Here is a 55,796-nt window from a genome sequence, read left to right as displayed (position 1 = left end):
TCCGCCTGCTTAAGAATGGCCAGGATCTGACTGTCCGTGTATCGTGATTTTTTCATGCAGAATCTCCTGCGTTCAGGTTACGAGAAAATTCTACTTTTGGCTGCTGTTATTTTTAGGGGGGATTACCGGCGGTTAAAAAGCACTTTGGATTAACAGGTAGGATGTATGATTTACGGCACACATTCGCGTCTAAGCTCTATGCTAAACATGGCGATATTAAGCTTGTAGCCGACATGCTGGGAGATACGGTGGCAACTGCAAGTAAATACTATACCTCATTAGAGAGTGAGGCTGTAAAAGAAAAATTAATAGGAATAGACTAATGGATACACTATGTGAATTGAGGAATAAAGCCCTCGTATCAAGAGAGGAAAAGTTATCGATTGAAAAAGAGATAGCTATATTGAAATTTATACTAAGACTTCCAATGACTGTAGAAGAAAGAGAATTAGTAAGGGAAGTCGGTAATATTCCCTTCTATATTTTTCAAACACTTAGAAGCAACAATAACTTCACCTTAGAAAACATCAACTCAAATTTAAATAACCCAATGGGTACACAATTTGAAGATTCGGAAGACTTCATCGAGCTAGCGCTCTGTGATGGCGTCCCCTAGAGGATTCGAACCTCTGACCTACTCCTTAGGAGGGAGTCGCGCTATCCAACTGTGCCAAGGGGACATTATGTAACCTGAAGACAGAAAGTGAAGTGGACTCAGACGGCAGATGTGTGAGGAAACCTCCCCATTTGCTTCGTTAAAAGCAAAATTGGTTGCAAGTAGCCCCCTTTATAGAAAACTTACCTGAGACGGTAACACCCATTGGACCGGAAAATCGCGACGTGTGCATTAACCGATGAGTGTCGCCCAACCTGAAAACCCGAAGGTTGAAGTCATTTTGTCCACTTAACTAGTCTACCAACTAGTATCCACGAATCAACTCTTTGTTCATAATAATTTCCCCTAGGTCGAAGTTAGACCAATCCACAAACCATGTAACGGACTGAAATTCGACTAACGCTTTTAGCTTCTTAATTGGATCTTTCGACATAGCATTGTAAAAAGGAAAATTCCTTAAAAGTTTTAATTTTGTTCCTTTGCTTACAAAAGGGCATGATAAGAGGTCTAAAACTAGATGACATTTCTCAGAGCAATTTTTAATATCTACATTTCTTTTGGATATCTTTAAAGCTTCGCTTTCAAGAAATTGTATGAGTTTTGAGTACTCGACATCACCCTTTGTGTAAAACAGAAGTGATATCAAATCGAAATAGTTAAGACTTTTACCTTCAATTAGCTTAAATATATGTTCTTCATCAAACTTCTCACTAAAATTAAAATTGTGAGTAGAAAGTAAAATATTAAGCTTTTCGAATGGCAGAAAATCTTTACTATTATTCTCTATTTCAGCGTTAGTGATACCACCAAAGATAAGGTTTATTTTTTCGATAACGACACTTCTAAAAAATGTTACATCGTCGGGTGCATATTTTTCTACAACATCGCTACACTTAAGAATAATTCCGCAAAGAGTTCTACTTGTAGAACTTTGAGGATTGGCGTTATAAAAAAAGAACGCTATCTCAATTAAAACAATTATATTATTTATCGGATTAGGTTTTTCTTTCGACTTTTCAATACCTTGTTCTAATAAAGCGACCTTCCTCTTTATTGAACCAATAATTAGACTTGATATGTTCTTATAAGTCCCCTCATTAGTAAGGCAAATAGATCTGATCTTAGCAATAAACCTGTTTACCATACCTAATGGCTTATAAACCTTTTTGATTAACAAATAAGAGTCACCACCGTCTTCTTTAACTAAGTCAAACATTGCCTTGTCAAAATCGCCTAAATATTCTTTAGTCTCGACAGCTGTACAAGCGATTTTAGAAGAGAAAGGTCTTTCCAAAGTTTGAGTTTTTGACTGATTTAAAGCAAAATTAAAATCGTGAAGGCATTCTGTTACTGCTCCAAGACACTTGGCCATCATCTCTCTATTTATGCTAAAGATGAAATAATCATCAACATAACGATATATTTGATAGTGTTTTCCCCAAACTAGATCAATGGCGAGAAGTTTATCCTCTATGTTGAGATCAATCTTTTGAAAAAGTATCTCTGAAAAAATCCTACTAATTTCATTACCTATCGGTACACCGTTAGTCTCATTGTTGTTACTACGTTGCATCCTTTGATCGAATAAATTAGCAAACAAACTTTTATGAGTAATATACTTTTTGTTATATGACTTTCCGTGTGTAGCCCACGGTATAGTGTGGGTGTAAATTGAATTAAAACAATTTGCTACATCAGCAGTGGTGAAGACATTAAACTTCGACTCAAGAATGGCGAATTCTTTTGATTCATAAAACTTGTGAACCCTATCTATACCTTCAATTGAGAAAAAGCTGGATACGCCGAGTGAGTTACTATTATCGTCTATCTTTGGCTTGTAGTACGAAGCAACTCTAGATGGCTTGCGCAAAGAAAACTTACTTCTTGAACAATAGTAGAGTACTGATGCACTGTGCTCCTTAAAAAAATCACAATACAACCTCTGTGATCTAGGGTGAAGTAAGGATAGACCACGTATTTTCGTTTCGTTTTTTAATATTGAGTATTTAAACGGCGAAGCGGCTGATATATAGTCGTGATCTTTGTTAGGCCTAATAGCATATTCAAATGCTTCTTTTACATACTCTGAATTAAGGGAATCCTCTGAATATAACTTAGCAACATTGTAGAAGCCATTGTTTGAAAATATTACAGGAGAGTCGGAAGGAATAGTCTCTGACTTTAGTATTCTCAAATAATCCTTTTTATCTACCCTTTCCTCTTTTACTCCCATACCTTTACAATCTCCTTACTACGGTGATAATTATATTTATAGTGAAATTTTGTATTAAACCTATTTTCAAAATTAATACTAAGTATCTTCTGCTTTTCATTATTAGAAAGAACAAGTCTTCCCTGTATAGGACCTACCCCATCATTCTTAATTAAAGCATAAATATATTTATCAATACTTTTTATACTCTTGGAACTATCCACTTGTCTATTGCTATAAAATATACCTGACTTATACTTGCCTTTACCCCTTTTATTAGTTCTATTCGAAGATAAAAATGTTAACCTATCAGTCAGTAGCTCAAAGTCCTTTTCAACAAGGTACTTTTCAAACGACTTATAAATTCTAGATTTTATTTTTTTAAGTCGTGAGTCGGATATATGTAGACTTACACTTCGGAATTTTTTTGTATCCTGATTCGATGCCCCATCGACTTCAATACTATATCCGAGGAACGGAAACTCTATCTTTGTGTGCTTCTTATCTAAAACTAAAGTTTTCGAGGTATTAAGTTTCAGACGACCGGGCATACTCTTCTTAAACTGCTTATAAACATTGTCCTCAGGGAGGCCACTTGAAACTATGATGATGTCATCAACAAACCGACAGTAGAAGAGACAGTGTTCTTGTTTAGATATTATTTCGTCTACTTCGTAGAGATATGCATTGGCAAGTGGATTTGCTATTTCTAAGCCCCTAGGTAAGCCAGTTCCTCCTGCATTCCAATATTGATTTAAGATTCTTATCAGAATATCTTTGGTTAAACCAGATAACCTTCCACTTTCCTTAATGAAATTAATTAGATCTAAGTGATTTATACTCTCATAAAAACTTTTAATATCTACTCTATAGACAGACTGATGAGGACCCCATCGAAGGCAAGAAGCTAATTCTCGAATTGCTCGTTCTCGATCAATGGAACGAATGGGAAATGCTTTTGAGATATTTTTTGCGCACTTTCTGACGAGTAACTTTTCATAAAATAGTGGTAAAAAGTATCCTACTTTATCAGAGTCATCTCCATTTTTTTTTATTTCTTCTATGGTAAATCTATGTTCTCGATCGCTCGCAGCTTCAAGTGACTGAAGCACACACTCTTCTCTGTAAAGCTTTTCTTTTAGATATTCGTGTTTATGAAAATCCCCACGATATATGCTCTTATCTAGAGTCGAGAAAGATATTGTTTGCTCTCTCAAAATAATCCCTTACATATTAGGTCTCTATCACTTTCTTGGATAACCTACAGTAAGTGTAACCTCCTGTACAGGGGAGTTGCGCTTACTGTTTTCCAGCGATGCGCGAGGTGTTACTGTATGGCTGTGAATAGGACATTAGTTTTAAGTATTCGAACACCCACTTTCTTCATGTACTTTTCACCGAACTGACTTATTTTTTCTTCATAGATGTATTTGAAGCATGACTGTTTTTTGTTCATTTCTATGAGAGATACTGACATTAGTGGATGACAGAAGATTTCATCCATAAGTTTCTTCTCGTTACTCGGTAGAGGGTTATTCTTAATTCGCCTTAGATCTTTCCATAAAGTAAGATTTGCGCTCATGCCAAATTTGCTATAGCTCCGCACTCCCAGTACTCGTAACCATGATCTCACCCTAACCGCAGTGTCCCCCTGCTTTGAAGATAGATGCTTTGTAATGTACTTGTTAATGTACGATGATGGTGATGCAGCACCGTCCGTACCAGACATTCTTCCATTTTTTACGACCCAAGCTCCTTTTCTACACTTTATTTGCTCAACTTCATCAATTTTTTTCACTAGAGTCGAAAATTTAGCTTTTTTATCTTTTATCGCTTTTCCATCACAGAAAAACTCCTGTGAGTTATCAAATCTCTTTATGAACTCTGCCGTTACGATAGGAATATACTCTTTTTTGATAAAGACAAGAGCATGGATATGCGGACAGCCATCTCGGTGAGGCTCCAATGTTCTTAACCCAAAACATGTGGACTCCGACATAGAAATATTGTTTTTAGACAAACCAGCTCGAAACTTTTTCCACTGATCTCCAAGCCATTTACATGCGTTATGCAATTCAGTTTCGTCATAATTATTTCTACCGATAGTAGGATTGGGGTGCATTTCTGGCGGGCAGGTGCCTGTCAGGAATATCCACTCCATGCCATTTTCTTCTGCAATGCACTCCATAGCTTTTGAAAGCGCATAGATTTCCTTTGCCCTTATCTCTAACTGCTCTCTAACTAGTGGTATCCTATAGCTTGTGCTCTGAAGATTATGTCTATTTTTCCAAGCGTCGTTAGCGGAGTCTGTATGGATTTGATTGCCCACTATTTGATTTGATACGTACGATTCAGTGCCGCTGCTTGTTTGCCTATGCAGTAATACCTTTCCTGCTAGCTTACTCAATCCTCTTCTCACAATGGTAAAATTTTCTATTCGGGCGAGCCATGTACTCTTAGATAAGTGCATTCTTAGGAATGGATAGCTTTCTGCTATTTCTAGTTTTAACTTTTCTAGGTCGTCCTCATTACCAGCGCTCAAGATTCTCTGATGAATAACAGAGTGAATTTTCTCTGCCGCGCGTCTAATCCCTCCAACAGAGAAGTCATTTTCAAACATTTCTATTGCTTCATGGTGCACTGAAACCGTATGGTTAAAAATGTTTAAAGTCTTTCGTTCGCCAAAATGGTCTACCGAAACACTTACAAGTGATTCAAAAATGGCATCTACTACCAGTGAATATATGTCATCATCCTGCTCTTGGAAATTACTCATTTATACTATAAGCCTATGTTTTTATTGCTTTATAAAAATAAAGCTGTATACTTATACAGTATATGGTATAGGAGTAACACATATGAATCAAAAAATTCTCGTGCTTGGCGCTTCTCGCTCCAAAGGAAAGTCTAAAAAGACAGGAAAATATTATGATGTCTGTAAATTACATGTAGCTACTGATGCTAGCTGTTTCGGTGAGGCGGGGGAATGTTTTGGGCTTGAAGGCTCTGAACTTAGCATTAGTGAGAAAATATTTGATAAAGCAAAGTCTTTCGACTTTCCGGTAAATGCGCAGTTGAAAATTACTACAGATATTAAGGCAAATAGGTTTAGGGTATTAGATATTCAATTAAACTAAACTTCAAACACTTAGTCTATTTTTACGATACGCGTATTTAGCTTTAACTTTTATATTTTTAATAAAACTCCTTAAATACAGATAGGAGTTTTTCAATTTATTAAATTTAATATTTAAACGCTCAAGCTCTTCCCTTTTATTATCAATTTCATTTTCAACTTCTTTTAATCCTAAATAACTATCTCTATCAAGTCTTCTTCTTTTTTTATTGTATCTTTTATGTCCGAAACTTGAACTTACATCTGAGTGGTAGCGATCTAGAAATAAACATAGACCTTTTTTAAAAGCTTGCTTTTTTTTCCTTTTAACTTTCTCTTTTTTCTTCTCAAGGTAAGCTGGGTGAAAACCGTCCAATCTCAGTGTATCTTCGCAGTAACAATAAAAATGAATATGAGGATATTCCTCATCCATATGTAAAACAGCTGATTTAAATGATTTACCAAACTCTTTCTTTAAAAAAATCAATGTATCTGAACACCAGTCGATTAATTCACCCTTAGAATTTATAGAATTTGTTCTAACAGGAAATGATGCTACGCCTCCAATTACCACTTTACTATCTTTTCTTATTTTTCTACCATTATGTTTAATATTTCTTACTAATTCTCTCAGTTCTTCATCTATGCATTCTGGAGACATACCCTCCAGTATCACTGGTCTTCTTGCATTTTTAACGTGCTTGCAATAATTAGGCTCCCTACCTGCTTCTTTCAGTATATTAAATATACTCGGTCTCTTATTTGAAAGATGCACATAGCCATATTCCTCTAGATGTATAAATTGAGAAATCATACAGTTCAGATCCTCTTGGTTAGTTAGCGCCGATGTTCGCAGCTTGCTGTGCCGACCGCTATTTATAGCGAGCGTATGGAATACGCCGAGTCGGTTCATAGCGGTAACTGCCATTTAAACTATAGGTGCACTATAGACCAACACGAAAAACATTTTATTATTAATATAATCAGACAGTTAAAATATATATATACATTTTAACTTGCGCCTCCTAAGCTTTAGATCTGCGTTCAAGTCGCGGTGGGGACGCCAATTACTTGCCAACTTCCCCATGGAAGTATTTCTGAACGTAGCCAGAATACCCCCGGCTTATTTTATCGCACTTTTAAACTTTCGAATTTGCTGTTCAATTGCAGATTTATTTTTGAAAAACGTCACCAGTTGCTGTTTGATTCGGCGCAGTTTGTGACTCTTCTGCCTGCCCTGCATGGACTTAATGTCGCTGTCATAACTGAGATCCTGCCTAACCGGGTAAGGCATCAAGGAAAAAACAGAGATGCCTTTTTCCCAAAAATGCTGAATGTCGGTGTCCACGGGCCTGCCAAATTTTTCTGTTGCGGCTATCAATTGTTGAGCCGCCTGTTTTTTCAGGGCATAGGCTGCGCATCCGGTCATTGGCTTGGCATGAATCACCAGCTTAAAGGCATCACTCAATGAATGTGCGAACACCACTTTTCGCTGGGCATTCTTATAGCCTGAAAGCTTGATGATATCCCAGTCAAACTTAAGTGCATCTATGGTTTTCAGAGCGCCAGGTAAGTTCCCCACTATTTCAATATCATCCTCCAGTACAACACCGTACGGCGAGGACCCTGAGGCAATTAACTGCCACACTTTCCGGTGGCTCATGTAGCACCCGATTTCCCCCTTGGTCAAAGCCTTATGATACTGCTGACGGTTAAGGTTTTCGCTGTAATGCCCATTCAATTCCTGCGGAGCCAGCGAAGCACCGTGAACGGCGGAGAAACGATTGAAGGTGACGCCTGCTTGAGTCAGGCGCGCTTTACTCTTTTCGTAGCGGTCGACACTGCTGTCCAAATTGATTAAATACACAGGTGTTTGCATGACTAGTTTATTTGCTTTCAAAGTGACATTGTTGTTTTTGAGCGGCCAATATAGCGCACCCAAGCCAGCAATACACCTCTGAATTGCCAGCCTCATCTTTTGTGGTTGATTGTCGCCCAACTGCCCCTATATTCTGCTTAAGTTGCAATAAATTCAATCCAGCCATTACACCGATATACTCCCCATGGGCTCAGTGTAGCGGGCGAAAAAAAAGAATTGCGTTATGAATGAACCGGATAAGAATGGTTTACAATCGTTTATGCAGGAAATGGGAGACGTTCAACCATTATCCGGTGACGATAAGGTTTACCACCACTCCCCGTCAGACAGTCTGGCCCAAAAGCTGAAACGCGCTTCGGCTCAGGCTACTCACAGTAAACATTTAAACCCTCTGAGTATGGAAGGTGTAAAGCCACTCAGGCCAGATGATTATCTGAGCCATCAACAGCCTGGGATCCAGGATGGGGTGTTCAAAAATTTGCGCCAGGGCAAGTACACTCTGGAACTACGGCTATCACTCAAAGGCATGACGCTGGAACAATCCAGAGAGGCCGTCTACCAGAGCATAATTAGCGGTCACGAGCGAGGAATGCGGGCCATACTGATCCAGCACGGAAGGGGCGAACAAAGTAAACCCTTCCCGGCACTGAAGAAAAGCTATCTGGCTCATTGGTTGCTGGAACTGGAGGAAGTCATTGCTTTTCATACCGCGCAACCGCAGCACGGCGGACTGGGAGCAACTTACGTATTGCTGAAAAAGCATCCGCAGCAAAAACAGATAAATCGGGAACTGAACAGAAGGCGTTAAGCCCTAATTTAGGGTGCAGAAAACCACGACAGAAGATGCCGAATTAGAAAAAGAGGCTGAAATATACGCCTTGTTTTTCCCCAAGCCAACAGGTTTTGCTGTTAATTAGCGAACACAACCTGCTTGGCACTTAAATCTGCAGAGTTAGCAGACGAACTGAATACTGCTGTCACAAACATCAAGACAACAGCAATCGCAACGCCGGTCAAGCCAAACCCTTTCGATGAACGATTCATAGTCGTCTCTTATTGTAAAAAAACTACACTTCGTAGTTTTTTCAAACCCGTCAGAACACAAGTCCTTGTAACCAAACGCAATCCTAGCTAGGACACTTTAGATCACTGAGAAAACGAAGACAAGGTGCCTGTTCAAATTTTTAGCACCTTATCTTCATTACGCAAACTATTAACCCACAAAAACCCGCGCATTTCTGAATATTCGCATCCAAGCACCGTCTTCCTGCCAGTCATCCGGCCGCCAGGAATTGGCCACGGTTCTGAAAACGCGCTCAGGGTGTGGCATCATAATGGTACAACGGCCATCGTCACTGGTCAGCCCGGTGATCCCCAGCGGAGAGCCATTGGGGTTTGCCGGATAGCGGGAAGCTACATTACCGAAGTTGTCAACGTATCTTAGAGCAACCTGGTTTGCCTGCTGAATATGAGACAATGCCGCTTCGCTGGCAAATTCAGCCTGACCTTCACCGTGAGACACAGCAATTGGCATACGTGACCCCTGCATGCCCTTTAGCAATACCGAAGCCGAATCCGTTACCTCAACCATCGCAACCCTCGCTTCGAAGCGCTCAGAAAGGTTGGTGACAAAATGAGGCCAGTGCTCGGTACCGGGTATTAACGATTTCAGGTTCGACAGCATCTGGCAACCATTACACACACCAAGACTGAATGTGTCTTTACGGTTGAAAAACGCCTCGAACTGATCCCTTGCCCGGCTGTTAAACAAAATGGATTTTGCCCAGCCTTCGCCGGCCCCCAAGACGTCCCCATAGGAGAAACCGCCACAGGCAGCTAGGCCGGCAAACCGCTCAAGTTCAACTCGTCCGGCAAGAATGTCACTCATGTGCACATCAACCGCATTAAAACCGGCTCGCGTGAAAGCGGCGGCCATTTCAAGATGCGAGTTAACGCCCTGCTCACGCAAAATCGCCACTTCTGGCTGCACACCTCTGGCAATGTAAGGCGCTGCCACATCTTCACTGACGTCATAAGTCAAAGCGGCATGCAACCCTGGGTCGGAAGCGTCCTGCTTGGCTGCATGTTCCTCGTCTGCACACACCGGGTTATCACGCAACCGCTGCATGTTGTGGGTTGTTTCTGCCCAAATGGTTCTCAGCACAGTACGAGCTTCTGCCAACACTGTCTGGCCGTTTGCAACAAACTCAACAAGATCGCGGTCGTTCAGCGCACCTATCTGATGGCTAAGTGCCGTCAGGCCATGCTCGGCCAACAGAGCCTTAAACGCTTCAACATCAGACGCTTTGATCTGAACCACCGCTCCCAGCTCTTCACTGAACAGGGCTGCAGTGTGGTCATCACCCAATCCGTCCAGCTTTGCGGTAACGCCAGTCTTGCCGGCAAAGGCCATTTCAGCAACCGTGGCAAACAAACCACCATCAGAACGGTCGTGGTAAGCCAGCAACAGATCCTGCTGCAACATGGCCTGGATCGCATTGAAAAAGCCCAGAAGTTTAGCAGGGTCATCCACATCCGCAGGTTGATCACCCAACTGGCCATAAACCTGAGCCAGACAGCTGCCACCAAGGCGGTTCTTGCCTGCCCCTAGGTCGATCAGCCAAAGCTGGCTGTCGCCCTTATCGGTGCGTAATTGGGGAGTGACCGTTTTGCGAATGTCGGTTACCGCACCAAAGGCAGAAATCACCAGTGACAACGGTGCAGTTACCGCCTTGTCTTCACCATTCTCGTCCTGCCACGCTGTTTTCATCGACATTGAGTCTTTGCCAACCGGAATCGTCAGCCCCAATGCCGGACAAAGCTCTTCACCAACCGCGTGCACAGCTTCATACAAACCTGCATCCTCACCTGGGTGGCCAGCAGCGGCCATCCAGTTGGCGGACAGTTTGATGCGCTTGATATCACCAATGTGCGCAGCACTGATGTTAGTTAACGCTTCCCCTACCGCCAAACGTGCAGAAGCGGCATGGGACAATAGCGCAACCGGTGTGCGTTCCCCCATCGACATGGCTTCACCATGATAGGTATCAAAGGCGGTTGCGGTGACCGCAACGTCTGCAACAGGAATTTGCCACGGCCCCACCATCTGATCACGGCTTACCAACCCGGTTACCGAGCGGTCACCAATGGTGATCAGGAAAGTTTTTTCGGCAATGGTTGGCAGGCGCAGCAGTCGCTCTGCGGCCTGCTGTACATCAATTGAACGGGTATCAAATGCGGCAGGAGACACCTGCCCTGATTCCACACTTCGATGCATTTTGGGCGGCTTGCCCAATAAAACATCCAACGGCATATCGATAGGCTGGTTGTCGAATTGCTCGTCGTTGAGCAACAGATGCTGCTCCTCCGTTGCCTCACCCACTACGGCAAACGGTGCCCGTTCACGCCGGCAGATGGCCTCAAAAGTCGCGAGATTTTCAGGCGCGACGGACAAAACGTAACGTTCCTGAGACTCGTTACACCAGAGTTCGAGTGGCGTCATTCCCGGTTCGTCTGACAGCACTTTGCGAAGTTCAAACTTACCGCCCCGACCACCATCATTTACCAACTCAGGCAATGCATTGGACAAACCACCAGCGCCCACATCGTGAATAAATTGAATGGGGTTGTTGTCGCCAAGCTGCCAGCAGGCGTCAATGACTTCCTGACAGCGACGTTCCATTTCCGGGTTGTCACGCTGTACCGACGCAAAATCCAAATCCTCATTGGATTGCCCTGATGCCATGGACGACGCTGCTCCGCCCCCCAGGCCAATGTTCATGGCCGGGCCGCCCAACACTATCAGTTTTGCGCCAACGGTAATTTCACCTTTCTCAATATGGGAGCGACGAATGTTACCCAGACCACCGGCCAGCATAATTGGTTTGTGATAGCCGCGTACCTCCACACCATTGAAACTGCTCACCTGCTGTTCATACGTGCGGAAGTAACCCAGCAACGCAGGCCGGCCAAATTCATTGTTAAATGCGGCACCACCCAGTGGGCCATCAATCATGATATCAAGCGCACTGACAATTCGCTGTGGCTTGCCGTACTGCTGTTCCCATGGCTGCTCGGCGCCAGGAATACGAAGGTTTGAAACGCTGAAACCCACCAGCCCGGCCTTGGGTTTGGAACCTCTTCCCGTGGCACCTTCATCGCGAATTTCACCGCCGGAACCGGTGGCCGCCCCCGGAAAAGGAGAAATGGCAGTTGGGTGATTGTGGGTTTCCACTTTCATGAGAATATCAATGTTCTCATGATGATACTGGTACTGATGAGACTGGGGATCCGGGAAGAAACGCCCGGCCTGCCATCCTTCCATTACCGCCGCATTGTCTTTGTAGGCGGAATAAACGTTGTCCGGGCACAGTTCAAACGTATTTTTTATCATTTTGAACAGGGACTTGTTCTTGTCAGCACCGTCGATGGTCCAGCTGGCGTTGAATATTTTGTGTCGGCAGTGCTCAGAGTTCGCCTGCGCGAACATATACAGCTCAACATCGTTGGGGTTGCGCCCCAGACGGGAGAAGCTGTCAAACAGGTAGTCGATTTCGTCGTCCGCCAATGCCAGCCCCATAGTCTGATTGGCGTCAATCAGGGCCTGCTTTCCACTCCCCAGAATGTCCACTGAGCTGAACGTCCTGCCTTGTGCGTGTTCGAATAACACATGCGCCTGATCCAGTTCATCAAACACCTGCTCCGTCATCCGATCGTGCAACGCGGCTTTAACTTCGGCCTCGGTTTGTTCATTCCAGGGGGTATCAAGTTCAACGTAGTACGCACATCCGCGCTCGATGCGCTCTATTGTCTGCAATCCGCAGTTGTGTGCAATGTCAGTCGCTTTCGAGGACCAGGGGGAAATAGTGCCGGCCCTTGGCGTGACAAAAAACAAACGCCCTTCCGGTTGCTGGCTGTGCTTCTTTGGTCCGTAAGTCAGAAGCTTATCCAGTGTCTGGCGGGCGCTTTCATCCAGTTCAGAATTTGCCTCAACCAGGTGAACGTATTCGGCGTAAATGGCTTTCACCTTTACTCCGGATTGACCCAACTGATGAATAAGTTTAGTTTGTCTAAAATCTGACAGTGCGGGAGCGCCTCGAAGGACCAACATATCGCTTTACCTGATTGTTCTGGAACAGGAAGACCGTTTGTTCAACCTGTTACTTGATTTGACGAGATTCGGCGCGGATTATAGAGGAATTCACCTCAATTTATAACCTGCATTTCCGACATAAAAATAATTTTTCTATTATTTTTTGTACTCATAGTGAGCTGATGGCACATAATGGGATGTATGGGGTTTATTAGAAAACTGAAACGATTGCCTGGGTATCTGCTCGCCACTGTGCTACTGGCCAGTTGCACGCAACCGGAAGTGCCCAATGCACTATCGGAACTTATTGACCGCCAGGTCCTCCGGGTAGGCACACTTTACGGCCTGACAACCTATTACAACGGCGTTGACGGGCCAATGGGGTTTGAATATGAACTGGCCCAGGGTTTTGCAGACTATCTGGGAATTGAACTGCAGGTTTACCCCTATTATTCCTATAACAGCCTGCTTGAGCAGGTTGCCAGTGGCAATCTGGACATCGTTGCTGCTGGCGATGCAATTTCTCCCCAACTGGCAAACCGATTCAAGTTTGGCCCCGCTTACCAGCAGGTGAGCCAGAAGCTGGTGTACCGGCAGGGGGCGACCCGTCCGGCCAACCTGGAATCCCTTTCTGCCCCAATACTTGTGGTTGAAGGCAGTAGCCATGCCCGAACGCTTCGAAATGAAAACGTTGCCTTACCTGATCTCAAATGGCGGGTTACCGATGACCGGGATGCGGAAGAATTATTGCAGATGGTTGCCGAAGGTGAATTAACTTATACCGTTGCAGACACCAATATTCTTGATTTGCAACGAAGACGTTACCCTCAACTGAGCATCGGATTCACGCTGCGCCAGTTGCAGTCCATTGCCTGGGTACTCAACGCCGACCAGGATGATTCCTTGCGCGCAGCGCTTATCGAATATTTTGGCATGATCCAGCAAAACGGTACTTTCAAAGTACTTGAAGAAAAATATTTCGGCCATGTCAGACAATTTAACTATGTCGACACAAGGGCATTCATCCAGGCGGCTGAATCTGTGCTGCCTCAGTATCAGCCATTATTCCAGCAATACGCTGGCGCCATGGACTGGCGATTGCTTGCGGCCATGAGCTATCAGGAAAGTCATTGGAAACCGGATGCAACATCCTACACCGGTGTCAAAGGGCTAATGATGCTTACCCGCGATACCGCGCGGGAAATGAACGTCAGTTCACGAACTGATGCAGAACAAAGTATCAGAGGTGGTACAGAATATTTTGCCAGCCTGCTGGAAAGGATTCCGGCCCGCATAGCCTCTCCTGATAGAATCTGGCTGGCACTCGCGGCCTACAACATTGGCCTTGGTCATTTGGAAGATGCCCGGGTTCTTACCCAAAAGCAGGGGGGAAACCCGGATCTCTGGGTGGATGTGAAGCAACGCCTGCCGTTGCTCAGGCAAAAGAAATATTACAGGATTACAAAATTCGGCTATGCTAGGGGGGACGAGGCGCTTCAGTATGTAGAGAACATCCGCCGTTATTACGACACCCTGGTATGGCTGGATGAACGTCAAACCGCTCAGGTCAGATATTCAATGGAGTGAATAGAGTACCGTTCGCTGGCAGTCTCCCCCCTTGAATTTTGTCATATTGCCGTCATCTTACATTGTTAGGATAGTGCAGTGGAAAGCAGGCCCCTACCGCTTGTCCATGATAACTGTGCCCGTCATCCATAAATAATTACAAACAGAATGGAGGCATGATGAAACGAAATCGCGCATTCAAAAAAAGTCATTCCCTGAAAAATAACAACCACCGCCGGCTGATGCTAAAGCGCATGCATCAAAAAGTGTTGCACCGCCGCAGAGTCCTGTTTAACAGCGATGTCGCTGCACCCCTGGCGCAGGCGTCTTAACTTTCGTTATTTTTTGTCTGCCTGGCCTGTTTAATCTCTTTTCTGCGACGCTGGAAAAAGCCTGATATAACTTCACCACAGCGGTCAGCCAGCACGCCGCCCTGAACTTCAACCTGATGATTCAGCTCCGGGTGCTGCAGCAGTTGCATTACGGAGCCTGCCGCACCGGTTTTCAGATCATAGGCTCCAAAAACCACCCTCTTGATTCTGGCGTGCACGAGCAGGCCCGCACACATCGGGCAAGGTTCCAGAGTCACATAAAGAGTAGCATCAACAACCCGGTAGTTCCGCCTCACTTTTGCTGCATCACGCAGAGCATTCATCTCTGCATGGGCAGAAGGATCGTGGTCGGTAATTGGCGTGTTCCAGCCTTGCCCGATAATTTCCCCACCGGCAATTACCAGTGCGCCAACTGGCACTTCATTCATTGCCTCAGCCCGCTGCGCCAGCTCCAGTGCCTGCATCATCCAGTGCTCATCAGAATACTTCGAAAAATCATTCATTGGCGAAATTCACTACTCATTTGGTGAAAACTACACAACCTTGTTGAACAAACTTAATTAAAGAATCACAACCTTTTGATATATCTGAAAAATAAATTTTGGTTACGATATTGCAGTAGTCGAACAAAGCCATTGCGCGGTATTTTGCTTTGCCAAGCAAGAATTCGCAATTGGCATTACACTGTAATAATAGCCGCACAACGTAAAGAGAGCCGCCATGAACTTAACCGCCATTTCAATTGTTGCCATTATCGCGTGGGCGCTGGTTTCCATCATTGGGTCATTCCGGGATAAAAACCGGCACAAAACCAAGGACCAGGATCGCCAGGTACTGGAGCAACAGATACAACAGCTTCGTTCACGTATTGAGGTTTTGGAAAAAATCGTTACTGACGACAATTATGAACTCAAAAAGCAGTTTGCCGAACTTGAGAAAGACCGGGTAGCCTGAGGCGGCAGTGATCGGAGGGCTATCCGCCCTCCAGCAGATAACGCTCGGCACGTTCTACCCTTCTGGGCTTGCCGGCTATCACCAGAACGTCACCGGTTTTCAGCACTTCATCACCTTCAGGCTCAGACACTTCGTATCCATCCCGACGCAGCCCTTTGATTTTTACACGCATTTTGTTGAGGTCCAGTTCATGCAATTGTTTACCCAGGCAGGTGGCGTGAGGCGTTAATATCACAGCATGGATAAACTCCAGCTTATCTTCGGCTTCAAAACTGATTTCCGTTGTTTCTCCCGGATAAAATCCATGCAGATGATCATAGCGACCTTTGCGTTCAGCCCTCACACGTTTCAGGATCCTCGACATTGGCACCCCAGCGCAGTGCAGCACCTGGGAAATTAGCATCAGGCTGCCTTCCTGCATCTCCGGCACCACCTGACTGGCCCCTGCAGCATAGAGATTGTCAAGCTGATAGTCCCGCTTGATACGCACCATCACTTCCACGCCTGTCGCCAGTTGGCGGCTGGTACTGATCACTTGTGCCGCTTTTGTCGGCAAGTCGAACGTGACCAAAACCAATCGGGCCCGTTCCACTCCCGCGCGATGTAAAATTTCCTTCTGGCTGGCATCGCCAAACAGAATTGATTCTCCTGCGTTACGGCTCTCATAAACCCGTATGGGATCAACATCTATACAGATAAACGGGATACACTCCAACTTCAGCATTCTGGCCACAGACTGACCAACACGACCAAAGCCTGCTATCACCACGTGATCTGACATTTGGGTACCTTCAGGCAACTCATCGTTATCCGGCAAGGGATGGCGATTTTGACCGGCCAGTTTTTTCGCCAACGACAAACTGTGCTCAATAAGCCAGGGAGTCAGGGCCATACTTACCACCCCCATGCATACAACCATGGAAGACTGTTCTGCCGTAAGCACCCCTTCGCTGGTCGCTAAAGCTGCTATAACAAAAGAAAATTCACCAATCTGGCAGACTTTCAAGCCGGCAGACCAGGCGTCAATAGCGTCGCATTTGAATAGCCATGCCGAAATCCGCACCAGAAAGACTTTCAGGCACATCAGGCCAACAACCCCAATCAGGATCCACAGGCCGTTACTGATCATTACCGAGAGATCAAGCTCCATACCGACGGTGATGAAGAACAGCCCCATCAGAATGTCACGGAATGGCCTTATGTCAGCTTCAAGCTGGTACCTGTACTGGCTTTCCCCCAACATCATACCGGCAAGGAACGCCCCCAGAGCCATAGACAAGCCAAAGGTGTACGTAAGCCCGCCTGCCATTAGCGCAATGAGGATGGTGGTCAGCACAAACAATTCATCAGTCCGGGTACGGGCCACTTCCCGAAATATCCAGGGCAAAACCCACTTGCCAACCGACATCAGCAAAGCAATCACAAAGGCCCCTTTTACCAGCGCCTCTGTCAGTACGGCTGCGAGGCTCACATGCGCGGATTCCGACAACAGTGGGATCACAATAAGAAACGGGACTACTGCAAGGTCCTGAAACAGCAAAATGCTGATGGCGAGTTGGGTACGGCGATTATTCAGGATCCCGAGTTCAGCGACCTGTTTGATAACAATTGCGGTTGAACTCAGTGCTAACATTCCGCCAATCACTACCGCAGCGGATACCGACAGCCCCAGCCACATTGCCACAACACTGCACACTGACGTTGTAATCAGCATTTGCCCCAGGCCAACACCAAACACCAGGTTTCGCATAGCCATTAATTTGGGCAGTGAAAATTCCAACCCAAGTGAAAAAAGCAGGAACACAATTCCAATTTCCGCAAGCAGTTGCATTTGCTCAGGATGATCGAACAGGCCCAGTACTCCCGGCCCGGCGATAATACCGGCAAACAGGTACGCCAGGATTGGTGGCAGATGGATACGCTTAAACAGCGCTACATTAATAACTGCAAGAATCATAAGGAGAACTATTGGAACAAACCCGCTATCGTGCACTCATCCTCCGGTCACATTGCGATGTTTTTGGCCTGCTAATTGCTAAACTAAACCAAGAGGTTTGGTTAGAGCGGATATTTGTCGCTCGTCGTCGTAGCAACCTGATTTGGCAAGAGGCCTGAATTTTGGATTTCACTACTCCTATTTACAATAGCACACCGCAGGACAACTTCTTTTCTTCGGCCGGGAGTAGATTTCGACTGTCGGATCAGCAAATGGCTACCTTTATGAATCAAATGCTGTCCGCCATTGACCTTAACCTGTTGGGCGCGGTGTACTTCCACCAACTGAGCCAATACCTTCCTGTACTCAGCCTTAGCCTGGAAGAATGCGGAGTACCAAGATTATTTGGCAAGCCCAACCAGACCGGGGCCGTTGCGGTGAAAATGAGTTTGCCTGTATGCCATATCAGCCATGTCAGCCGGGCACTCAATGTTCACTATTCGTTTTGCCGCAAGCCATGCCAGCAGGCAAAAGCCCTGTTGGGGGAGCTTCACCGTATTTTCAGTCAGCAATTAAACCATGCGCTGGAATTCGCAAGGCTCAAAAAACTGGCGACCAAAGACCCCCTTACAGGACTGGGTAATCGCAACGGCTTTAACGAAGCCGGAAGCCGCCTGATCAGCCGTGCGGAACGTTCAGGAAATACGTTCGCATTATTGATGATTGACCTCGACAACTTCAAAGCCGTCAACGATACCTTTGGACATCAGGAAGGGGATCGTGTTTTGGTAGAAGTCGCAAACCAGATAAATCACGCCCTGCGCGGCGAGGACGACGCTTTCCGCTTTGGCGGTGACGAGTTTTGCTGTCTGCTGGATTGCCAGGACGATACACAGCTGAATTGCGTTTCCTTGCGCCTGAACCTGCAGTTACAGAATGCGCAGTTTCTTTTACAGCGAGGTATATCCTGCAGCATCGGTGCGACAATATTCCGCCAGGGGGACACATTGGGCGATTTGTTTGAGCGTGCTGACAACGGGTTGTATCAAGCAAAGCAGGCCGGCAAAAACACCTTCCAAGTGGTCTGATCTGCATTGCCTACAAAGGGCAAAATCTTGCCGCTTTTTATTCCAGATTCAGACGCCAGTTTTCTGACGCCCCCTGTAATTTCACAATTTTATCCGACAAAATAACCGCAGTGGCCACATTGTCGATATACAACAGCGGTATTTTTTGACGCTCCCACGGCGGAATACCCCATTCTTTCAACCAGTATTTGAACAACTTACTGTGCTTTGCCTGCTGGGGTTTAATGCGCAGTGAAGGCATTCCCATCATCAATTCAATAGCGGGATACGGTTCCGAAGCAACTTGCTCTGACGGGTCAATGGTAAGTGTAACACCAAGCCATGACAGGTGGACTGGCTGTCCCGGCCGCATCAGCACAACCTCAGGGACAACTGCCGGGTCGGCCGGTAACAGGTGTAAATTCTGCTGATAACGGCGTAACTGCCACCCTGCCCATTCAATACAGGGTTCGCTGTCCTCACGGGCAGTAAGAATCTGCTGCATTTGCTCCGTCAGGGATTCACTTGGCGCAGGAGCGCTCCGTTGCTCTATCCACAGGCGAATAAGGTAACGTTGCCAGGATGGTGAATACCTAAGTAGAGGCACAATCTTGAGGGTACCTGCTGCCCCAATGGCAGATTGCAATCGACACATCCCAACCTCTTCCAGCATGGCCACTTGCTCGGCGCACAATCTGGCACTTCGGCTGGCTGTAGAAGCAATGGAAGGCCAGCGCTGATGCAACTGTGGTAAAATAATCTGGCGTAAAAAATTACGGTCAAAACGGGGGTTCTGGTTGGAATCGTCTTCTACCCAGCTTAGTTGAAGTTGCTCTGATGTCTTAACAATATCCGCTTTGGCAATGTCCAGCCATGGCCTCAACACTGGTACCTCGGCCCGATGCTGAAGCATTCCCATACCGGAAAGGCCTTTAGGGCCTGCGCCGCGCTTAAGCTGCAAAAGCACCGTTTCAAGCTGATCATCCTGATGTTGCCCCAGTATCAGCACCCCACTGTTAAGCTGGCAATGAGATAGCAGTACGTCGTAACGAAGGCGTCTCGCTTCAGCTTCAATGCTGGTTCTCGCCTTTGCAACAACATTCACCATAGCCGTTTCAAATCGCACATCAAGGGCTGCTGCCTGCTGGGCACAATGCGCCTGCCAGCTATCAGCCTGGCTGTTCAACCCGTGATTTACATGTACCGCCAGGATAGGCGGCAATGTTGATTTTGAGCGGAGTTGGACGAGCGTGTGCAATAGAAGCGTGGAATCCACACCGCCGCTGTAGCCCACCACGAGCGCACCGTAACCGGATACGTCCTGGCCAAGCAATGACAATGCATGAGTGACTGCTGCCTCAAAAGGCTGGAGGGAAGTTGACAATTTAGCGCTTTACTCACGGCCAGCCCGCTTCCGCGGACCGGCCGAAAAGAATTAACAATAACCGAAAGACATCAGACGTTTGTAACGTTCGTCCATCAGCGTTGCCACATCAATGCTTTTCAGCTGGCTCAGCTGTTGTTTGATCGTCGCTTTCAGATTCGCTGCCATGGCATCGTGATCACGGTGCGCACCGCCCAACGGCTCTTCGACAATGGTGTTTATCAGGCCCAATTCTTTGATTTGTGCGGCGCTAACACCCATGGCTTCAGCGGCTAATGGTGCCTTTTCAGCGCTTTTCCACAAAATCGATGCACAGCCTTCCGGTGATATTACCGAGTAAGTAGAGTACTGCAACATATTCACGCGATCACCCACACCAATGGCCAGTGCCCCACCTGAACCACCCTCACCGATAACCGTACACACGATCGGCACCTTCAGTTCAGCCATTTCGAAAAGGTTGCGCGCAATGGCTTCACTTTGACCGCGCTCTTCAGCGCCCACCCCAGGGTACGCTCCGGGGGTGTCGATTAGGGTAACAATCGGCAGATTAAAACGTTCGGCCATCTTCATCAGCCGCAATGCCTTGCGATAGCCTTCCGGTTTTGGCATACCAAAATTACGACGAATTTTTTCATGGGTGTCACGGCCTTTTTGATGGCCAATGAGCATTATGGGTTGCTCATCCAGCATAGCCAAACCGCCCACGATGGCTTTATCGTCAGCGTACGCCCGATCGCCAGCCAGTTCATCAAAATCGTCAAAAATCCGGTCGACGTAGTCCAGGGTGTAAGGACGCATGGGATGACGGGCAATCTGGGAAATCTGCCAGGCGCCCAGGTCTGAAAAAATCTTTCGCGTCAGCTCTGCGCTCTTACCGCGCAGACGGGTGATTTCTTCTTCAAGACCGACATCGAACTCCCCCCCCTGATTTACCAACCGAAGCTCTTCAATTTTTGCTTCTAATCCTGCTATCGGCTGTTCAAAATCTAAAAACTGTATACTCATTCTCTGTCCTATGGTTACTACCAACTGACCCTGTGCCCGGCCTTCGCCACAACCGCTAGTGATAGCAAAGTTTGACCGATTTATCACCCAAACACTGCTTTAAATCATGCAGCAACTGATCTTCCGGGGTAACGTACCATTGCGCACCGCAGGTGAGAACTGCCTCTGCGTCCGGGTGCACAACATGTAATTCAACCGGGCAACTGCCACCTTTGAAAGGCTGCATAATTGCCTGTAGCGACGCAAGGGTCGTTTCTTCCCATCCCTGAGTTTGCAATCGCAAAGCCAGCGCTCTGGCATTTCGCTCTCTGGCCTGCACTATATCCATCGCATCTCGGGCGGTGATTGTATTGCCCCCGGAGAAATCATCAAAGCTGACCTGTCCCTTTATCAATAAGATACGATCAGATACAAGGATACTTTCATACTGTTCATACATATCCGGGAAGAAGCGTACGTCCATTCGTGCACTCTTGTCATCCAATGTAACAATCGCCCAGCGACGGCCTTTCTTGTTGGTCATAACCCTTACGCCGAGCACCAGGCCTACGGCACTGGCCATATGCTCCTTACCGGTCGGTTTCAGGTCTACCAGACGCCCGTCGGTATAATGACGAATTTCTTCCGCGTACTGATTTATCGGGTGGCCAGTCAAATAAAGACCCAAAGTGTCCTTCTCGCCTTCCAGCCAGACTTTTTCCGGCCATTTGGGTACTTCAGCAAAGGCCTGCCGAACCTGTTCAGGCTCGGTGGTCAGCAGCCCGAACATGTCAGACTGACCAAAAGATTCAGCTTTGGCATGCTGGTCTGCTGCTGCAATAGCGTCTGGCAAAGACGCCATAATCGCCGCACGGTGCGGACCAAGATTATCCATTGCACCGGCCAGGACCAGCTTTTCCAGTACCCGCTTGTTGACCCGTTTGATGTCCACCTTAGCACAAAAATCAAACAAATCAGTAAACTTACCCTGATTTTCTCTGGCTTCAATGATGGCTTCAATAGGCCCCTCACCGACGCCTTTAATGGCACCAATGCCGTATACAATCCGGCCTTGCTCATCAACGGTAAACTTGTAACGGCCGGCATTCAAATCCGGAGGGAGAATTTGCAGCCCCATGCGTTCGCATTCGTCCACCAGCGTGACGATCTTGTCGGTGTTGTCCATATCTGCCGACATTACTGCAGCCATAAATTCCGCAGGATAATGCACTTTCAGCCACAACGTCTGATAGGAAACCAGTGCGTAGGCGGCAGAGTGAGATTTGTTGAAGCCATAACCGGCGAATTTTTCCACCAAATCAAAGATCTTCATCGCCAGATCGGGGTCAATGTTGTTGCCTTCGGAACCTTCCGCGAATACCGCACGCTGCTTGGCCATTTCTTCCGGCTTTTTCTTACCCATCGCCCGGCGTAACAAATCAGCGCCGCCCAGTGAGTAACCGGCCATTTCCTGCGCAATCTGCATCACCTGTTCCTGGTACAGAATGATGCCGTAGGTAGGCTCAAGGATCTCTTTCAAGCACTCATGCTGGTATTCGGCATCCGGGTAGGAAATCTCTTCCCGCCCGTGCTTGCGGTCAATGAAATTGTCCACCATGCCGGATTGCAGTGGCCCCGGACGAAACAGGGCAACCAGAGCGATAATGTCTTCGAAACAGTCTGGTTTGAGGCGTTTTATCAGTTCTTTCATGCCACGGGATTCCAACTGGAACACTGCCGTAGTTTCGGCATTTTGCAGTGTCCGGAAGCTCTTCGGATCTTCCAGTGGAATGGCGCTGATATCGATGTGCTTGCCCTTTCCTTCGGCAATCATATCAATCGCCCATTGAATGATGGTCAGGGTACGCAGGCCCAGAAAGTCAAATTTTACCAGCCCGGCAGTTTCCACATCGTTTTTGTCAAACTGGGTAACCGGGTTGTTGCCTTCATCATCACAATACAAGGGGGCAAAATCAGTGATGGTGGTGGGGGCAATAACCACCCCTCCGGCGTGCTTGCCCGCATTCCGGGTTACCCCTTCAAGAATGCGCGCCATATCAATCAGGTCTTTGACCTCTTCGTCTTCGTTATACAGTTCGGGTAAGCGGGGTTCTGCCTCAAAGGCTTTGGCCAGAGTCATCCCCGGATCCGGCGGGATCAGCTTGGAGATGCGATCAACAAAGCCATAAGGATGCCCAAGCACCCTGCCCACATCGCGCACCACGGCCTTTGCCGCCATGGTCCCAAAGGTAATGATTTGCGAAACCGCCTCACGACCATAAAGTTCGGCGACGTGATCGATCACTTCATCACGCCGGTCCATACAGAAGTCAACGTCAAAGTCGGGCATGGAAACCCGTTCGGGGTTCAGGAACCGTTCGAACAGCAGGTCAAATTCCAGCGGGTCCAGATCGGTAATTTTCAGCGCGTAAGCTACCAGAGAGCCTGCACCGGACCCCCGCCCGGGCCCTACCGGGATGCCGTTGTCCTTACTCCACTGAATAAATTCCATTACGATGAGGAAGTAGCCGGGAAAGCCCATCTGGTTGATAACTTCGAGCTCAATATTAAGACGCTCGTCGTATTCGGGGCGCTTTTCGGATCTTACCTGTGGGTCAGGAAACAGAAATTCCAGACGTTCTTCCAGACCTTCCTGAGACTTTTTGACCAGAAAATCTTCGGTGGTCATGCCACCAGTTGGAAATTGGGGCAGAAAATATTCACCCAACCGCACTGTTACGTTGCATCGTTTGGCAATTTCAACGGTATTTTCTATGGCTTCTGGTAGATCACTGAACAACTCAGCCATCTCTTCGGCAGTGCGCAAATACTGTTGATCGCTGTAACGTTTGGGGCGACGTGAATCGTCAAGAGTGTAGCCATCGTGAATGCACACACGGATTTCATGTGCGTCAAAACCTTCCTGGCTGATAAAACACACTTCATTGGTTGCGACTACCGGAAGATCGCGCTGCTGTGCCAGTTCCACCGCGCGATGCAAATAATCCTCTTCTCCAGCCCTGCCGGTGCGAATCAGTTCAAGGTAAAACCGATCAGCAAAATGGCGCTGGTAAAATTCCAGAGACTGCTCCAACAATTTGGTGTTGTTCTTGGTCAGGGCGATGCCTACATCACCCTGCTGCGCTCCGGACAGAATAATCACGCCTTCGGCATGCTCTGCCAGCCACTCCTGATCGATGACCGGCCTGTGGCTTACGTAGCCCCGCAAGTAAGCTTTGGAAATAAGAATGGTAATGTTCTTATAACCCTGATTATTCATTGCCAGCAATGTCAGGCGAAATGGCTCATCCCCGAAAGCCTCATTGATAACCCAGAAATCCGTGCCGATAATGGGTTTAATTCCGCGCCCGTGCGCTTCTGAATAAAACTTAACCAGACCACACATGTTCATTTGGTCGGTTATGGCCACCGCAGGCATGTTCAGTGACGCCACTTTGTCCAGTATTGGTTTGACCTTATTCAGGCCATCCATCATGGAAAAGTCACTGTGGACACGCAGGTGAATGAATGACGATGTCATGAAGACCTACTCATTTATATCGGATTGGGTAATTATCGCCCTGACGGGTTTAAAACTTTTACGATAACACGGTAACACACCGTGCTCGGCAATCGCACTGAAATGTGCTTTTGTGGGGTAGCCTTTGTGCGCCGCAAAGCCATACTGGGGGTACTGTTTGTCCAGTGCGAGCATGTCAGCATCGCGTTCAACCTTTGCCAGAATGGAAGCTGCCGAAATTTCCGGGTACAGGCTGTCACCTTTTACCACCGCTTCGGATGGGTATGACCATTTTGGCAGGCGATTGCCATCAACCCGAACCCATCCTGGCTGAATAGCCAACCCTTCAACCGCACGTCGCATGGCAAGCATGGTGGCATGAAGAATATTCAACTCGTCAATTTCTTCTGGTGTCGCCCGTCCAATACAGTACGCTAAAGCGTTTTGTCTAATCGCTTCAGCCAAAACAAGGCGTTTCTTTTCGCTAAGTTTCTTGGAGTCGTTCAACCCTTCAATCGGGCAGGCAGGATCCAGAATAACTGCAGCCGTAACCACGTCACCAACCAATGGGCCACGACCGACTTCATCAACGCCGGCAACCAATTGAGCATCTGACGAGAGTGAAAAATCAAGTTCCAGATTACTCATAAACCACCTCAATTACTGCATCGGCCGCACGTTCATCGGCCCCCTGTTTCAAGGCTAGATGCAATTCCGTGAAACGTGCCAATAAAGCCTCATTGTTGCTGGTAAATAGCGGCAGTAAATGGGCAACCAGATTTTCCGGCTCCACATCATCCTGCAACAGTTCCGGAATCAACCGTTCACCAGCCAACAAATTGGGCAAGGTGAAATACGGTGCCTTGTACAGCCGTTGCATCATTTTGTGCGTCAGTGCTGACAGCTTGTAGGCCGCTACCATCGGGCGCTTGCACAACATGGCCTCAAGCGTGGCTGTGCCGGATGCCAGCAGTATTACGTCACTGGCGATCATGGCGTCCCGGGCCTGGCCAAGTACAAGGTGCAACGTCTGGTTTTCCAACAGTTCACCGGCATGTTCTTTGAGGTAGGCCTGAATAGTGTCAAAGCGGTACTGATTTGCTGCCGGTATGACAAACTCACAATCCGTTAACTGCGCTCTGAGTTGATGAATGGTTTCCACAAATACGGGCAATAGAACTTTGAGTTCACCACCGCGACTACCCGGCAACACGGCAAGCACTGGCTTATCTTCGCTTAAACCCAAGTTTTGGCGGGCCGCCAGCTTATCTGGTTGCAATGGGATCAAATCCGCCATCGTGTGGCCAACAAATCGATAAGGCACCTGATACTTGTCGTAGACCTGTTGTTCAAACGGAAACAGCCCGAGCACCCGGTTAGTGGCTGCGGCAATTTTATGGATACGTTTTTCCCGCCAGGCCCATACGGTAGGGCTGACATAGTGAACAGTTTTAATACCGTGCGCCTTAAGTTCTTTTTCAACCCGCAAATTAAAATCAGGCGCGTCTACCCCCACGAACACATCCGGTGGGTTGGCGATAAAATGGGCAACCAGTTGCTTTTTGACTTTGAGAATGGAAGGAAGATGGGACAACACTTCCACCAGGCCCATAACCGACAGGGTTTCCATGTCGAACAGTGAATGACAGCCGGCGGCCTGCATATGGTCTCCGCCTATCCCTTCAATGATAGCATCAGGATAGCGGCGTTTGAGTGCAGCAATCAAACCTGCTGCAAGCACGTCGCCGGATGGTTCTCCGGCGACAATGCCGATTCGAAGCGGTCTGGACATCATTGTTTAACGAATGATGCCCCGTTGCGCCTTGGCCAGAAACTCCGCCATCAGGCGAACTTCCGGCAACACCTCTTCGGCACCGTTTAATGCAGCAATGGCCTCTTCGACAGTGTTGCCATCGCGATATATAACCTTGTATGCGCGCTTGATGGCCATGATGGTTTTGGAGTCAAACCCGCGCCGTTTCAAACCTTCTGAGTTAATGCCCTTGGGAGTGTGATCGTGGCCACTGACCATAACGAAAGGAGGTACGTCACGCAGGATAATTCCGCCTGCGCCCAAAAATGCATGTGCACCCACCTTGCAAAACTGGTGAATACCGACAGCACCACCTACGATGGCAAAATTGTCGATATGCACATGGCCTGCAACCGCCACATTATTGGCAAGAATAATGTCATCGCCCAATACACAGTCATGGGCAATGTGGGCATTAACCATGATCCAGTTTCTTGAACCAATTACCGTAACGCTCTCGTCCTGCACAGTCCCCCTATGTACGGTAACCCCTTCACGAAACACATTGTCATCCCCCACAATCAGCTCGGTACGTTCACCAGCGTATTTCTTGTCCTGGCAATCTTCCCCGATTGAAGTGAACTGATAAAAATGGTTGTTCCTGCCGATTTTACTGGGCCCCTTGATCACTACGTGCGACTCCAGCACACAACCGTCACCCAGGGTTACATCATCACCGATAACACAAAAAGGACCAACCGTGACGTTCTTACCTAATACAGCTTTCTCAGAAATCACGGCAGAAGAATGGATCACGTTACTTTATCTCTCTCATAGCACACATAAACTCGGCACTGCAGGCATCTTCACCATCTACGCTCGCGGTACCCCTGAATTTCCAGATCCCTCTGCGTTCTTTAATAAGACTGACTTCCATTTCCAGTTTGTCGCCAGGTACTACAGGGCGCTTAAATCTTGCACTGTCGATACCTGCGTACAAGTATAGCTTGTCTGTCTTACCCATGGTCTTAAATCCGAGCACCCCAGCGGCCTGCGCCATGGCTTCCAGAATCAATACACCCGGGAAGATAGGACGGCCTGGAAAATGCCCGGTAAAGCAAGGCTCATTAATCGTGATATTCTTATAGGCTTTGATCGATTCGCCCAAAGTATAGTCCGTTACCCTGTCAACCAACAAAAACGGATAGCGGTGGGGAAGCAGATCCAGGATTTCCTGAATATCAATGGTGTTGAGTGTGTTGGCCAAATGTATCTCCTAGTGCCGTAAGCCGCGTCTGACCAGATTGCCAGAATACGGGGGTGCCATTTTCTCTGTCTTAATGGCCGCAACCTTACGCTTTTCAAGGCAAAAAACAAATCAGACCAACCCCTTTCGGCGTCAGTCTGATTCATTTTTGTGCGGTTCCCTCGCTCAAAAGTACCCTTTTGGCGGACACACTGTATTAATTGATGCTGCTAACCTGGCTCAATACCTTCTCAGACAGGTCATGCTCGTCTTTTGCAAAAGAAACGGCACCAGCATTCAGGATGAGGTCATAACCCTCTTTTGCCGCTACTGCATCGATAGCCTGCTTGATCAGACCCAGCAACTTGTTTCGTTCTTCGTTGCTGCGACGCTGGATATTTTGCTGCAGTGGCTGGCCTTTCTCAGCCAGCTTTTCTCTCACCGCCAGAATTTTATCCTGAAGATCTTTCTTTTCCTGCTCGCTCATGGTGGCGGCATCACGCTGCAAACGTTCAGCAAAAAACTGCCCGTCTTTTTGCAACTGATTCACCTCGTCAATCTGGTCCTTGAATTCAAGCTGGATATTGTTGGATATTTCAGCAGCCTGGGGCATAGCCTGAAATACGCCCTGAACATCCACAACACCAATTTTTTGCTCAGCCATTACAGACGTACTTACAAGGGCACTGCCCAACATCGCGGTTGCTACGATATGTTTTGCCAACTGTTTCAAAAGGAACTCCTTGATTTTATTACACCGGTTAAATCCGGATTCGAATTAGAATTAGAATGTCTGCCCAATATTGAAGGTGAAGAATTTCGCATCATCCCCATCCCTCTCCTTAATGGCTCGAGAGAAACTGAATACCATAGGGCCCATTGGTGAAATCCATTGTACAGAAATACCAGCGGAACTACGATACTGTTTCCAGTCCGAATAGTCCAACAGTGCGCCGTAAGTGTAATCGACCTGCTCTAGCTGACTGTACTTGTCGTAGTCAAACTCGGTATCCCAAACGTTACCAATATCCCAGAACAGGCTGGTACGCACGGAATTATCCATTTCTTCTTCCACAAAGGGCGTAGGGACAATCAGTTCGAGCCCACCCAATGCCATGGCGTTTCCACCAAGGCTGCGACGGGAAATGCTGATTGTATCGTTGTCCGGATCGCCCGGATACACTTCTCCGCCTGGCCCTGAAGCCCCCGGGGAGCTGTTGCGTAAAACGCCGCGCGGGCCTACCGTATTGTTTTCAAAACCACGCAGGGTATCTGCACCACCAGCGGTGAAGTTCTGTGTGAACGGCAATATCTGCTCGTTGCCATTGATTTCACCGTAGCCATTGCCGTAACCCAGACGCAACCTCGCCAGCACTGACCAGCGCTGATTGCGGGACAGCGGATAATAGAACTTGGTATCCAGCACACTCTTGAAGTAGTTCACGTCAGAATTCGGCGTAGTAATGCTGAAGGATGCCCGCTGTGAAGACCCGGCAGTCGGAAACAGACCGCGGTTCAGCGTGCTACGACTCCAGCTTACGCTAGCCTCTAACGTATCGTATTCGATGGGCGCATCCGGATCCCCACTACCCACGAACTGATTGTAGAACTGCTCAGTCTGTTCGTAATAACCGCGGTTATAAAGCTCGACATTGGCATACACCAGGCCGAAATTAATGCGGTTAAACTGGTTAATTGGATACCCGATGTTGGCACCAACAGACCACTGTTTGGAGTTGTAACGGATCACGTTAAAATCGGAGCCGTCAAACTCACTGTAGCCAAGACTGCCGCCCAGGCTGATTCCATCAATGGTGAAATACGGGTCATTATAGGTAATTTGCGCGGAACGCTGATAGGACACCGTGCTCACGTTCAGACCCACTCGCTTACCCGTACCCAGGAAGTTATCCTGCTGGATCCCTGCCTGCAAACTGAGTTTGGTGCGGTCACCATAACCGATACCGGCGTTGAACGAGCCGGAGGGCTGTTCCTTAACGCTGAAATTAACGTCTACCATGTCATCCTCACCCGGGATGCGAATGGTTTCAAACTCAACATCGTCCATATAGGTCAAGCGCGACAATTGCCCTTTGGAAGACTCAAGTAATCCATTGGATAACCAGGTGCCTTCCATCTGGTTTACATTCTGACGCAGTACCCTGTCAGCGGTGATGGTATTGCCGTTAAAGGTAATTCGACGAACATAGATACGTTTACCCGGGTCGACCGACAGAGTCAGCTTGACGGTTTTGTCTTCGTCGTTGATTTCAGGCACAGTCGTGACGGTCGGGTAGGCATAACCAAAACGCCCAAGGTAATTGCTGATGAATTCTTCGGTGTAAGTCACTTCCGCCTGGTTATAAAGCTCGCCAGGGGTAAGAGGCAAAACCGCACGAATGTAATCTTCATGACCCAGAATGTCCCCTACCAACTCCACGTCAGAAATGGTGTACTGTTCACCTTCAGAGACGTTCATTGTGATATAGATGCCGTCTTTTTCAGGCGTCATCGACACCTGGGTAGAGTCAACGTTAAAGCGCAGATAACCCCGGTCAAGGTAGTGATTGCGCAGGGTCTCCATGTCACCTTGCAACGTTTGCTGCTGATAACGGGTTTCAGAAAGGAAATCCCACCACGGCGTGTCGAACTGGAGCTCCAGCCCTTCAAGCAGTTCCGTGTCGGAGAAAAGCTCGTTACCAACCACGTTGATTTGCTTGATTTTCGCCGCATCCCCTTCTTCAAACAACAGCTTGAGGTCAACCCGGTTTCGTGGAAGAGGCGTTACGATAGCCGTTACATCAGCGTTATATTTACCAATGCTATAGAAGAAATCCTTGAGACCGTTTTCGATCGATGTGAGGACCGTTTTGTCCAGCGGTTCACCAACACGGATGTCATTGCCATCCAGACTTTCCTGCAGCTGTTCATCCTTGATGTCATCATTGCCCTCAAAAATGATATTGCTGATGGTAGGGCGTTCTGAAACCCTAACCAGCAAAGTGTTACCATCCCTGAGGATTTCGACACGCTCGAAGTGACTGGATGAATACAAGGAACGAATCAGTTGTGTGATCCTGAACCCATTCATGGTGTCGCCGACCTGTACGGGCAGGTAAGTCAAAGCGGCTCCGAGCGCAACACGCTGCAACCCTTCTACTTTGATATCTTCAACGACAAATTGGCTGTCGTTTTGCGCAGCAGTGGCGAAGCTAGCACTGGATAATAACACTCCGGCTGCAACTAACTGATTTAACTTCATCTATTCTTTTTTTCCTGGCCGCGTTTGCTGTTTGCTTTAAGTTCTGCCGCCTAGCTAATTCAAGCTAAACGACTGATATCGTTAAAAATGGCAATACTCATAATCATCAGCAGTAATGCCCCACCTATTCTAAATCCCCATTCCTGCACGGCTTCCGGCACTGGCTTTCCGGTCAGCCACTCTACCGTAAAGTACATCAGATGCCCACCGTCCAGCATTGGCAGAGGTAACAGGTTGATAATGCCCAGGTTGACACTTATCAACGCTAGAAAACCCAAAAAATAAACCAGCCCGTATCCCGCACTGATACCTGCCCCCTGGGCTATGGATATGGGGCCACTAAGACTTTTGACTGATACATCGCCGGTGACAAGCTTACCCAGCATTTCAACACTCAACGTCATCAAACGCCAGGTTTTGCTAAGCGCCTTGCTGAACGCTTCAATCGGCCCATACTGATGGGTAAATACATAGCCTTCCGGCCAGGGCTCAAATTCCGGGCTCACACCCAAAAATCCATTCTGCCCCTGCGGAGTATCCCGGCGGGCAATGGTCGCATTAATTACCTGCTGTCGTCCATTTCTGTCAATTGTCAGTTGAACCGCCTGCCCCGGTTTGTCAACAATGTATTCCACCAGGCTCATCCAATCGGTAATCACCTGACTGTCCAACGCCAGAATTTTGTCTCCCACCTGCAGACCGGCAATGTCCGCTGGCGCACCTTTCTCCACCATTCCCACCATCATGGTGGGTTCCGGCCGGTAGGGCGATATGCCCAGGCTTCGCAAAGCGGACTGCTTGTCAGGATCGAACGCCCACTCACGGGTGTCGAGTGTAAATTTCTGCATCTCACCCGATGGATGGACAACGCTCAATTCAATACTTGCAGAGCCAATATGTGACATCAGCTCAAAGTTGACAGCTTCCCAGTCTGAGGTCTCTCTGGAGCCAATGGACTGTATCTGGTCACCATGTGCCAGCCCACTCTGAGCGACAATGCTGCCTGGGATTATGTCACCGACAACAGGTTTGACGGTGGTAATACCAATCAGATACATGACAAACAGGGCGACTGCAGCAAACAGGAAATTGACTCCCGGACCCGCTGCAATTATGGCCATCCGCTTACCCACCGTCTGGCGGTTAAACGCTTTGTGTTGCAAGCCCTCTGGAACATCATCTATCCGCTCATCCAGCATTCTTACGTATCCGCCAAGGGGAATAGCAGCGATGACAAATTCCGTACCCTGTTGGTCCGTTCTGCGCCACAAAGGTTTACCAAAACCAATCGAAAAGCGCTCTACCTGAACACCGCAACGACGGGCAACGTAAAAATGCCCCCACTCGTGTACGGCCACCAGAATGCCCAATGCAACGATAAATGCCCCAATACTCCAGATAACGCTTACCACTAGTTCAAACCTCTCACTATCCGCTGTGCTGTTTCTCGCGCAAGTCGATCCTGTTCCAAAACCTGTTGGAGTGAAGAAACCTTTATAGGTTCCAACCGATTTAAGGTTTCTTCATTAACCTCGGTTATTTGAGTGAATTTTATCCGTTCATTCAAAAAAGCATCGACAGCCACTTCGTTGGCCGCGTTCAAGCGGGTAGTTTCAGCCTGTCCGGCCTCGCACGCCTGGATGGCCAGTTTAAGGTTGGGATAACGTTCATAGCTTGGTGTACTGAACGTCAAATCAGCCAGCGTCGAGAAATTCAGCGGTGCAACACCTGCGTCGATTCTGTCTGGGTAGGCTAAACCAAAGGCAATGGGTGTGCGCATGTCCGGGTTGCCCATCTGAGCAATCACTGAACCATCAACGTACTGAACCATGGAATGAATGGTACTTTGCGGATGCAATACCACTGTAATCTCTTGTGGCTTGACACCAAACAGCCAGCAGGCCTCAATGAATTCAAGCCCTTTATTCATCATGGTTGCAGAATCGATTGTGATTTTACGCCCCATTTGCCAGTTAGGGTGTGCACAGGCTTCATCAACCGTAATGCCTGCGAAACTTTCCAAAGGTCGTTCCCGAAAAGGACCTCCGGAACCGGTCAGCAGAATTTGCTGAATGCCAGACCGATTTAATTCTCCGTAGCCGAAATCTCTGGGCAGGCACTGGAAAATTGCGTTATGTTCACTGTCGATTGGCAGAATTTCTGCTCCAGACTGGCGTGCGGCATCCATAAACAATGCGCCAGACATAACCAGTGCTTCCTTATTTGCCAGCAAAACACGCTTACCCGCGCGCACTGCAGACAAAGTCGGCAACAGCCCCGCTGCACCAACGATGGCAGCCATAACCACATCGACTTCGGCTGCGCTGGCTACTTCTTCCAGTGCCCGCGAGCCACACAGAATTTCTGACTCTACCTGCAACTGCTTCGCAAGCTCTCTGGCCTGTTCAATTCGTTCTTCGTCCGATACCACCACAAACCTCGGCGCATAAACTTTGGCCTGTTGCATCAGTGTTTCGATTTGCGTATTACCGGTGATCGCAAAAACCCGATACTTGCCAGGATGGCGGGCAATCACGTCGAGAGTGTTGCAACCGATAGAGCCGGTCGAACCTAAAACAGTAACGGTGAGCATTATGCCATCCAGGTAACGTAGCAGTAGGCGAAGACAGGAAATGCTGCCGTGAGGCTGTCTATTCGATCAAGCACACCACCGTGGCCAGGCAGGAGTTTGCCGCTGTCCTTTATACCTGCGCTACGCTTGAGCATGCTTTCATTGAGGTCACCAAGCGCGGAAACCCCTACGGTCAACCCGCCAATCAACAAATGCAGCCAGATCATTGAGGCAGCCACATGGTAATGCAAAGCGGCAAAGGCAATAATCGCAAATGAAGCTGCAACGCCACCCAGTAATCCTTCCAGCGTTTTACCTGGTGACACATTGGGACGCAATTTGTGCCGCCCAAATTTGACACCAACAAAAAACGCCCCTATGTCTGCCGCCCAAACGATACCCAGTACGTAGAAAATCAACGACGCGCCATAAAACGGGTCTACGTCATAAAGGCTGGTGCGCAATGCAACTACCGCAACCCAGGTGGGGATAAGCGTCAACAGGCCGAACAGGCTGCGAATCGCCCGGCTATTGCGCCAGAAACTGGAGTACCTTGGATAGGCAAGAATCATAACCAATGAGAACGCCCACCAGATTACTGCCAATCCAAGAATCCACTGGTACAGAGCGTGTAGCTGCCCTTGGTACCAGATTTGCTGTTCATCAACCGTGAGTGACAAAGCGACACATATGGCTGACATTATTACCAGAAACGCAACCTTTTGTGGTCGCTTGGTAAAACCGGACATATTGGCCCATTCATAAGCACCCAGTCCAATTACACCAGCAATGGCGACTTCAAACCACCAGACAGGCAGGAACAATATGGCAATCAGCGCGAGTGGCGCCAGTATCAATGCTGTTATTATTCGTTGTTTTAGCATAGTAGGCTTAAGGCCTCTGTAGTCGGTAGCAGACCCATACCGGGGGGTACAGGTCAGCAGCCGGTTGCGCTAACCTGGTCTCCGGTTAAACCGAACCTGCGCTGGCGCATGTTAAAGTTTTTGACGGCCTGCTCAAAAACGTCTTCATTGAAATCCGGCCACAACACATCAGTAAAATACAATTCTGCGTAGGCACACTGCCAAAGCAGAAAATTGCTGATTCGGTGCTCCCCGCCAGTACGGATAAGCAAGTCCAGCTCAGGCAAACCGGCGGTTGAAATCTTTTCACTGAAGGTTGTTTCGGTAATATCCGACACCGTAAGCCGCCCCAGACTGACTTCTTCCGCCAGGATTTGAGCGGCATTCACAATATCCCAACGACCGCCATAGTTTGCGGCAATGTTCAGTACCAGTTCCGTATTTTGAGCTGTTAATGTCTCGGCCTTTTCGATTTTCGCCGTCAGTTTGTCGTCAAAAGCAGAGATATCTCCAATAACTTTCAAACGCACACCGTTCTTATGCAGACGCTTAACTTCACTGTTCAACACCAGGTTAAACAGTTCCATCAGTACACTGACTTCCTCTTCCGGGCGTTTCCAGTTTTCACTGCTGAAGGCAAACAGGGTAAGAGACTGGATGCCAGTCCGACGTGCAAAACGCACAACCGCGCGAACTGACTCCACGCCCGCTTTGTGACCAAAGGTCCGAATTTTCCCTTTCTGTTTTGCCCAACGCCCGTTGCCGTCCATTATTATGGCAACATGCTTCGGCCCTGGCTGAACCGCCTGAACCGCATCTGTCCCAGTTTCTGCGTTAGACTGCTTTCCCAACATAACCTTTATTACACTTCCATTAGTTCTTTTTCTTTGTCGACCAGCATTGCATCCACTTTTTTGATGAAATCGTTGGTCAAAGACTGCACGTTTTCTTCTCCGGCGCGACTTTCATCTTCACTGATTTCCTTTTCCTTCAGCAACTCCTTGATGTCGCTGTTGGCGTCACGTCGAATGTTTCGGATCGCAACCCGGCCCTGCTCGGCTTCATTACGTACCACCCGAATCAGATCCTTGCGGCGCTCTTCAGTCAGTGGTGGCAAAGGAATGCGGATGGTTGTACCGGCGCTCATCGGATTAAGTCCCAGGTCCGACTGCATGATGGCCTTTTCCACAGCCTGAATAGCACCCTTATCAAATACCGTCAGCGCAAGAGTGCGGCTGTCTTCGGCAATAACGTTAGCAACTTGCTTCAGAGGAGTATCACTACCGTAATAGGGCACCATAATGCCATCCAGCAGACTGGGATGGGCACGCCCGGTTCGAATTTTGCTCAACTGACTTTTCAGCGCGCTGATGCTTTTTTCCATCCGTTCGCGCGCATCTAATTCAATCTCATCAATCACAACAATTTTCCTATTTTTTGATTTCTAGACTTTATCGGCGTGGTCAATCAGAGTTCCTTCAGGCTCTCCCATTACCACACGCTTCAGGCAACCAGGTTTATTCATGTTGAACACCCGAATAGGCAGGCTGTGATCACGGGCCAGTGTAAAGGCAGACAGGTCCATAACCTTTAACTCCCTTTCCAGCACTTCGGTATAACTCAGGCGGGGATAAAGGGTTGCCTCCGGATTTTTCACCGGATCATCACTGTACACGCCGTCCACCTTTGTAGCCTTCAGCACAGCATCGGCTTCAATTTCGATACCACGCAAACAGGCTGCTGAATCTGTGGTGAAGAACGGGTTTCCTGTTCCTGCGGAAAAAATCACAACCCTGCCGGACTTAAGCAAACTGATCGCTTCTGCCCAGTTATAGGCGTCGCATACTCCATTCAGCGGAATGGCAGACATCAGGCGGGCATTAACAAACGCACGATGCAGGGCATCACGCATAGCCAGCCCGTTCATTACGGTGGCCAGCATGCCCATGTGGTCACCGACCACGCGGTTCATACCTGCGCGCGCCAGCCCTTCACCACGGAACAAGTTGCCTCCTCCAATGACCAGACCAACCTGGACACCCAGTTCTACCAGTTCCTTGATTTCCTGCGCCATTCGATCCAAAACCTTGGGATCGATACCAAATCCTTCTTCCCCCATCAGGGCTTCGCCACTGAGTTTTAGCAGTATTCTTCGATAGGCTGATTTTGGAGTGATGCTCATAGTTCGAATTGTCCTCTTGAATTCGGCTTGACTCATTGCTCGTCAGTCAACACAAGAAATGAAGCAAACCAACTCGTACTCAAAACCCTCTGACCCTGACAACATTTTTCTGCTGCCGCACAGGGGCATTGAATTTCACATAAAAAAGCACCTCCGAAGAGGTGCTCGTAGTGTATCCGACATTCGCCGAATGCAAAAGTCAAACGCCCAATTATTTCTTGGCCGCTGCCATTTGCGCAGCTACTTCTGCAGCGAAATCTTCGGTTTTCTTCTCGATGCCTTCACCAACTTCAAAGCGTACGAAGTTGACAACATCCGCGTTCTTGCTCTTCAGCAAGTCAGCAACGCTGATAGAAGGATCCTTCACGAAAGGCTGACCAGTCAGGCTCACTTCGCCAGTGAACTTCTTCATGCGGCCGGCAACCATTTTCTCTGCGATGTCTGCAGGCTTGCCAGACTGAATGGCGATTTCGATCTGGATTTCTTTTTCCTTCTCAACCACTTCCGCAGGTACGTTTTCAGGCTTAACAAACTGAGGGTTTGCTGCTGCAACGTGCATAGCGACGTCTTTTGCCAGCTCTTCGTCGCCACCGTTCAGAATGGCGATAACACCGATACGGCCGCCGTGTACGTAGGCACCCAGGTTGTCACCTTCCACGTTGATAACGCGACGGGGAGAAATATTTTCACCAATTTTTGCTACCAGCGCATCACGAACTTCGCTGATTTTAGCGCCGTCCAGTTGAGCTTCGTTCAGTGCTTCGATATCGTTGATGCCGTTTGCGGCGGCCACTTCCAGCAACCGGTTACCGAATTTCAGGAAACCTTCGTCACGGGCAACGAAGTCAGTTTCACAGTTCAGTTCCATCATAGTTGCTTTGTTGCCAGCTACCTGAGTCAGGATCACACCTTCAGCGGCAATACGGCCAGCTTTCTTGGCGGCTTTTGCCTGACCAGACTTACGCATATTCTCAATGGCCAGTTCGATGTCACCATCCGTTTCAACCAGAGCTTTTTTACAATCCAGCATGCCGGCGCCTGTGCGCTCACGCAGTTCTTTAACTAGTGCTGCAGTCACTGCCATTTTTCAATTCCTCAGCAATAAAAGTAAATTCGATAGGTAAAGAGGGGCGTGTTGCCCCTCTCATTACACAGCGTATTGTACAGCAGTCATCCTTAACTGGTGACTGCCGGAGAATCGCTGACTGATTACTCAGCGGCTTCTACGAAGTCGTCCTGCTCAGCCTGAACTTCCAGGTTGCTTTCGCGACCCTGGTTGATGGCTCCGGCAGCGGCTTCCAGGTACAACTGAATCGCACGGATGGCGTCGTCGTTACCAGGGATGATGTAATCCACACCGTCAGGGTTGGAGTTGGTATCAACCACACCTACCACAGGAATACCCAGGTTACGCGCTTCAGTTACTGCAATGTGCTCGTGGTCAGCATCAATAACAAAGATACAGTCTGGCAGACCGCCCATGTCTTTGATACCACCCAGGCTGCTTTCCAGCTTGTCCATTTCGCGCTGAAGCATCAGAGCTTCTTTTTTGGTCAGCTTTTCAAACGTTCCGTCCTGGCTTTGCTGCTCCAGGTCTTTCAGACGCTTGATTGACTGGCGAACAGTTTTCCAGTTGGTCAGCATGCCGCCCAACCAGCGCTTGTTCACGTAGTATTGGTCACATTTCAAAGCTGCTTCTTTTACCGCTTCGCCTGCAGCACGCTTGGTGCCAACAAACAGAATTTTACCTTTTTTGGACGCAACACCAGACAGGTAGTTCAGCGCGTCATTGAACAAAGGAACGGTTTTTTCCAGGTTGATGATATGAACCTTGTTGCGGGCACCAAAGATGAAAGGCTTCATTTTTGGGTTCCAGTAACGGGTTTGGTGACCAAAGTGCACGCCGGCTTTCAGCATGTCACGCATAGAGACATTTGCCATTTTTGTTTCCTCAATATGGGGTTAGGCCTCCATACACCCCTTGTATCGATCCAGCTTTCACTGGACACCCCGATAGCAAGTGCCGGTGTATGTGTGTTTTAAATTTAAAGTTTACCCTGAGAGCCAGTTTGCATCGGCAAATCACGGCACATCCTCAAAGGCGGGCGCTTTATACCATGACTACAGAGATTTCTCAAGTTTAGCCGCCGACAATTGCCCTTCTGTACGTGCGCTGACTATACAGTTCCCCGCTGAAACGGTAACATAAAAGCATCTTTTACGGGTATGGCCGATAGCCTCCCAATAATGAGCAACCGATTGAGGAAACCAGTGGCAGCTATAATCAAAACCGCTGAAGAAATTGAAAAAATGCGCGTAGCCGGAAAAATGGCGGCGGACGTGCTGACCATGATCACTCCCCACGTCCAGAAAGGCGTGACCACCGACGAACTCAACACTCTGTGTCACAATTATATCGTCAATGAACTGGACGCAGTTCCGGCTCCACTCAATTACGGCCACCCACCGTTTCCAAAATCCATTTGCACTTCGGTTAATCACGTTATTTGCCATGGCATCCCGTCTGACAAAAAGCTCAAGGATGGCGACATTGTTAACATTGACGTTACCGTCATCAAAGACGGGTACCACGGTGATACGTCAAAAATGTTTATTGTTGGCAAACCCAAAATTCTGGCTGAGCGCCTGGTCAAGGTAACTCAGGAGTGCCTGTACGATGCCATCAGACTGGTCAGGCCCGGTGCCCGTCTGGGCGATATTGGCCACGCCTGCCAACAGCACGCAGAAGCTCATAATTATTCAATTGTTCGTGAATATTGCGGCCACGGTATTGGTGCAGGATTTCATGAAGAGCCTCAGATTGTTCACTATGGTCGCCCCGGTACCGGCGAAGAGCTGCAGCCTGGCATGTGTTTTACCATTGAGCCCATGGTAAATGCCGGCAAACGGTATTCCAAGCTGTTGCCGGATCACTGGACGGTGGTTACCAAGGATCGCAGCCTGAGTGCGCAGTGGGAACACACTCTTCTGGTAACAGAAGACGGCGTTGAAGTGCTTACCCTGAGAGATGAAGAAGATCTGCCCAGAGTGATCAGCCACAGCTAGTCACAACTCATCCTGAATTGGGCTGCGTTTTTCACCGCCGAGCGCAGCCTGATTCAAAAATTAATAACCAAATCGAATAAATATTCACTTTTTAGATTATTCAACACGGAAATTCGACACTGCGATTCTGCACCAATTCGTGCTAAGGTGCGGTCACTTTTTCTCAAGGTGGAAAGCAAAGGCAGGATTTTGATGCTCCAAAAGCTTATCAATGACGTTAATGCCATCAGCTCAGTGGACGATTTAAGCGCAATCAAAGAATGCGTGTCACAACATTTTCAGTGGCTCGAACAAAGTTTCGACACCACTCCGGTAGACAAGCTCGTCACCGGCAGAGCGCAATTTGTCGATGCAATTCTGCTCCACCTCTGGGAGTTGTTAGGCCTGAACGGCTACCCTGATTTGGCTTTGTGCGCGGTAGGCGGTTATGGACGAGGCCACCTGCAGCCCTATTCCGACGTTGACCTGCTTATTGTCAGCAAACGTTCACTCACCGCAGAACAACAGGAAAAAGTTGGTCGTTTTATCACCCTGCTGTGGGACATTCGCCTTGATGTTGGCCAGTCTGTGCGCACCGTAAAAGAAACTGTCAAGCTCGCCAGGGAAGACATCACCATCGCCACCAATCTGGTGGAAAGCAGGTTACTTTGTGGTTGCGAAGAAACCTTTGAGACTCTATGGGAGCTGGTTAACGGGCGTAAAGGATGGACCAGCAAAGACTTTTTCGTTGCCAAATACGAAGAACAACAAGCCCGCCACGCTAAATTTCATGGTACTTCCTACAATCTGGAACCAAACATCAAAGAAAACCCGGGTTGTCTGCGCGACATTCAGTCGATTGGCTGGGTAGCCAAGAAGCACTTCCGTGAATACGACGGTTTCAATCTGGTTGGCCACGGATACTTCACCGAGCAGGAGCACAGTGAACTGATCGCCTGTCGTATGCATTTGTGGCGCATGCGTTTTGCCCTTCATCTGATAGCCGGTCGAAGCGAAAACCGCCTTCTGTTTGACTATCAGACTGACGTTGCAAAGCGGCTCGGCTATGGTTCTGAAGGGAAGGCGTCAGTTGAGAAGATGATGCGCGACTTCTTCAGGATTGTCCGTCGAGTGAGCGAACTAAACCAAATGCTGCTGCAGCGCTTCCGGTATGACATGCTCAACCAAACCGTTCAGAAACAAGTAAAACTGACCGCCGACTTCTGCCTGTTGGACGGCATGATTTCCCCATGCCATGAAAGTGTATTCGAACTTCCTGAACAAATACTGGATTTTTTGTTTGTCATCGCAGACCACCCTCAAATTCAGGGGCTTGACACGGATTGCATCCGCCAGTTACGAAACGCCCGGCGCAAGTTTGAAGGCAGCTATTTTGTCGAGCGCCCTGCGTGCCGCACCAAACTGATGGCGTTGTTCAAACACCCGCACTTTTTCGATTTTGGTTGGGATGTGATGCATAAATACGGCATCCTGCAATCCTATCTTCCTGAATGGGATGCCATTGTCGGTCTGATGCAGTTCGATCTTTTCCACGCCTACACGGTGGATGAGCATACCCATCGTCTGGTAAAGCACGTCAACCACTATTTTTCGCCGGAAAACACTGAATTCCCGCGCTGTGGCCGCATTGTCCGCAATCTCGAAAAACCAGAGTTGATTTACATCACCGCCATATTTCATGACATAGCCAAAGGGCGTGGCGGCGATCATTCCGAACTGGGTGCAGTGGATGTCACCAAATTCTGTGAATTGCATGATGTGGATGACAGCGATACCCAACTGGTTTCCTGGTTGGTACAAAACCACCTGCTGATGTCGGTAGTTGCGCAGCGAAGGGACATTTATGACCCGGACGTGATCCAAGAATTTTCTGCCGCAGTGCGCAGCCACATGCACCTTAACCTGCTGTACACTCTGACACTGGCCGACATTCGGGCAACCAACGACCATTTGTGGAACGACTGGAAAGCCTCATTGCTCAGAGAACTCTACCTGATGACCCAAAAGGCCCTGGACAACGGCTTGCAATGCCAGGTGACACTGGACGAACGGGTACAGGATCATAAGCAGCGTGCCCACCAGCAACTGCAGGAAAGCGGTGTAGCACTCGATCAGGTTGATCAGTTATGGCAGCGCCTGGACGAAGACTATTTCGCCCGCTTTAAACCGGCGCAAATCGCCTGGCACACTCAGGAAATATTATCCGCGCAGCAAACGCTGTTCGCAGACGATGAACAGGGATTGCTGGTTAAAGCCAACAATCAAATTGCCACGGGCGGTACCGAACTGCTGATTTACGGGCGCGACCGAAAAGCTCTGTTCGCCCAGGTAGCCTCCGTTTTGGACAGCCGCAACTGCTCGATTCACGACGCACATATAACCATCACCAAAGACGGTTATGTTTTCGACAGCCTGCTGATATTGGAAAACGACGGTTCGCGCCTCAAAGACGGGACCCGGATCACCAGCCTGGAGCAAGCAATAGTTGCTCAGCTGGACAAACCCGGCCGTGCCCACAATAACAAGCGCAAGCTGCCACGACAAATGCGTCAGTTGGACGTACCGACCAACATCCGCTTTTTTGACATTGGTGACGATGCCACACTGATTGAGCTGGAAGCATTAGATGCACCAGGCATACTGGCCAAAATCGGCCACGCATTTGTCGATCGCAATGTCACTTTGAAGCTGGCTAAGATCGCCACCATTGGCGAACGAGCCGAAGATATTTTCATTGTCAGCAATGAAGCTGGCAAAGCCCTTAACCACGAACAGCAAGTGGCCCTGAAAAGCCAGATTCTGTTTAAACTCGATCAACTTGAAGACATCAACATACCATGAACGAACTGAAAGCCATTATCGAAGACGCGTTTGAAAACCGTGAATCCATCAGCCCATCAGCGGCCCCATCTGAAGTCAAGCAGGCCGTTAATGACGTAATCGCTCTGCTGAACAGTGGCAAGGCCCGGGTAGCTGAGAAAATTGCTGGCGAATGGGTGGTACATCAGTGGCTCAAAAAAGCCGTATTGCTTTATTTCCGCCTGCACGGCAATGACGTCATTGAAGGAGCTGAAAGCCGTTTTTATGACAAGGTTCCCCTAAAGTATGCTGACTACACTGCAGAGCAATTCGCCAGTGAGGGAGTGCGTGTGGTTCCTCCTGCGGCTGTGCGCACTGGTACCTACATTGGAAAAAATGTTGTGCTGATGCCTTCTTACGTCAACATTGGCGCATTTGTAGACGAAGGCACAATGGTAGACACCTGGGCCACGGTCGGCTCCTGCGCGCAAATTGGCAAAAACGTGCATTTGTCCGGCGGCGTAGGCATTGGCGGAGTACTGGAGCCGTTGCAGGCAAATCCCACCATCATTGAAGACAATTGCTTCATTGGCGCCCGTTCTGAGATTGTGGAAGGCGTAGTCGTCGAAGAAGGCGCTGTAATTTCAATGGGTGTATACATTGGCCAAAGTACCCGTATATACGATCGTGAAACCGGTGAAGTACATTATGGTCGCGTACCAGCGGGCTCCGTGGTGGTGCCTGGAAACCTGCCGTCAAAGGACGGCAGTTACAGCCTGTATGCAGCCATTATTGTAAAAAAAGTGGATGCAAAAACACGTGCCAAAGTCGGCATCAATGCTCTGCTGCGGGGCGCAGAGTAAGTTCTTTGGCGGGCGCGCTTGCGTCCGCCAAAAATTATCTTAATTTCCTACCAGTTGCGCTTTCAGATCATTCACCCACTTGACCACATCTTCTTCAGGTTCAAGTGTTTCAATCGCATCAACTTCCAACATGTCTGCAACGGGTTTCCCCTGTAGTTCACTGAGCAATTCGAAAAACTGGCGTCCACCACCGCAATAGCTGTCGCCATAACTGCTATCCCCCAACGCGGCAACCGCAAAAGGTTTCTCATTCAGCAGAGGAAATTCATCCTTCAGGTCCGAAAGCACAAATTCCAGATTTGGCGGTACGTCACCCTGCCCAGTGGTGGAAGTGATTACCAGAATGGCCTCTGCATCAACAAAATCAGCCACATCAGGGTCAGTGAAAAGTTCGCAATCAACCCCCTGAGATGCCAGATTCTCTTCTACCTGTTCGGCCACATGCTGTGCATTGCCGTACACACTGCCTGCGAAAATACTCAATTTCGCCATTATCACTCCTCTTCAAAAATTAAATAATACCAGGCCTTTACACCCGATATTGCTGCCAGTTTTCAATTAATGCCGCCATATTGAAATGAGGCTGGGCACTAATGCATATTCTCTTTGCTGTTATTGGATGTACAAAGCTTAACTGTGTACAAGTTAGGGCCAAGTTATCAAAATTAAACTCGCCTCGAACAAATTTATTGTGCTTGCCGTCTCCATGCGTTGTGTCGCCGAGAATTGGATGGCGCACATGTGCCATATGTCTTCGCAACTGGTGCTTGCGCCCGGTCTGCGGGTACAGTGACACCAAACTGTACCGGGTTTGTGGGTAACGGCCTACACCATATGGCAAAAGATAACGTTCAATGCATTGATATTCAGATACAGCAGGCTGCGGAGGCAAATCATCACGTTTGTATTTGTCAGCGTATTTGTCTTTGCGATATCGCAACGCATAATCAATGAGGCCGGCACCATTTAACCATCCCCGGACAAGAGCACGGTACTGTTTGGAAACCTCTTTGCCCATCCACATGCGCCCCAGCATTCCTGCATACTCAGCGCTGAAAGCAAATAACAGCACACCAGAGGTAGGCCTGTCCAAGCGATGAACCGGAAATACATGGCGCCCAACTCTGTCCCTGACTTTCTGCACAGCGAATTCAGTTTCATGACGATCGATGGGACTTCTGTGAACCAGCAAACCTGCAGGTTTGTCTACTGCTACCAGATAATCGTCCTGATACACCACACGGATTTCCGGTACTTCAGATATCATTCGTTTACAACCCCACCAAAAGTTATCAAGCGATCCAATTCTTTGAGTAGCGCAATAATTGGCATGCATTCCGCGGTTAAATAGATTTCTGCGGCGGGGGCAACGGCCATTGCGCTGGGTAAAGCCTGTCCGTTCTCGAGTATAAAACGCAGTCTGGGCAATAAAATAAACTGTATCCACTGCTCAAAGGAGAGCGTATCGCAGGAAAACGGAGCCCCGCTGGACAACTGCTCTGGAGTAGGCATATCGGCAGACCATATGCCCATAATCCGCATTTGCTCTTCGATTAATGCCAACTGGCGTTTAATCTGCCACTCTCTGTTTTTCATCGCAGCTCTGTTCCAAAAAAGCGGAATTGTATCACGTACTGCATACCAGTAAGTCGTTTATGCTGTTCACTGGTTTTAATTTCGACTAGGGTCAGCCCCGGAATGTTTGCCCTGCAATAGTGGAAGCTTCCGAAACTGGCAGAGCAGCAACGGCCGCGTTACACTACGCTCCTTTTAATCCTTGAGGCAATTATGACTGCGGAGTCCATCAACTCAATCAGCGAGTTCTTGCTGCATGCCGGCACGAACTTCCGCATTCTGGATCTGGGCAGAGGTGTGGTGCCGGTGTCCGGCCAGGAATTTCTCGATATGGAAAATGGGCTGATTGCCCCTCCCCGCCCTCGCCAACAGCATGGGTGGTATGCCATCCTCTTCTGGAATGGACAAGCGTCTGAACAGCACTATATCTGGTTTATCAAATTGCCGCTGGATGAACAGGGTAAGATCGTCAGTGCAGCCCGAAACCACTTCCTCCAAATAATTGTTGACGCTTTGGGCAACCGCATTTCAAAGAATGACAGCGCTTCATCGAAGCTGCCGGACAATCCATATTCTTTTGTTCCGAATCAGACTCTGATGGCGCAATTTGGCGCTGTAGCCCGAAAATTACTCAACCATCCTCCCTGTGCAGGGTACCTTGATGTAGAAAGCTATGTCAGGGATCCTGAAACACATGACTGGAATGCTTTGTCCTTGCAGGCTATCGCAGATTTTGCGGCCAGAATTAACCGGGCTCAGGGAGACTGGGTGGTAAAACATTTTGACTCGTACTCAACATCATTCCAGTTAGCATTACTCAATGCGCTGGAATCCTCTTCATTACCTGAGCCGATTTCAATGCTGTTGCAGCGCAAACTTCTTTCTGAGGACAAGGAACCATTAGACGATGCGATGGAACTGGCCTCCTTGAGAGCACTGAGCGCATATACAGATGCGCATGAACTAACCCACTTTTTACAGCAATACATAACGAAAAAAGAAGATCTTAGCCTGGACCATCTGAGTGTGCTGGCCGCCAGACACTACCGTCATTTCGATACCAAGCTAACCAGGCTCTATTTTGAGGAAGTGGCAAAGTCTGATGAAAAACTCGGGTACAACGGTGAGTTATTTACGGGTTTGTTCAGTGATTTAGTGCAAATTCCTGAGCTCAGGGCTGAAGTGCTTGCATTACTTCGCTCTCCCGAGCGCAGCCCGTTACTGGCAAACGCTTTTGGACGGGTTTTCTCCAAAGCGCAAAATGACAGGAAGTCTCAATGAATTTATTTGATGTTGTGGTTTTATTGCTGATTAGTCTTATTGCATACCAGTTTTGGCGCATACGCAGCATTTCGGAGGGTGCACAGACCTACATTGAGCATTACTGTGATTCGCATAACCTACAGCTACTTTCACTCGCCCGATACACCACCAGACTGAGCCTCAAACAGGGTAAGCTCGACTGGAAATCTGTGTTTATTTTTGAGTTTTCCGGCAACGGAGAAGATAAATATTCAGGTTCGCTGGAGATGATTGGGCGGAAGGTACTAACCACTCGCCTTCCGCCATACCGCGTAAATTAACTGCGGGAGGATAACCAGCAAAGCAGCTTGCTGACTGTTATCAAAAAAAGCGGTAGCTGATGCTACCGCTTTCTATGAATTTTGAGTTTCCTTCTCAGCGTTCCTTTGCGACTAAAATCGTCCAGATTAAAATCCTTATACGCCCCTTTCCTTCTTATCTCACGACATCCTGTGTGAGCCACTCATCCCTAAGTAGGTCCCTTTCCCTTGCTCCCTGATTTAAACTACACATCCTTGCTGTAGCAATCTTCATCCTGAAGTTGTCCATTCCGGTCATCCTGACCTTTTTTCCCTTACTCCCTGTATTCACCACACATCCTGCTGCGGCATTCTTCATCCTGAAGTTGTCCTTACAATCATCCTGATTGTGTTCCTTGCTCCTACACATCCTGTCAATCAGCCATCCCATGCTGATATTCCCTTCCGTAGGTTGTCCTGGGTATTCCGTTTGTCGTCCTGACTCGTCGTGTTTCCCTGTGACGATTACTATACTAATCGGCTTATTATTCTGTGCGACTGACAATTTCGAATTAATTAGGAATGAAAACCGACTGGATTAGATCCTCAAAAAAATATTTCATAAAAATCAGCAACTTTAATTAAAACGAAAATTAAAACCCCATCGAAGAAACTCACAAAACCTACATAAATGTACGAGATGTCTTACAAACGGCAGAGCAAAAATGGAAAAGGTCATACCAGGGTATGAAAAGACCAACATACTCATTCAAAATCCACCAATCATTGACCAAATTTTTACTAATACTTGGTAGAAATTGACGGTAAATGTCACTTATCCAGAACCCGCTCTGTCACGAACCGTACCGCAAACCGAGGCTTGCTGTATTAAGACAGGAGCACCTTACCTGCTCGCGGGCTCACCACAATCCAAACCAATTTAATGGAGAAATATTTGATGAGTGCAAAAACGCTGATGTTTATTATTCTGGGCCTGATAGTGCCACTGTGGCCGGTGTCTCTGCCATTGTTCTGGTACCTGGCTTACCGTTCATCAAAGGAAGACAGCCAGCAAAAAATCGAAATTGCGCGAGCCGGACAGGGTGCTGTATTCGCTCCGGTAACACAAGAAAAGTCCAACAAGCCCAGTCTGGCCGAATTAAAGGATGCAAAAGAATTGCTGGATTCAGGTATTATCACTCAGGAAGAATTCGATAAAATTAAAGCTGACGCCCTGGCTATTACATCAACCGAAGGCAGCGTCTCCATCAAAAGCGAAGGTACTCTGCCAGACGGCTTTGTTCCGCTTGAGGAATTTGCCAGGGTTAAAAACATCGACGAACCCAAACTGGTTTCGATGGTACGGGATGGGTTCTATCAGGGAAGGAAGATAGGTGAAAACTGGTACATTTCTGCGTCTGAATTCACCCAGTCTTAAAATTCATGAGCCCAAATTTATTTGGGCTACATCCCCTTACTGGGTTGTTGGGTTAATCAGATTTCAGGGCGAGAACGAAACATTATCTGACCGGTAATATGGCCTACTTCCAGTTCACTTACCTTTTCATACTCACCATTTTCAAAGAAACTCAAGCACTTTGGTAAGGTTACGTAAACACCGACCCCCTCACTTCTATCGTCTTCAAGCAAAACGCTGTCGATGGCTCGCATAAGCATATGGCCTAAACCGTGATGCTGATGGTCCGGATGCACACCGATAAACGACAGCATATGGTAATTTTGAGCCGGGATCCGCCGCCTGACACGCTCTTCCTTTTCGAGCATCTGTCTTGTTCCAAACAACCCGGCGGTTAGCAGCATCTTGAGGCGCCAATGCCAGTATCTTCCCGCTCCAAACGCACTGTCCGGGCTGGTTAAACAGGCTACAGCGAGCAATCGGGAATCTTCAAACAAACCAATCATCGGCTGTTTAGCAACCCAAAAGGCATTGAGTTCCTCGCGGATTGCCGATCGCAAACGACTCTCGTACCCCTCTTTCTCGGCCTGAAAAATATCGACAAACAGCGGGTCGTCAAAATAGGCGTTGTACAATATTGAAGCGGCAACTTTAAGATCGTCAGCAGCCAAATACACTGCTTTAAGATTTTCAGGGTTAAGCTCAGCAAAAGCCACATTTACCATGTGAAATCCTCTTGTATGCTGTATGAACGCCCCCGACGATAATTTTCACTCCGGGAGCGGACAGTACATCCAATGTTTCTGAGTCTGTGCCACCGGGTATCCGCCCCATCAGACGACTTAACTGGCCAATTGAACAAGCCACGCATTACTTTATAGGATACTTTTACAAATGTTAAGCCTTTGTTAAAAAAAGAAACCAAACAAAAAGGCTACCGATTGGCAGCCTCCGAGTGTTTATACAGTGCCGCTTTTCACGCGACACACTCTGCAATTTTATAACAGCGCGTAAGCACTGTCGCCCCAGCCTATCAGCAGACCGTCGCGAAATACCAAAGGTGTGCACTCGTCTTTTGTGGTGATACCATCGTCCGCGGTTCGCTGGGTACGATAATAAAGGATCCGGTATGTACCGTCCTGCTTTTGATTCAGCTCGTTGAAATCAGCAACACCCATCTTGCGCATTACAGCTTCGTAGGTCATATCTTTCTCAAGTTTGGAAATATGCTTGCGATTGTTGTACTCGCGCTCTTCCCAGTCTGATTGGTAGTGACTGTCGGAATCTCCGCCCACAGATACCACGCATCCGGATAAGAGCGCAGGAGCCAGTACAGTGAGTAAAATTGCAGCGTGCTTCATTATTTTTCCTTAATATTTCTAGCGTTCGGAATACTGTTGAGTTTTGCTATCTATCAAAAATGAGACCATGATTATAACTATCTGATAATTAAAACTTTTTATAATTTTATTATTTTTGAATTTCTTAACTTTTATCGATATTGACTAATAAGTGACAAATTTAGCCAAAACCTGCCAGTTTACTCAACCCGCTAACCACTTGAGACTTCAGTGGCTTTCAGTATGCTTAGCGCCTGTAATCAGCCTCTGCCGGAGTTTCGCTCACCTATGCGCCAGAATCAGAATCTGTACCAAAAACTAATGAACGTCTGCCAGCAACTTCATAATCAAGGCAAACAACCCACTGTTGCGCTGCTTAGAGCGCGTGCACCTGTAAAGGTCAGCCTTAGCGAAGCGATTGAGGCTTTACGCCAATACAATTTGCTGTCAGAAACAATGAGCAAAGAAGATCTCAATTCATTTACCAACCAAGAAGTCAGTCAGGACGAGGGAAATGTAGCCTCAGTTTCTTCACAGGAAGAACGTATCTCCCGTTTGGAACATGAGGTTTCGGAGCTCAAAGCACAATTGGCAAAGATTGAAATGCACCTAATCAACACAGGGGACTAACCCACTGAGAAATGTCGCCAGATCGGGCGCCAGGACGTCGACAGGTCGCTTGCCGACCTGCTCAAGGACCACCTCACCGGTTGCATTGTCCACACTCAGAATAAAATCATCCCTGTCGGTTAGAGCAAAAAACAGCGTTGGCGGTTGTTGTAGCCGGCGCTTCATTAACACATGGCCGACCAAATTTTCCTGTAAACGTTCGAAATCCGCGGCATTCCACACCTGCAACAATTCGCATTTCCCCTGCTCAGCCCGGGCTGGGAGATTTTCACTGAAATACAGCGTGAAATAGCAGCAAAACTGCTCATTGAGCGTCATTTCAAGTGCCTGTTCCAGATCACCAAAACTGCAGGCTTCTGTTTGCTTTACAGGGCGCCAGGCAACCAATTCCCCGGCCTCGCCGTCAGATTGATAGCATGGTGAGGGCCAATCCGGGTCATAGGCCGTATACAAGACATTTTCCAATTGTTCAGCCTGACACAGATATTGCTCAATAAAATGAGATAATTGAGTTTCAATCAGATTACTCATAAACACTTATTCACCGATTTGCGTTACACTACAGAAGTAAGTTTAGCGCTACTGTCCCTTAAGCGCAGTGGTATTCAGTTGATTGTATTAATTTCTTTTCATTAGTAGCACCATTTACCCATGACCGATTCATCCACTTCCAACCTTTTTCCACTCCCTGAACATCTGACTCTGGGTAAAACCGTACAGTATGAAGAGCACTACAATCCGAAACTGCTGCAAAACGTTCCCCGTGCACTGGGGCGCAGCACTCTTAATTTCGACGAATCAAATCTGCCCTTTATGGGCGTAGACATTTGGAACGGCTATGAGCTTTCCTGGCTGAATATGAAAGGTAAGCCGAATGTCGCGATTTTAGAGTGTCGTGTTCCCATCACGTCTCCAAACTTGGTGGAATCCAAATCTTTCAAGTTATACCTCAACAGTTTTAACCAAACGAGGTTCAACTCTGTGGACGAGGTCAGGCAGTGTCTGGAAAAGGACCTGTCAGACTGTGCAGGCGAAAGTGTTGCAGTAACTATCTATCAGGCCCATCAATTTTCCAAGCTGTCGATGGGAGAGATGAACGGCACGCTCATCGACGATCTTGACATCGAAGTTACCCGCTACCAGCCTGACAAGACCTTGGTCAGCACCTGTGATCATGAGGTCGAGGAAACATTGGTAAGCCATCTCCTCAAATCTAATTGCCTTATCACCAGTCAGCCTGACTGGGCAAGCATTCAAATACATTACAAGGGCAAAGGAATTGAGCATGAATCCTTGCTGAAATATTTGATTGCATTTCGCCAGCATAATGAATTCCATGAACAGTGTGTTGAACGGATTTTTTGTGATTTAATGGAACAGTGCCAACCTGAGAAATTGGCAGTTTATGCGCGTTATACAAGGCGTGGAGGGTTAGACATCAATCCATTTCGAGCTAACTTTGACGCCTGCATAGGTAACGAACGCCATGCCAGGCAGTAACTCTGCCCGGCGGTAAAAAATTAGTGCTATTCAATAACGCCATCTGTGAAGCGGTTTGAGTAAAGGAAGCAAATGGAATCGAGACAAGTAGTTTCCATCAAGCGGTACAGTGAATTGCTGGCCCAGTTTATCATACGGTTAACCCGGTTCTATGAAGGGCACAACGAACAGTTGGATCAGCAGTTGTATATTCTGCGGGGTCATTTATCCGGCCAGCCGAATTTTACCCTGTCATTGCTCAGCATTAATAAAATTAATCATTTACTGCAGGACTCCCAGTTTTCTGTAAAGGAACATACAGAGAAGTGCGTACAGGAGCTTGAAAAATCAGTAAAACAATTGCAGAGCGAGCTTCAGTCCGGCGACGAGCTATATTCAGAGTGCACTCAGTTACTGATGCAATTGGACGCGCCCCTGCCCTCTTCTTCTGCTCTGAAGCACCTGACATCGGGCACGTTAAGCCTGCTTTCGGCTGCCAGACAGCTAAATCAGAATAACAAGCAGATTCATCCACTGAGTGATCCGGCCGACACAGCCCAACTGCATCAGAAGATGCTCGATGAACTGACCCAACTCACCCTGAACTACGCCAAAAAGTATCCTGAAGACCAACTGCTACAGGAATTGCTGAACAGGCTTCAAAGCGGCGTGAGTGAAGATGAGTTACTGCAGTCCTGTATTGTCCTGCTTCGCTTGTTCGTAAGAGAATCTATTCACGACGCCTCTATGACCGGCAAAGTCCTTCAAAGTCTGCACAGGGCGTTGGATGAAGTAAACCAGAATGCCCGGCAAAGTTTACAGAAAACGACTGCAAGCATTGAGACACGCAAGCAGCATCACCGTAAAATCCAGGCAGAACTGGAACATATGGAAGATGAGGTCAAGCAAACAGACTCTTTGGATGCTCTTAAGCAAAAGACCACTGCCTACATTCAGTCTGTGGCAAGTAGCCTCTCTGTGCAACATCACCAGGACCAGGAGCAACAGGCGACACTGGTAGAATTATTGGTACAGATGCAGTCACAGTTGTCCCTGCTACAAAAGCAAACACAGACCTATCGCAAAAAACTGGCGGAACAGGCTCAGGCCAGTCAGACCGACCCTCTTACCCGGCTACCGAATCGCCAGGCTTACAACAAGCAAATAGAGCTTGCCTGTGAACGCGCCGGCCATACACAACAATGTTTGGCCATGGCCATTCTTGACATCGATTATTTTAAAACCATTAATGACAGATTCGGCCATTCGGCTGGCGACAAGACCTTGCAACTGGTTGCGAACCATTTACGTAACCACCTCACCAGCAAAGATTTTATTGCGCGCTGGGGAGGTGAAGAATTCATCTTGCTGTTTGCAGATACAGCGCCGCCCAAGTTGGCAGATAAACTCGAAAAAATACGTACTTCACTTGAGCAGTTACCACTGAAATTTAAACAGGAAAAAATCACTCTCTCGGCCTCAATCGGCGGTACCTACTTTCAGCGAGGTGAAACACCTGAACAATTGTTCGAGCGCGCAGACAGACTTTTGTATAAAGCCAAACATGCCGGGAGAAATTGCGTGGTTACCGACTGATGCCAGAATGTTATCGGCCGAACGGTTTATATCAAAGCGTATACCAATCAGGTTCAAGCTGAAATAATCCGGTTATGCGGTGTCATATGTAAGTAGTTGGGTGAGCAAAGACGATGGTCGCGATTTGAAAGTGCCGGTATTCGCCTCCACCAGATGAATTAACCAGACAACAAGAAAGCACCAGGATGGTCCAATGAACAGAGTACAACTGAACCCCGTTGGCTGGATGAGCCAATTGTCCCAGCTTGAAGTTACCAGGCTGGAAGATACTACCAACAGTGAGCTGTATAATACCTTTAGAATCTGTTGCCTTGCGGTTCTTAACAGCGGCGTGGATGAAGACGACTGTGAAATTCTGTTCGCACCCTATAAAGACTTTGATGTCCGTCTCATCCGCCGTGAACGGGGTGTAAAGATCGAACTTGTGAACCCCCCTGAAGTCGCCTTTGTTGACGGAAAGCTTGTGCGCGGCGTACATGAGCATATCTTTGCCGTACTGCGGGATATGTTGTACATGGGCAACAAATACGCTTTTTTACATCAGACGGCGCCACTTGACGGAAATGGCATCACCGACATGGTATTCGACATGCTCAGGCACTCTCAGGCGCTGGAGGGTAACGACGAACTGAATACGATTGTCTGCTGGGGAGGTCACTCCATCAACCTGCACGAGTACAAATACACCAAAGAGGTGGGTTATCAGCTTGGCCTGCGCGAAATGAACATTTGCACCGGTTGTGGCCCCGGAGCAATGAAAGGCCCCATGAAGGGTGCAGCCATCGGCCATGCCAAACAAAGGTACACTAAAGGGCGGTACATAGGTATTTCGGAACCCAGTATTATCGCCGCGGAGCCACCCAACGCAATAGTCAACGAACTGATCATAATGCCGGACATTGAAAAGCGGCTTGAAGCATTTGTTCGAATTGCCCATGGCATCGTGATCTTTCCCGGAGGTGTGGGCACTGCCGAGGAACTTCTGTATTTGCTGGGTATACTGATGAGCGAGCGCAACAGTCAGCAACCATTTCCAGTAGTACTTACCGGGCCAAAGGGCTCCGAAGCTTACTTTGAAGCAATCGATGATTTTATTGGCTCAACACTTGGTAAAGAGGCCCAGAGCAAATACCAGATCATCATTGATGATCCGATAGACGTAGCACGTGCACTGTCTACCGGGTTAGGTAAGGTACAGAAATTTCGGCGTGCCATGGGAGATGCCTTCAGCTTTAACTGGTCCCTTAAAATCAAAGAGGCATTTCAGACACCGTTCATACCAACCCACGAAAGTATGGCCGCTCTGCCCCTGCACCGGAATCAAAATGTGGCGGATTTAGCAGTGGCATTGCGCCAGGCATTTTCAGGTATTGTTGCCGGAAACGTTAAAGCCGAAGGCGTCAGACAAATAAAGCAGAATGGTCCGTTTAATCTCACAGGAGAAGTAGATTTAATGCAGCGTATTGATGCGCTGCTGGAATCCTTTGTAAGTCAAAAGCGCATGAAATTACCGGGCAGTGAATACATCCCCTGTTACACCATATCTGGCGAGCGCTGAAGACAGATACATTGGCAGATTGTCGCAATATGGATGCAACTGGTTACATTTCTCATTCCTAAGCAGATATTTTTTAAGGTAGACTGGCGCTAATCAGCAGCAAAAAGTGAAGAAGGATGAATAGTAAGGTCATTCGGCTTATTCTGCTCGGCCTGGCAGTGTACGGCTTGTTCGTGTTCATGGTTATATCCTTTTACCCGGATAAACCTGAGAATATGGACTGGCAGGATCGGGAAGAATACAACAAAGTTCAGATAACCAAGCTCAGACTGGGGAGCACCCGGGAAGAAGTACTTGCATTGTTGGGCTCACCTGACATCACTGAAGCTAAGATCCATGGCGGTAACACCGTTCAGGTAATGTTTTACCGTACGCAGCACGTCCGGGCAGATGGGTTAACCACTCTGGATGAGTGCACGCCCCTGTTATTCGAGAATGATCATCTTATCGCCTGGGGCGAAGGAGCGTATCAAAGCTACCTTCAGAGTTAGGGCCGCTGATTGAAGCGTTCTGACTACCCGACCTGCTTTGGGTTAACCAAACAATTACTTGTAGGCTCGGGCAGGCCTGATGACGTAACCGAAACATCGCAACCCACAGTGCCGCTTTGTCGTCATTTGGCTAGCTCACTCCTGAGCTTTGGGATTCACCACCCTGATGAAGCAGTAGCGGTATTAAATTCGGTACCGCCGGCAGCGTCAGTTCAGAAGGTGTTCAACCACTTATTATTGTTAACCCTGTTTGGTCAGCGACTTCAGTTTAATGAACGCTACCTTTGCACACTTGTGAGCGCACTGGCCTTTTCTTACGCGCAGAATTATCACTCGGAGACATCCTCCGGAACGCCTGTTGGTCAGCTACACAAGCAGGAAACTGCTCTGTGGCATGAAGTAGTACAGTTGCGTCGTCTGATTGCTCATCCCACTCCTGTTAAAGCGCTTGGGCCCCCCCGTCTGTCTGACAGTCAACGTTGGATACTCATAAGTCTGGTGATGCTCTCTGGCTCTCCTGACCAAAATCTTTTTGAGCTCATTACAATCCTGCCCGTCCGCTTTCAAAAGTCACTGGCGCATCTCATAGCTTACCCGCTTGGCAGCATGGTCGGAATGACAGTTAAAGCTGACAGTACCCGTTGGCTAGTGGTGTCACAGACAGATGAGAAAACTTACCGGATTGCTCAACTGCACAGTGCCAATATGGATAGCATAAGATCGGTACACCGGGAGCAAATCGAGTGCCTCGGCCCTGCCAGTTTCAAACAGTGGCAAAACAAAAATCAATTGGCCCACCGCGAATTTGAACGGCCCAGCCAAGACTGGCCTGTAAAGCGGGCTTACAAGATCAATTCACCGCCCATATATCTGCGTACCATCATCAGTCTATTACAGGATGAC

Annotated in this window: 51 protein-coding genes and 1 tRNA gene (1 of these 52 only partly in view); 18 read left to right on the top strand and 34 right to left on the bottom strand. The window is 47.9% G+C overall.

The window, feature by feature from the left end; genetic code table 11:
* Positions 1–322: 322 nt before the first annotated feature.
* Positions 323–616: a hypothetical protein gene (locus tag DXV75_RS14540; RefSeq protein ID WP_115594155.1), complete on the top strand. Its 294-nt coding sequence runs from the start codon at positions 323–325 to the stop codon at positions 614–616.
* On the opposite strand, the gene DXV75_RS14535 is transcribed toward DXV75_RS14540, so the two are convergent.
* The 4 genes from DXV75_RS14535 to DXV75_RS14520 all read right to left on the bottom strand — a co-directional run bounded on the left by DXV75_RS14535 (position 604) and on the right by DXV75_RS14520 (position 5,604).
* Positions 604–680, bottom strand: a tRNA-Arg gene (locus DXV75_RS14535). The two genes, DXV75_RS14540 and DXV75_RS14535, sit on opposite strands and share 13 nt — an antisense overlap.
* A gap of 240 nt (positions 681–920) precedes the next feature.
* A complete protein-coding gene (gene drt3b / locus DXV75_RS14530) occupies positions 921–2,849 on the bottom strand; it encodes an antiviral reverse transcriptase Drt3b (RefSeq protein WP_115594154.1) in 1,929 nt (642 codons plus the stop codon).
* A complete protein-coding gene (gene drt3a / locus DXV75_RS14525; RefSeq protein ID WP_181898441.1) occupies positions 2,840–4,045 on the bottom strand; it encodes an antiviral reverse transcriptase Drt3a in 1,206 nt (401 codons plus the stop codon). Before drt3a ends, drt3b begins: the two co-directional genes overlap by 10 nt.
* A gap of 110 nt (positions 4,046–4,155) precedes the next feature.
* Positions 4,156–5,604: a replication endonuclease gene (locus DXV75_RS14520; RefSeq protein ID WP_115594152.1), complete on the bottom strand. Its 1,449-nt coding sequence runs from the start codon at positions 5,602–5,604 to the stop codon at positions 4,156–4,158.
* A gap of 82 nt (positions 5,605–5,686) precedes the next feature.
* Between DXV75_RS14520 and DXV75_RS14515 the strand changes: the two genes are divergently transcribed.
* A complete protein-coding gene (locus tag DXV75_RS14515) occupies positions 5,687–5,965 on the top strand; it encodes a hypothetical protein (protein WP_115594151.1) in 279 nt (92 codons plus the stop codon).
* Between the two features lie 3 nt (positions 5,966–5,968).
* Here DXV75_RS14515 and DXV75_RS14510 read toward each other — a convergent pair whose 3' ends face one another.
* Both DXV75_RS14510 and DXV75_RS14505 read right to left on the bottom strand, forming a co-directional pair.
* Positions 5,969–6,757 carry a plasmid recombination protein gene (locus tag DXV75_RS14510; protein ID WP_181898440.1) on the bottom strand — a complete coding sequence of 263 codons (789 nt, stop codon included), beginning with the start codon at positions 6,755–6,757 and terminating at the stop codon, positions 5,969–5,971.
* Positions 6,758–7,066: 309 nt separating this feature from the next.
* Positions 7,067–7,810, bottom strand: coding sequence for a glycosyltransferase family 25 protein (locus tag DXV75_RS14505; RefSeq protein WP_181898439.1), 744 nt, complete (start codon positions 7,808–7,810; stop codon positions 7,067–7,069).
* 235 nt (positions 7,811–8,045) lie between these two features.
* On the opposite strand from DXV75_RS14505, the gene smrA reads away from it, so the two are divergent.
* Positions 8,046–8,630, top strand: a complete 585-nt coding sequence (gene smrA / locus DXV75_RS14500; protein WP_115594148.1) for a DNA endonuclease SmrA — start codon at positions 8,046–8,048, stop codon at positions 8,628–8,630.
* Positions 8,631–8,731: 101 nt separating this feature from the next.
* Here the strand turns inward: smrA and DXV75_RS17285 are convergent, their stop codons facing one another.
* Together DXV75_RS17285 and purL are read right to left on the bottom strand one after the other, a co-directional pair.
* On the bottom strand, positions 8,732–8,866 hold the full coding sequence (locus tag DXV75_RS17285; RefSeq protein ID WP_281268922.1) for a hypothetical protein: 135 nt from the start codon (positions 8,864–8,866) through the stop codon (positions 8,732–8,734).
* A gap of 169 nt (positions 8,867–9,035) precedes the next feature.
* The gene (gene purL / locus DXV75_RS14495; protein WP_115594147.1) at positions 9,036–12,932 is read right to left on the bottom strand and encodes a phosphoribosylformylglycinamidine synthase; all 3,897 of its coding nucleotides are present in this window, start codon (positions 12,930–12,932) and stop codon (positions 9,036–9,038) included.
* A gap of 183 nt (positions 12,933–13,115) precedes the next feature.
* Here purL and mltF point away from each other — a divergent pair, with 183 nt between their 5' ends.
* Entirely contained in the window at positions 13,116–14,501 is a 1,386-nt protein-coding gene (gene mltF, locus DXV75_RS14490) for a membrane-bound lytic murein transglycosylase MltF (RefSeq protein ID WP_181898438.1), read from the top strand.
* A gap of 307 nt (positions 14,502–14,808) precedes the next feature.
* Here mltF and tadA read toward each other — a convergent pair whose 3' ends face one another.
* Complete coding sequence (gene tadA, locus DXV75_RS14485; protein ID WP_115594145.1) at positions 14,809–15,315, bottom strand: tRNA adenosine(34) deaminase TadA; 507 nt, start codon at positions 15,313–15,315, stop codon at positions 14,809–14,811.
* 217 nt (positions 15,316–15,532) lie between these two features.
* On the opposite strand from tadA, the gene DXV75_RS14480 reads away from it, so the two are divergent.
* On the top strand, positions 15,533–15,766 hold the full coding sequence (locus tag DXV75_RS14480; RefSeq protein WP_115594144.1) for a hypothetical protein: 234 nt from the start codon (positions 15,533–15,535) through the stop codon (positions 15,764–15,766).
* 19 nt (positions 15,767–15,785) lie between these two features.
* Here DXV75_RS14480 and DXV75_RS14475 read toward each other — a convergent pair whose 3' ends face one another.
* Entirely contained in the window at positions 15,786–17,723 is a 1,938-nt protein-coding gene (locus DXV75_RS14475; RefSeq protein ID WP_115594143.1) for a monovalent cation:proton antiporter family protein, read from the bottom strand.
* Between the two features lie 251 nt (positions 17,724–17,974).
* On the opposite strand from DXV75_RS14475, the gene DXV75_RS14470 reads away from it, so the two are divergent.
* Positions 17,975–18,790, top strand: a complete 816-nt coding sequence (locus tag DXV75_RS14470) for a GGDEF domain-containing protein (protein ID WP_115594142.1) — start codon at positions 17,975–17,977, stop codon at positions 18,788–18,790.
* A 37-nt stretch (positions 18,791–18,827) separates the two neighbouring features.
* Here DXV75_RS14470 and tilS read toward each other — a convergent pair whose 3' ends face one another.
* The 17 genes from tilS to rpsB form a co-directional block, all read right to left on the bottom strand.
* A complete protein-coding gene (gene tilS / locus DXV75_RS14465) occupies positions 18,828–20,153 on the bottom strand; it encodes a tRNA lysidine(34) synthetase TilS (RefSeq protein WP_115594141.1) in 1,326 nt (441 codons plus the stop codon).
* Positions 20,154–20,204: 51 nt separating this feature from the next.
* Entirely contained in the window at positions 20,205–21,161 is a 957-nt protein-coding gene (gene accA / locus DXV75_RS14460; RefSeq protein WP_115594140.1) for an acetyl-CoA carboxylase carboxyl transferase subunit alpha, read from the bottom strand.
* A 55-nt stretch (positions 21,162–21,216) separates the two neighbouring features.
* Complete coding sequence (gene dnaE, locus DXV75_RS14455; RefSeq protein WP_115594139.1) at positions 21,217–24,681, bottom strand: DNA polymerase III subunit alpha; 3,465 nt, start codon at positions 24,679–24,681, stop codon at positions 21,217–21,219.
* A gap of 6 nt (positions 24,682–24,687) precedes the next feature.
* Positions 24,688–25,308 (bottom strand): ribonuclease HII, encoded by a 621-nt coding sequence (gene rnhB / locus DXV75_RS14450; protein ID WP_115594138.1) that lies wholly within the window; start codon positions 25,306–25,308, stop codon positions 24,688–24,690.
* A complete protein-coding gene (lpxB, locus tag DXV75_RS14445) occupies positions 25,301–26,452 on the bottom strand; it encodes a lipid-A-disaccharide synthase (RefSeq protein ID WP_115594137.1) in 1,152 nt (383 codons plus the stop codon). The genes rnhB and lpxB overlap by 8 nt, the downstream gene beginning before the upstream one ends.
* Before the next feature lie 6 nt (positions 26,453–26,458).
* Entirely contained in the window at positions 26,459–27,229 is a 771-nt protein-coding gene (lpxA, locus tag DXV75_RS14440; protein ID WP_115594136.1) for an acyl-ACP--UDP-N-acetylglucosamine O-acyltransferase, read from the bottom strand.
* A 1-nt stretch (position 27,230) separates the two neighbouring features.
* Positions 27,231–27,680 carry a 3-hydroxyacyl-ACP dehydratase FabZ gene (gene fabZ / locus DXV75_RS14435; protein WP_115594135.1) on the bottom strand — a complete coding sequence of 150 codons (450 nt, stop codon included), beginning with the start codon at positions 27,678–27,680 and terminating at the stop codon, positions 27,231–27,233.
* 196 nt (positions 27,681–27,876) lie between these two features.
* The gene (locus tag DXV75_RS14430; protein ID WP_115594134.1) at positions 27,877–28,392 is read right to left on the bottom strand and encodes an OmpH/Skp family outer membrane protein; all 516 of its coding nucleotides are present in this window, start codon (positions 28,390–28,392) and stop codon (positions 27,877–27,879) included.
* Between the two features lie 51 nt (positions 28,393–28,443).
* Positions 28,444–30,921, bottom strand: a complete 2,478-nt coding sequence (gene bamA / locus DXV75_RS14425) for an outer membrane protein assembly factor BamA (RefSeq protein ID WP_115594133.1) — start codon at positions 30,919–30,921, stop codon at positions 28,444–28,446.
* A gap of 59 nt (positions 30,922–30,980) precedes the next feature.
* On the bottom strand, positions 30,981–32,333 hold the full coding sequence (rseP, locus tag DXV75_RS14420) for a sigma E protease regulator RseP (RefSeq protein ID WP_115594132.1): 1,353 nt from the start codon (positions 32,331–32,333) through the stop codon (positions 30,981–30,983).
* Positions 32,333–33,514, bottom strand: a complete 1,182-nt coding sequence (gene ispC, locus DXV75_RS14415) for a 1-deoxy-D-xylulose-5-phosphate reductoisomerase (RefSeq protein ID WP_115594131.1) — start codon at positions 33,512–33,514, stop codon at positions 32,333–32,335. The genes rseP and ispC overlap by 1 nt, the downstream gene beginning before the upstream one ends.
* A complete protein-coding gene (locus DXV75_RS14410) occupies positions 33,514–34,377 on the bottom strand; it encodes a phosphatidate cytidylyltransferase (RefSeq protein WP_115594130.1) in 864 nt (287 codons plus the stop codon). Before DXV75_RS14410 ends, ispC begins: the two co-directional genes overlap by 1 nt.
* 53 nt (positions 34,378–34,430) lie before the next feature.
* Complete coding sequence (gene uppS, locus DXV75_RS14405) at positions 34,431–35,210, bottom strand: polyprenyl diphosphate synthase (RefSeq protein ID WP_115594129.1); 780 nt, start codon at positions 35,208–35,210, stop codon at positions 34,431–34,433.
* Positions 35,211–35,218: 8 nt separating this feature from the next.
* Complete coding sequence (gene frr, locus DXV75_RS14400) at positions 35,219–35,776, bottom strand: ribosome recycling factor (protein WP_115594128.1); 558 nt, start codon at positions 35,774–35,776, stop codon at positions 35,219–35,221.
* A gap of 24 nt (positions 35,777–35,800) precedes the next feature.
* A complete protein-coding gene (pyrH, locus tag DXV75_RS14395) occupies positions 35,801–36,538 on the bottom strand; it encodes a UMP kinase (RefSeq protein WP_115594127.1) in 738 nt (245 codons plus the stop codon).
* 211 nt (positions 36,539–36,749) lie between these two features.
* On the bottom strand, positions 36,750–37,622 hold the full coding sequence (gene tsf / locus DXV75_RS14390; protein WP_115594126.1) for a translation elongation factor Ts: 873 nt from the start codon (positions 37,620–37,622) through the stop codon (positions 36,750–36,752).
* A gap of 125 nt (positions 37,623–37,747) precedes the next feature.
* Positions 37,748–38,479, bottom strand: a complete 732-nt coding sequence (gene rpsB / locus DXV75_RS14385) for a 30S ribosomal protein S2 (RefSeq protein WP_115594125.1) — start codon at positions 38,477–38,479, stop codon at positions 37,748–37,750.
* 330 nt (positions 38,480–38,809) lie between these two features.
* Here rpsB and map point away from each other — a divergent pair, with 330 nt between their 5' ends.
* The 3 genes from map to dapD all read left to right on the top strand — a co-directional run bounded on the left by map (position 38,810) and on the right by dapD (position 43,266).
* Positions 38,810–39,604, top strand: a complete 795-nt coding sequence (map, locus tag DXV75_RS14380; RefSeq protein WP_115594124.1) for a type I methionyl aminopeptidase — start codon at positions 38,810–38,812, stop codon at positions 39,602–39,604.
* A gap of 189 nt (positions 39,605–39,793) precedes the next feature.
* Positions 39,794–42,445 carry a [protein-PII] uridylyltransferase gene (gene glnD, locus DXV75_RS14375; protein ID WP_115594161.1) on the top strand — a complete coding sequence of 884 codons (2,652 nt, stop codon included), beginning with the start codon at positions 39,794–39,796 and terminating at the stop codon, positions 42,443–42,445.
* On the top strand, positions 42,442–43,266 hold the full coding sequence (gene dapD, locus DXV75_RS14370; protein WP_115594123.1) for a 2,3,4,5-tetrahydropyridine-2,6-dicarboxylate N-succinyltransferase: 825 nt from the start codon (positions 42,442–42,444) through the stop codon (positions 43,264–43,266). The genes glnD and dapD overlap by 4 nt, the downstream gene beginning before the upstream one ends.
* A gap of 39 nt (positions 43,267–43,305) precedes the next feature.
* On the opposite strand, the gene DXV75_RS14365 is transcribed toward dapD, so the two are convergent.
* From DXV75_RS14365 to DXV75_RS14355, 3 genes are read right to left on the bottom strand one after another with little or no spacing between them, the layout of a single operon-like run.
* Positions 43,306–43,758 (bottom strand): flavodoxin, encoded by a 453-nt coding sequence (locus tag DXV75_RS14365; protein WP_115594122.1) that lies wholly within the window; start codon positions 43,756–43,758, stop codon positions 43,306–43,308.
* Between the two features lie 37 nt (positions 43,759–43,795).
* Positions 43,796–44,533, bottom strand: coding sequence for a pseudouridine synthase (locus DXV75_RS14360; RefSeq protein ID WP_245953243.1), 738 nt, complete (start codon positions 44,531–44,533; stop codon positions 43,796–43,798).
* Positions 44,530–44,862, bottom strand: a complete 333-nt coding sequence (locus DXV75_RS14355) for a YqcC family protein (protein WP_115594120.1) — start codon at positions 44,860–44,862, stop codon at positions 44,530–44,532. The genes DXV75_RS14360 and DXV75_RS14355 overlap by 4 nt, the downstream gene beginning before the upstream one ends.
* 192 nt (positions 44,863–45,054) lie before the next feature.
* On the opposite strand from DXV75_RS14355, the gene DXV75_RS14350 reads away from it, so the two are divergent.
* Together DXV75_RS14350 and DXV75_RS14345 are read left to right on the top strand one after the other, a co-directional pair.
* Positions 45,055–46,122: a DUF3549 family protein gene (locus DXV75_RS14350; protein ID WP_115594119.1), complete on the top strand. Its 1,068-nt coding sequence runs from the start codon at positions 45,055–45,057 to the stop codon at positions 46,120–46,122.
* Entirely contained in the window at positions 46,119–46,424 is a 306-nt protein-coding gene (locus DXV75_RS14345) for a DUF3301 domain-containing protein (protein WP_115594118.1), read from the top strand. The genes DXV75_RS14350 and DXV75_RS14345 overlap by 4 nt, the downstream gene beginning before the upstream one ends.
* Before the next feature lie 154 nt (positions 46,425–46,578).
* On the opposite strand, the gene DXV75_RS14340 is transcribed toward DXV75_RS14345, so the two are convergent.
* A complete protein-coding gene (locus DXV75_RS14340) occupies positions 46,579–46,833 on the bottom strand; it encodes a hypothetical protein (RefSeq protein ID WP_115594117.1) in 255 nt (84 codons plus the stop codon).
* A 507-nt stretch (positions 46,834–47,340) separates the two neighbouring features.
* On the opposite strand from DXV75_RS14340, the gene DXV75_RS14335 reads away from it, so the two are divergent.
* Positions 47,341–47,820, top strand: a complete 480-nt coding sequence (locus DXV75_RS14335; protein WP_220272538.1) for an SHOCT domain-containing protein — start codon at positions 47,341–47,343, stop codon at positions 47,818–47,820.
* Positions 47,821–47,876: 56 nt separating this feature from the next.
* Here the strand turns inward: DXV75_RS14335 and DXV75_RS14330 are convergent, their stop codons facing one another.
* Positions 47,877–48,524, bottom strand: a complete 648-nt coding sequence (locus DXV75_RS14330) for a GNAT family N-acetyltransferase (RefSeq protein WP_115594115.1) — start codon at positions 48,522–48,524, stop codon at positions 47,877–47,879.
* 273 nt (positions 48,525–48,797) lie between these two features.
* Positions 48,798–49,160: a DUF3192 domain-containing protein gene (locus tag DXV75_RS14325; protein ID WP_115594114.1), complete on the bottom strand. Its 363-nt coding sequence runs from the start codon at positions 49,158–49,160 to the stop codon at positions 48,798–48,800.
* A 267-nt stretch (positions 49,161–49,427) separates the two neighbouring features.
* On the opposite strand from DXV75_RS14325, the gene DXV75_RS14320 reads away from it, so the two are divergent.
* Positions 49,428–49,769 (top strand): hypothetical protein, encoded by a 342-nt coding sequence (locus tag DXV75_RS14320; RefSeq protein WP_115594113.1) that lies wholly within the window; start codon positions 49,428–49,430, stop codon positions 49,767–49,769.
* Here the strand turns inward: DXV75_RS14320 and syd are convergent.
* Entirely contained in the window at positions 49,749–50,300 is a 552-nt protein-coding gene (gene syd, locus DXV75_RS14315; protein ID WP_115594112.1) for a SecY-interacting protein, read from the bottom strand. The genes DXV75_RS14320 and syd overlap by 21 nt on opposite strands.
* A gap of 120 nt (positions 50,301–50,420) precedes the next feature.
* Here syd and queF point away from each other — a divergent pair, with 120 nt between their 5' ends.
* The 5 genes from queF to DXV75_RS14290 form a co-directional block, all read left to right on the top strand.
* Positions 50,421–51,269, top strand: a complete 849-nt coding sequence (queF, locus tag DXV75_RS14310; RefSeq protein ID WP_115594111.1) for an NADPH-dependent 7-cyano-7-deazaguanine reductase QueF — start codon at positions 50,421–50,423, stop codon at positions 51,267–51,269.
* Between the two features lie 72 nt (positions 51,270–51,341).
* Positions 51,342–52,844 (top strand): GGDEF domain-containing protein, encoded by a 1,503-nt coding sequence (locus DXV75_RS14305; RefSeq protein ID WP_115594110.1) that lies wholly within the window; start codon positions 51,342–51,344, stop codon positions 52,842–52,844.
* Positions 52,845–53,037: 193 nt separating this feature from the next.
* A complete protein-coding gene (gene ppnN / locus DXV75_RS14300; RefSeq protein WP_115594109.1) occupies positions 53,038–54,402 on the top strand; it encodes a nucleotide 5'-monophosphate nucleosidase PpnN in 1,365 nt (454 codons plus the stop codon).
* A gap of 116 nt (positions 54,403–54,518) precedes the next feature.
* Positions 54,519–54,893 (top strand): DUF3192 domain-containing protein, encoded by a 375-nt coding sequence (locus tag DXV75_RS14295; protein ID WP_115594108.1) that lies wholly within the window; start codon positions 54,519–54,521, stop codon positions 54,891–54,893.
* A 9-nt stretch (positions 54,894–54,902) separates the two neighbouring features.
* Positions 54,903–55,796, top strand: the 5' portion of a protein-coding gene (locus DXV75_RS14290) for an HDOD domain-containing protein (protein ID WP_115594107.1). Its footprint extends 783 nt past the window's final position; 894 of the gene's 1,677 nt are visible here — the first part of the coding sequence; it begins with the start codon at positions 54,903–54,905; its stop codon lies off the right edge, out of view.

The organism is Alteromonas aestuariivivens (genome assembly GCF_003367475.1).
GTDB classification, from domain to species: domain Bacteria; phylum Pseudomonadota; class Gammaproteobacteria; order Enterobacterales; family Alteromonadaceae; genus Alteromonas; species Alteromonas aestuariivivens.
Note: the sequence above shows the minus strand (reverse complement) of the source record. Positions and strands in the feature narration are given on the sequence as shown.

Excerpts from the sequence above, each read along its gene's own strand:
- DXV75_RS14540 (WP_115594155.1), top strand. The coding sequence starts at position 323 with ATGGATACACTATGTGAATTGAGGAATAAAGCCCTCGTATCAAGAGAG.
- drt3b (WP_115594154.1), bottom strand. The coding sequence starts at position 2,849 with ATGGGAGTAAAAGAGGAAAGGGTAGATAAAAAGGATTATTTGAGAATA.
- DXV75_RS14520 (WP_115594152.1), bottom strand. The coding sequence starts at position 5,604 with ATGAGTAATTTCCAAGAGCAGGATGATGACATATATTCACTGGTAGTA.
- DXV75_RS14515 (WP_115594151.1), top strand. The coding sequence starts at position 5,687 with ATGAATCAAAAAATTCTCGTGCTTGGCGCTTCTCGCTCCAAAGGAAAG.
- DXV75_RS14510 (WP_181898440.1), bottom strand. The coding sequence starts at position 6,757 with ATGATTTCTCAATTTATACATCTAGAGGAATATGGCTATGTGCATCTT.
- smrA (WP_115594148.1), top strand. The coding sequence starts at position 8,046 with ATGAATGAACCGGATAAGAATGGTTTACAATCGTTTATGCAGGAAATG.
- DXV75_RS17285 (WP_281268922.1), bottom strand. The coding sequence starts at position 8,866 with ATGAATCGTTCATCGAAAGGGTTTGGCTTGACCGGCGTTGCGATTGCT.
- purL (WP_115594147.1), bottom strand. The coding sequence starts at position 12,932 with ATGTTGGTCCTTCGAGGCGCTCCCGCACTGTCAGATTTTAGACAAACT.
- mltF (WP_181898438.1), top strand. The coding sequence starts at position 13,116 with ATGGGGTTTATTAGAAAACTGAAACGATTGCCTGGGTATCTGCTCGCC.
- tadA (WP_115594145.1), bottom strand. The coding sequence starts at position 15,315 with ATGAATGATTTTTCGAAGTATTCTGATGAGCACTGGATGATGCAGGCA.
- DXV75_RS14480 (WP_115594144.1), top strand. The coding sequence starts at position 15,533 with ATGAACTTAACCGCCATTTCAATTGTTGCCATTATCGCGTGGGCGCTG.
- DXV75_RS14475 (WP_115594143.1), bottom strand. The coding sequence starts at position 17,723 with ATGATTCTTGCAGTTATTAATGTAGCGCTGTTTAAGCGTATCCATCTG.
- DXV75_RS14470 (WP_115594142.1), top strand. The coding sequence starts at position 17,975 with ATGGCTACCTTTATGAATCAAATGCTGTCCGCCATTGACCTTAACCTG.
- accA (WP_115594140.1), bottom strand. The coding sequence starts at position 21,161 with ATGAGTATACAGTTTTTAGATTTTGAACAGCCGATAGCAGGATTAGAA.
- dnaE (WP_115594139.1), bottom strand. The coding sequence starts at position 24,681 with ATGACATCGTCATTCATTCACCTGCGTGTCCACAGTGACTTTTCCATG.
- rnhB (WP_115594138.1), bottom strand. The coding sequence starts at position 25,308 with ATGAGTAATCTGGAACTTGATTTTTCACTCTCGTCAGATGCTCAATTG.
- lpxB (WP_115594137.1), bottom strand. The coding sequence starts at position 26,452 with ATGTCCAGACCGCTTCGAATCGGCATTGTCGCCGGAGAACCATCCGGC.
- bamA (WP_115594133.1), bottom strand. The coding sequence starts at position 30,921 with ATGAAGTTAAATCAGTTAGTTGCAGCCGGAGTGTTATTATCCAGTGCT.
- ispC (WP_115594131.1), bottom strand. The coding sequence starts at position 33,514 with ATGCTCACCGTTACTGTTTTAGGTTCGACCGGCTCTATCGGTTGCAAC.
- DXV75_RS14410 (WP_115594130.1), bottom strand. The coding sequence starts at position 34,377 with ATGCTAAAACAACGAATAATAACAGCATTGATACTGGCGCCACTCGCG.
- uppS (WP_115594129.1), bottom strand. The coding sequence starts at position 35,210 with ATGTTGGGAAAGCAGTCTAACGCAGAAACTGGGACAGATGCGGTTCAG.
- pyrH (WP_115594127.1), bottom strand. The coding sequence starts at position 36,538 with ATGAGCATCACTCCAAAATCAGCCTATCGAAGAATACTGCTAAAACTC.
- tsf (WP_115594126.1), bottom strand. The coding sequence starts at position 37,622 with ATGGCAGTGACTGCAGCACTAGTTAAAGAACTGCGTGAGCGCACAGGC.
- rpsB (WP_115594125.1), bottom strand. The coding sequence starts at position 38,479 with ATGGCAAATGTCTCTATGCGTGACATGCTGAAAGCCGGCGTGCACTTT.
- dapD (WP_115594123.1), top strand. The coding sequence starts at position 42,442 with ATGAACGAACTGAAAGCCATTATCGAAGACGCGTTTGAAAACCGTGAA.
- DXV75_RS14365 (WP_115594122.1), bottom strand. The coding sequence starts at position 43,758 with ATGGCGAAATTGAGTATTTTCGCAGGCAGTGTGTACGGCAATGCACAG.
- DXV75_RS14360 (WP_245953243.1), bottom strand. The coding sequence starts at position 44,533 with ATGATATCTGAAGTACCGGAAATCCGTGTGGTGTATCAGGACGATTAT.
- DXV75_RS14355 (WP_115594120.1), bottom strand. The coding sequence starts at position 44,862 with ATGAAAAACAGAGAGTGGCAGATTAAACGCCAGTTGGCATTAATCGAA.
- DXV75_RS14350 (WP_115594119.1), top strand. The coding sequence starts at position 45,055 with ATGACTGCGGAGTCCATCAACTCAATCAGCGAGTTCTTGCTGCATGCC.
- DXV75_RS14345 (WP_115594118.1), top strand. The coding sequence starts at position 46,119 with ATGAATTTATTTGATGTTGTGGTTTTATTGCTGATTAGTCTTATTGCA.
- DXV75_RS14340 (WP_115594117.1), bottom strand. The coding sequence starts at position 46,833 with ATGGGATGGCTGATTGACAGGATGTGTAGGAGCAAGGAACACAATCAG.
- DXV75_RS14335 (WP_220272538.1), top strand. The coding sequence starts at position 47,341 with ATGAGTGCAAAAACGCTGATGTTTATTATTCTGGGCCTGATAGTGCCA.
- DXV75_RS14330 (WP_115594115.1), bottom strand. The coding sequence starts at position 48,524 with ATGGTAAATGTGGCTTTTGCTGAGCTTAACCCTGAAAATCTTAAAGCA.
- DXV75_RS14325 (WP_115594114.1), bottom strand. The coding sequence starts at position 49,160 with ATGAAGCACGCTGCAATTTTACTCACTGTACTGGCTCCTGCGCTCTTA.
- DXV75_RS14320 (WP_115594113.1), top strand. The coding sequence starts at position 49,428 with ATGCGCCAGAATCAGAATCTGTACCAAAAACTAATGAACGTCTGCCAG.
- syd (WP_115594112.1), bottom strand. The coding sequence starts at position 50,300 with ATGAGTAATCTGATTGAAACTCAATTATCTCATTTTATTGAGCAATAT.
- queF (WP_115594111.1), top strand. The coding sequence starts at position 50,421 with ATGACCGATTCATCCACTTCCAACCTTTTTCCACTCCCTGAACATCTG.
- DXV75_RS14305 (WP_115594110.1), top strand. The coding sequence starts at position 51,342 with ATGGAATCGAGACAAGTAGTTTCCATCAAGCGGTACAGTGAATTGCTG.
- ppnN (WP_115594109.1), top strand. The coding sequence starts at position 53,038 with ATGAACAGAGTACAACTGAACCCCGTTGGCTGGATGAGCCAATTGTCC.
- DXV75_RS14295 (WP_115594108.1), top strand. The coding sequence starts at position 54,519 with ATGAATAGTAAGGTCATTCGGCTTATTCTGCTCGGCCTGGCAGTGTAC.